Origin of the sequence: Alteromonas sp. K632G (genome assembly GCF_017653625.1) — a bacterium.
GTDB classification, from domain to species: domain Bacteria; phylum Pseudomonadota; class Gammaproteobacteria; order Enterobacterales; family Alteromonadaceae; genus Alteromonas; species Alteromonas naphthalenivorans.
Genome location: NZ_JAGGDM010000018.1, coordinates 57,672 through 115,342 on the forward strand (window position 1 = coordinate 57,672; position 57,671 = coordinate 115,342).

54 protein-coding genes (1 of these 54 only partly in view) are annotated in these 57,671 nt (G+C 44.0%); 37 read left to right on the forward strand and 17 right to left on the reverse strand.

What is annotated here, in order from left to right; genetic code table 11:
- A protein-coding gene (locus J5X92_RS16545; RefSeq protein ID WP_208806140.1) for a PepSY-associated TM helix domain-containing protein crosses the window boundary here: on the forward strand, positions 1-159 show its 3' end. 1,080 nt of this gene lie to the left of the window's left edge; the window shows 159 of its 1,239 coding nt (coding positions 1,081-1,239); the start codon falls outside the window, past its left edge; the stop codon is at positions 157-159.
- A gap of 45 nt (positions 160-204) precedes the next feature.
- Here the strand turns inward: J5X92_RS16545 and J5X92_RS16550 are convergent, their stop codons facing one another.
- Both J5X92_RS16550 and J5X92_RS16555 read right to left on the reverse strand, forming a co-directional pair.
- Positions 205-1,599, reverse strand: coding sequence for a sensor histidine kinase (locus J5X92_RS16550; RefSeq protein ID WP_208806141.1), 1,395 nt, complete (start codon positions 1,597-1,599; stop codon positions 205-207).
- On the reverse strand, positions 1,596-2,285 hold the full coding sequence (locus J5X92_RS16555) for a response regulator transcription factor (protein WP_126872396.1): 690 nt from the start codon (positions 2,283-2,285) through the stop codon (positions 1,596-1,598). Before J5X92_RS16555 ends, J5X92_RS16550 begins: the two co-directional genes overlap by 4 nt.
- A gap of 174 nt (positions 2,286-2,459) precedes the next feature.
- Between J5X92_RS16555 and J5X92_RS16560 the strand changes: the two genes are divergently transcribed.
- From J5X92_RS16560 to J5X92_RS16605, 10 genes are all read left to right on the forward strand, one after another.
- Complete coding sequence (locus tag J5X92_RS16560; protein WP_126872397.1) at positions 2,460-3,197, forward strand: META domain-containing protein; 738 nt, start codon at positions 2,460-2,462, stop codon at positions 3,195-3,197.
- Positions 3,198-3,486: 289 nt separating this feature from the next.
- On the forward strand, positions 3,487-4,662 hold the full coding sequence (locus J5X92_RS16565; protein ID WP_208806157.1) for a methyl-accepting chemotaxis protein: 1,176 nt from the start codon (positions 3,487-3,489) through the stop codon (positions 4,660-4,662).
- Between the two features lie 59 nt (positions 4,663-4,721).
- Positions 4,722-5,087, forward strand: coding sequence for a response regulator (locus J5X92_RS16570; protein WP_013785776.1), 366 nt, complete (start codon positions 4,722-4,724; stop codon positions 5,085-5,087).
- Positions 5,088-5,123: 36 nt separating this feature from the next.
- Positions 5,124-7,232: a chemotaxis protein CheW gene (locus J5X92_RS16575; RefSeq protein WP_208806142.1), complete on the forward strand. Its 2,109-nt coding sequence runs from the start codon at positions 5,124-5,126 to the stop codon at positions 7,230-7,232.
- Positions 7,229-7,732 (forward strand): chemotaxis protein CheW, encoded by a 504-nt coding sequence (locus tag J5X92_RS16580; RefSeq protein WP_013785774.1) that lies wholly within the window; start codon positions 7,229-7,231, stop codon positions 7,730-7,732. The genes J5X92_RS16575 and J5X92_RS16580 overlap by 4 nt, the downstream gene beginning before the upstream one ends.
- A gap of 51 nt (positions 7,733-7,783) precedes the next feature.
- On the forward strand, positions 7,784-10,324 hold the full coding sequence (locus tag J5X92_RS16585; protein ID WP_208806143.1) for a methyl-accepting chemotaxis protein: 2,541 nt from the start codon (positions 7,784-7,786) through the stop codon (positions 10,322-10,324).
- 3 nt (positions 10,325-10,327) lie between these two features.
- Positions 10,328-11,158 (forward strand): CheR family methyltransferase, encoded by an 831-nt coding sequence (locus J5X92_RS16590; protein ID WP_208806144.1) that lies wholly within the window; start codon positions 10,328-10,330, stop codon positions 11,156-11,158.
- A gap of 14 nt (positions 11,159-11,172) precedes the next feature.
- On the forward strand, positions 11,173-11,805 hold the full coding sequence (gene cheD, locus J5X92_RS16595; protein ID WP_013785771.1) for a chemoreceptor glutamine deamidase CheD: 633 nt from the start codon (positions 11,173-11,175) through the stop codon (positions 11,803-11,805).
- Positions 11,777-12,823, forward strand: coding sequence for a chemotaxis response regulator protein-glutamate methylesterase (locus J5X92_RS16600; protein WP_208806145.1), 1,047 nt, complete (start codon positions 11,777-11,779; stop codon positions 12,821-12,823). The genes cheD and J5X92_RS16600 overlap by 29 nt, the downstream gene beginning before the upstream one ends.
- Before the next feature lie 411 nt (positions 12,824-13,234).
- Positions 13,235-13,498: a hypothetical protein gene (locus tag J5X92_RS16605; protein WP_129735897.1), complete on the forward strand. Its 264-nt coding sequence runs from the start codon at positions 13,235-13,237 to the stop codon at positions 13,496-13,498.
- 31 nt (positions 13,499-13,529) lie between these two features.
- Here the strand turns inward: J5X92_RS16605 and J5X92_RS16610 are convergent, their stop codons facing one another.
- From J5X92_RS16610 to J5X92_RS16620, 3 genes are all read right to left on the reverse strand, one after another.
- Positions 13,530-14,210, reverse strand: a complete 681-nt coding sequence (locus J5X92_RS16610) for a haloacid dehalogenase type II (RefSeq protein WP_208806146.1) — start codon at positions 14,208-14,210, stop codon at positions 13,530-13,532.
- Between the two features lie 17 nt (positions 14,211-14,227).
- Complete coding sequence (htpX, locus tag J5X92_RS16615) at positions 14,228-15,112, reverse strand: protease HtpX (protein WP_208806147.1); 885 nt, start codon at positions 15,110-15,112, stop codon at positions 14,228-14,230.
- A gap of 159 nt (positions 15,113-15,271) precedes the next feature.
- Entirely contained in the window at positions 15,272-16,165 is an 894-nt protein-coding gene (locus J5X92_RS16620) for a DMT family transporter (protein WP_208806148.1), read from the reverse strand.
- A gap of 209 nt (positions 16,166-16,374) precedes the next feature.
- Between J5X92_RS16620 and J5X92_RS16625 the strand changes: the two genes are divergently transcribed.
- Positions 16,375-16,878 carry an HAD-IA family hydrolase gene (locus J5X92_RS16625; RefSeq protein ID WP_208806149.1) on the forward strand — a complete coding sequence of 168 codons (504 nt, stop codon included), beginning with the start codon at positions 16,375-16,377 and terminating at the stop codon, positions 16,876-16,878.
- On the opposite strand, the gene J5X92_RS16630 is transcribed toward J5X92_RS16625, so the two are convergent.
- Complete coding sequence (locus tag J5X92_RS16630; RefSeq protein ID WP_126872408.1) at positions 16,837-17,031, reverse strand: hypothetical protein; 195 nt, start codon at positions 17,029-17,031, stop codon at positions 16,837-16,839. The genes J5X92_RS16625 and J5X92_RS16630 overlap by 42 nt on opposite strands.
- 104 nt (positions 17,032-17,135) lie before the next feature.
- Between J5X92_RS16630 and J5X92_RS16635 the strand changes: the two genes are divergently transcribed.
- Both J5X92_RS16635 and J5X92_RS16645 read left to right on the forward strand, forming a co-directional pair.
- Positions 17,136-21,017 carry an ATP-binding protein gene (locus J5X92_RS16635; RefSeq protein ID WP_208806150.1) on the forward strand — a complete coding sequence of 1,294 codons (3,882 nt, stop codon included), beginning with the start codon at positions 17,136-17,138 and terminating at the stop codon, positions 21,015-21,017.
- Positions 21,018-22,499: 1,482 nt separating this feature from the next.
- Positions 22,500-24,125, forward strand: coding sequence for a polysaccharide lyase family 7 protein (locus tag J5X92_RS16645; protein WP_126872999.1), 1,626 nt, complete (start codon positions 22,500-22,502; stop codon positions 24,123-24,125).
- A 57-nt stretch (positions 24,126-24,182) separates the two neighbouring features.
- Here the strand turns inward: J5X92_RS16645 and J5X92_RS16650 are convergent, their stop codons facing one another.
- The 3 genes from J5X92_RS16650 to J5X92_RS16660 form a co-directional block, all read right to left on the reverse strand.
- The gene (locus tag J5X92_RS16650; protein ID WP_126872998.1) at positions 24,183-24,506 is read right to left on the reverse strand and encodes a DUF3392 family protein; all 324 of its coding nucleotides are present in this window, start codon (positions 24,504-24,506) and stop codon (positions 24,183-24,185) included.
- 142 nt (positions 24,507-24,648) lie between these two features.
- Positions 24,649-25,524 (reverse strand): sugar phosphate isomerase/epimerase, encoded by an 876-nt coding sequence (locus J5X92_RS16655; protein WP_126872997.1) that lies wholly within the window; start codon positions 25,522-25,524, stop codon positions 24,649-24,651.
- A 31-nt stretch (positions 25,525-25,555) separates the two neighbouring features.
- Positions 25,556-26,563: a LacI family DNA-binding transcriptional regulator gene (locus J5X92_RS16660; RefSeq protein ID WP_126872996.1), complete on the reverse strand. Its 1,008-nt coding sequence runs from the start codon at positions 26,561-26,563 to the stop codon at positions 25,556-25,558.
- 378 nt (positions 26,564-26,941) lie between these two features.
- On the opposite strand from J5X92_RS16660, the gene J5X92_RS16665 reads away from it, so the two are divergent.
- The 7 genes from J5X92_RS16665 to J5X92_RS16695 all read left to right on the forward strand — a co-directional run bounded on the left by J5X92_RS16665 (position 26,942) and on the right by J5X92_RS16695 (position 34,625).
- Positions 26,942-28,105, forward strand: coding sequence for a Gfo/Idh/MocA family oxidoreductase (locus tag J5X92_RS16665; protein ID WP_126873003.1), 1,164 nt, complete (start codon positions 26,942-26,944; stop codon positions 28,103-28,105).
- Between the two features lie 15 nt (positions 28,106-28,120).
- On the forward strand, positions 28,121-29,197 hold the full coding sequence (locus tag J5X92_RS16670) for a sugar phosphate isomerase/epimerase (RefSeq protein ID WP_208806151.1): 1,077 nt from the start codon (positions 28,121-28,123) through the stop codon (positions 29,195-29,197).
- 31 nt (positions 29,198-29,228) lie between these two features.
- Positions 29,229-30,443, forward strand: a complete 1,215-nt coding sequence (locus J5X92_RS16675) for a nucleoside permease (protein ID WP_126872994.1) — start codon at positions 29,229-29,231, stop codon at positions 30,441-30,443.
- Entirely contained in the window at positions 30,436-31,359 is a 924-nt protein-coding gene (locus J5X92_RS16680) for a TIM barrel protein (RefSeq protein WP_126872993.1), read from the forward strand. The genes J5X92_RS16675 and J5X92_RS16680 overlap by 8 nt, the downstream gene beginning before the upstream one ends.
- Positions 31,360-31,408: 49 nt before the next feature.
- On the forward strand, positions 31,409-33,094 hold the full coding sequence (locus J5X92_RS16685) for a GMC family oxidoreductase (protein WP_126872992.1): 1,686 nt from the start codon (positions 31,409-31,411) through the stop codon (positions 33,092-33,094).
- Positions 33,094-33,711, forward strand: coding sequence for a gluconate 2-dehydrogenase subunit 3 family protein (locus tag J5X92_RS16690; RefSeq protein WP_126872991.1), 618 nt, complete (start codon positions 33,094-33,096; stop codon positions 33,709-33,711). Before J5X92_RS16685 ends, J5X92_RS16690 begins: the two co-directional genes overlap by 1 nt.
- Before the next feature lie 95 nt (positions 33,712-33,806).
- Positions 33,807-34,625, forward strand: a complete 819-nt coding sequence (locus J5X92_RS16695; RefSeq protein ID WP_126872990.1) for a DUF1080 domain-containing protein — start codon at positions 33,807-33,809, stop codon at positions 34,623-34,625.
- A gap of 121 nt (positions 34,626-34,746) precedes the next feature.
- Here J5X92_RS16695 and J5X92_RS16700 read toward each other — a convergent pair whose 3' ends face one another.
- A complete protein-coding gene (locus J5X92_RS16700) occupies positions 34,747-35,637 on the reverse strand; it encodes a LysR family transcriptional regulator (RefSeq protein ID WP_126872989.1) in 891 nt (296 codons plus the stop codon).
- 188 nt (positions 35,638-35,825) lie between these two features.
- Here J5X92_RS16700 and J5X92_RS16705 point away from each other — a divergent pair, with 188 nt between their 5' ends.
- Positions 35,826-36,500 carry a type 1 glutamine amidotransferase domain-containing protein gene (locus J5X92_RS16705; RefSeq protein WP_126872988.1) on the forward strand — a complete coding sequence of 225 codons (675 nt, stop codon included), beginning with the start codon at positions 35,826-35,828 and terminating at the stop codon, positions 36,498-36,500.
- Positions 36,501-36,538: 38 nt separating this feature from the next.
- On the opposite strand, the gene J5X92_RS16710 is transcribed toward J5X92_RS16705, so the two are convergent.
- Positions 36,539-37,687, reverse strand: a complete 1,149-nt coding sequence (locus J5X92_RS16710) for an iron-containing alcohol dehydrogenase (protein WP_208806152.1) — start codon at positions 37,685-37,687, stop codon at positions 36,539-36,541.
- 212 nt (positions 37,688-37,899) lie between these two features.
- Positions 37,900-38,646: a 2,3-diphosphoglycerate-dependent phosphoglycerate mutase gene (gene gpmA / locus J5X92_RS16715; RefSeq protein WP_013785739.1), complete on the reverse strand. Its 747-nt coding sequence runs from the start codon at positions 38,644-38,646 to the stop codon at positions 37,900-37,902.
- Between the two features lie 394 nt (positions 38,647-39,040).
- Between gpmA and acnA the strand changes: the two genes are divergently transcribed.
- Positions 39,041-41,752 (forward strand): aconitate hydratase AcnA, encoded by a 2,712-nt coding sequence (acnA, locus tag J5X92_RS16720; protein WP_013785738.1) that lies wholly within the window; start codon positions 39,041-39,043, stop codon positions 41,750-41,752.
- A gap of 99 nt (positions 41,753-41,851) precedes the next feature.
- On the opposite strand, the gene J5X92_RS16725 is transcribed toward acnA, so the two are convergent.
- Both J5X92_RS16725 and J5X92_RS16730 read right to left on the reverse strand, forming a co-directional pair.
- Complete coding sequence (locus J5X92_RS16725; protein WP_013785737.1) at positions 41,852-42,343, reverse strand: sel1 repeat family protein; 492 nt, start codon at positions 42,341-42,343, stop codon at positions 41,852-41,854.
- Between the two features lie 96 nt (positions 42,344-42,439).
- On the reverse strand, positions 42,440-44,656 hold the full coding sequence (locus J5X92_RS16730) for an ATPase, T2SS/T4P/T4SS family (protein WP_208806153.1): 2,217 nt from the start codon (positions 44,654-44,656) through the stop codon (positions 42,440-42,442).
- A gap of 471 nt (positions 44,657-45,127) precedes the next feature.
- On the opposite strand from J5X92_RS16730, the gene rpsJ reads away from it, so the two are divergent.
- From rpsJ to rpsQ, 11 genes are read left to right on the forward strand one after another with little or no spacing between them, the layout of a single operon-like run.
- Positions 45,128-45,439: a 30S ribosomal protein S10 gene (rpsJ, locus tag J5X92_RS16735; protein ID WP_006012796.1), complete on the forward strand. Its 312-nt coding sequence runs from the start codon at positions 45,128-45,130 to the stop codon at positions 45,437-45,439.
- An 18-nt stretch (positions 45,440-45,457) separates the two neighbouring features.
- Positions 45,458-46,096 carry a 50S ribosomal protein L3 gene (gene rplC, locus J5X92_RS16740; protein ID WP_013785735.1) on the forward strand — a complete coding sequence of 213 codons (639 nt, stop codon included), beginning with the start codon at positions 45,458-45,460 and terminating at the stop codon, positions 46,094-46,096.
- 18 nt (positions 46,097-46,114) lie between these two features.
- Positions 46,115-46,720, forward strand: coding sequence for a 50S ribosomal protein L4 (gene rplD / locus J5X92_RS16745; RefSeq protein WP_126872982.1), 606 nt, complete (start codon positions 46,115-46,117; stop codon positions 46,718-46,720).
- Positions 46,717-47,016 (forward strand): 50S ribosomal protein L23, encoded by a 300-nt coding sequence (gene rplW / locus J5X92_RS16750; protein ID WP_013785733.1) that lies wholly within the window; start codon positions 46,717-46,719, stop codon positions 47,014-47,016. The genes rplD and rplW overlap by 4 nt, the downstream gene beginning before the upstream one ends.
- A 14-nt stretch (positions 47,017-47,030) precedes the next feature.
- On the forward strand, positions 47,031-47,855 hold the full coding sequence (gene rplB, locus J5X92_RS16755) for a 50S ribosomal protein L2 (protein WP_013785732.1): 825 nt from the start codon (positions 47,031-47,033) through the stop codon (positions 47,853-47,855).
- 15 nt (positions 47,856-47,870) lie between these two features.
- The gene (gene rpsS, locus J5X92_RS16760) at positions 47,871-48,146 is read left to right on the forward strand and encodes a 30S ribosomal protein S19 (RefSeq protein ID WP_013785731.1); all 276 of its coding nucleotides are present in this window, start codon (positions 47,871-47,873) and stop codon (positions 48,144-48,146) included.
- Positions 48,147-48,158: 12 nt separating this feature from the next.
- A complete protein-coding gene (gene rplV, locus J5X92_RS16765) occupies positions 48,159-48,491 on the forward strand; it encodes a 50S ribosomal protein L22 (RefSeq protein WP_013785730.1) in 333 nt (110 codons plus the stop codon).
- Positions 48,492-48,500: 9 nt separating this feature from the next.
- Positions 48,501-49,205 carry a 30S ribosomal protein S3 gene (gene rpsC, locus J5X92_RS16770; protein WP_013785729.1) on the forward strand — a complete coding sequence of 235 codons (705 nt, stop codon included), beginning with the start codon at positions 48,501-48,503 and terminating at the stop codon, positions 49,203-49,205.
- Positions 49,206-49,208: 3 nt separating this feature from the next.
- Positions 49,209-49,622 carry a 50S ribosomal protein L16 gene (rplP, locus tag J5X92_RS16775; RefSeq protein WP_013785728.1) on the forward strand — a complete coding sequence of 138 codons (414 nt, stop codon included), beginning with the start codon at positions 49,209-49,211 and terminating at the stop codon, positions 49,620-49,622.
- Positions 49,622-49,813 (forward strand): 50S ribosomal protein L29, encoded by a 192-nt coding sequence (rpmC, locus tag J5X92_RS16780; RefSeq protein WP_013785727.1) that lies wholly within the window; start codon positions 49,622-49,624, stop codon positions 49,811-49,813. The genes rplP and rpmC overlap by 1 nt, the downstream gene beginning before the upstream one ends.
- On the forward strand, positions 49,813-50,070 hold the full coding sequence (gene rpsQ / locus J5X92_RS16785) for a 30S ribosomal protein S17 (protein ID WP_013785726.1): 258 nt from the start codon (positions 49,813-49,815) through the stop codon (positions 50,068-50,070). The genes rpmC and rpsQ overlap by 1 nt, the downstream gene beginning before the upstream one ends.
- Before the next feature lie 75 nt (positions 50,071-50,145).
- On the opposite strand, the gene J5X92_RS16790 is transcribed toward rpsQ, so the two are convergent.
- Both J5X92_RS16790 and J5X92_RS16795 read right to left on the reverse strand, forming a co-directional pair.
- Positions 50,146-51,237 (reverse strand): glycosyltransferase family 4 protein, encoded by a 1,092-nt coding sequence (locus J5X92_RS16790; protein WP_208806154.1) that lies wholly within the window; start codon positions 51,235-51,237, stop codon positions 50,146-50,148.
- Positions 51,234-52,268 (reverse strand): glycosyltransferase family 9 protein, encoded by a 1,035-nt coding sequence (locus J5X92_RS16795; RefSeq protein WP_208806155.1) that lies wholly within the window; start codon positions 52,266-52,268, stop codon positions 51,234-51,236. The genes J5X92_RS16790 and J5X92_RS16795 overlap by 4 nt, the downstream gene beginning before the upstream one ends.
- A gap of 144 nt (positions 52,269-52,412) precedes the next feature.
- Here J5X92_RS16795 and J5X92_RS16800 point away from each other — a divergent pair, with 144 nt between their 5' ends.
- Positions 52,413-53,732, forward strand: a complete 1,320-nt coding sequence (locus J5X92_RS16800; RefSeq protein ID WP_208806156.1) for a 3-deoxy-D-manno-octulosonic acid transferase — start codon at positions 52,413-52,415, stop codon at positions 53,730-53,732.
- Positions 53,733-54,028: 296 nt separating this feature from the next.
- On the opposite strand, the gene J5X92_RS16805 is transcribed toward J5X92_RS16800, so the two are convergent.
- Positions 54,029-55,828, reverse strand: coding sequence for a sodium:proton antiporter (locus J5X92_RS16805; protein WP_126872978.1), 1,800 nt, complete (start codon positions 55,826-55,828; stop codon positions 54,029-54,031).
- 248 nt (positions 55,829-56,076) lie between these two features.
- Between J5X92_RS16805 and J5X92_RS16810 the strand changes: the two genes are divergently transcribed.
- Together J5X92_RS16810 and J5X92_RS16815 are read left to right on the forward strand one after the other, a co-directional pair.
- Positions 56,077-56,940, forward strand: a complete 864-nt coding sequence (locus J5X92_RS16810; protein ID WP_126872977.1) for a hypothetical protein — start codon at positions 56,077-56,079, stop codon at positions 56,938-56,940.
- Positions 56,941-57,056: 116 nt separating this feature from the next.
- Complete coding sequence (locus tag J5X92_RS16815) at positions 57,057-57,644, forward strand: hypothetical protein (RefSeq protein WP_013785720.1); 588 nt, start codon at positions 57,057-57,059, stop codon at positions 57,642-57,644.
- Positions 57,645-57,671 lie beyond the last annotated feature (27 nt).

Consider the following 57,671-nt stretch of genomic DNA (forward strand, 5'->3'; position numbering starts at 1 on the left):
CTACATACCGGTGAATACTTTGGGGTTGTGGGCCAAACCGTGGCAGGGGTGGTGTCCTTGCTTGCTTGTGTGCTGGTGTATACCGGCATTGTATTGGCGTGGCGCAGATTAGTCAGCGAGCCTAAACGGTTGCGTGAAAATGCAGGGGCAAATTCTTAAATCAATATCGCTCTTATCGCTAAAATACGCAGGTATGAGTGAATATTAGCGAGCTGTGGTGGATGAGCTAGGCAATTCAATTTGAATTTTTAGCCCACTGCGCTGGCCGGCGTCATCCATATAATTTTGAGCTTTGATAGTACCGCCCACGGCCTCAATTTGTCGGTGGGCTAACGCCAACCCTAAACCAAAGCCAGTGCTTTGCGATGTATCTATTCGTTCGCCTTTGGATACTCTGGCTTTATCTACCCGAAAGAAAGGCTTAAAGATGTCCCCAAGCATATGTTCAGGCACACCGGGGCCATTGTCTTTTACACATAGCCGGTAACCCTTCTCGGTGCTGCTGAGCAGTACCTCTACTTCCGATTTTTCTGGGGTATGCCGCAATGCGTTGCGAATAATATTCTCTATTGCTTGGCCCAATGCTATTTGGCTGCTTTGGGTCAGCGGCGCTTTTTTTGGCAGCGTGCTAACAAGGTTTTTGTCGGGGTATTCGAATCGTGCGTCTTCGCATATAACCTGTATTAATTCCACCAAATCGAAGTCTTCAGCGTTTAACTGTGGAGACTCGGTATTTAACCAAGCGAGAGTAAGCGTGTCTTCCACTAGGTTGCGCATAGTAGATGCTTCGTAGCGAAGTCGCGCTAATGCTTGTTGCGGGTTAATTTGCTGCTCTACAAAATCAACCGCCATATCTATACGTGTTAAGGGTGTACGCAATTCATGAGACAAATCTGCTAGCAACTGACGTTGATTATAAATAAGTTTGCTGGTTCTATCGGCCATCATATCGAAAGTAACGGCTAAGCGGGTAAGCTCGTCATTCCGCTCAAGCAGCGATGCATTGGTTCTTACATCATAATGCCCGGCGCTGAAAGATTTTGTGACGTTTTCCAGCTTTCTTAAAGGCGACATAACGTGGCGGTATAACACTAAACTTAATATGCACAGTAATATTAGCGGCAGTGCAATTTGCAGCATGGCATTGGCATATAGCAGCATGGCACCTGGGCGCATGCGTTGGGGTAGTTCAATTAAAAGGTGGGTATTGGCGTCGGCAAAGGGAATTTCCATTACGGGGTTTTGCTGAAAATATAAGTGTATTTTCCACTCCACACTTCTGCCGTATTGAAAGCGGTCGAAAAAGGGTTTGTAGATAGTAGAGTCGGCCAGAGGAGTAATCTCTGAACTGACTACGCCTACCCACGTTTGCTCTTTTTCTTGAAGCATCTTAAGCCAAACTGACAAGGCTTCTTCGCCTTCATTTGTCCAAATTTCATCGGCTTTTTTTCCGTAATTTAGCAATTGCTGTTGATGTTCTTGTGCAATAAAGCTCATGCTAGATTCGGTATGATTTGTTAACCAGTCAATGGCCCAAAACAGCAGTACAGTACCCACGCCAATAACAGTACACATTCGCCAAAACAGGGTATATTTCATGAAAACCGATAGCCCTTTCCGTGAAGCGTAGAAAGCCTTTCTGGCGGCATACCTGCTTCTACAAGCTTTTTACGTACACGGCTGATGTGCATGTCCAAACTTCTATCGTAACGGCTGAATGGCCTGTTAAGCACGCTTTGATATAAGAAGGCTTTGGTCATCACTTCATGGTGATTTTCTAGCAACACCCATAACAACTTAAATTGAATGGGGGTGAGCTCAACGTCGTGACCTGAAAAGCAAACATCTTGCTTTATTCGGTTAAGTTGAAGCTCATCAATGATTAACTGTGAAGCTTGTTTGGGGGGGATAGCGTCTCGCTGGCTACGACGTAGTAAAGCCTCTATTCTAAGCATCATTTCTGTGAAGTTAAACGGCTTAGGCAAGTAATCATCAGCGCCTTTTCTATAGCCTTCAATACGCTCTTGCTCAGCGCCACTGGCGGTAATCATCATTACCGGAGTATGCTTAACTTTTCGAATTTGATTCAAAACAGCCAAGCCATTCAGCGAAGGTAACAAAATATCGAGTAAAATAAGATCGAAGCTTTCCTGCAGCGCCGCTAACAAGCCTTTCTGGCCATCTAGGCACTGCGTAGTGGTAAACCCTTTTTCTTTTAGCAGCCTAGCTACCTGATCGCTAAGGGTTATATCGTCTTCTATTATTAAAATGCGAGCGGCAGACATAGTATGTACCCAAGTTGAGAGACTACATGCTATTGATAATTGTTCTTATTTGCAAGTTGGTTGAGGTATCGCTTCCAAATAGTGAGCATATTTGCTACTTTCAGGCCACATTACGCAATATTGTACATAAGTACCTTTATCTTTTTCTTCATCTTAAAACGGCTAGGATCAGTCATGCCTTCTTATTTTCATAATTCACTTTTAATTGTATTGAGTCTGCTTTTTATCGTCACTGGTTGTAGTAATAACGCCAGTCAAATGTCCTCAGACGCAGACTCAGTGAGCGAAGATGAATCTGCAACTACCCTAACCGGTACTTGGCAGGTGGAGAGTATCGACATGGGTGGCATTATCGATAGCAGTATGATGACCGTAGAGTTGGTAACAAAAAATAGAATTTCCGGCTTTACTGGCTGTAATCAATTCTCAGGCATACTTAATTTACAAGCGGGCGAATTAGCAGAAGGTGAGTTTGCAACGTCTAAACTGGTAACGACTCGCCGCGCGTGTGTAAGTGCCATGTCAGCGCAAGAACAGCGATTTGTGAAAGCGCTAGAAGCGGCAAGCCGTTACGAAATTCAAAAGGGCACCTGGTTGGTTATTTATGATAACGCCGGTAAGCAAAGACTGAAGTTAATAAGAATGTCGGTACAAGACACGGCGAAGAATGAAAAAATGGATGCTGCTACCACAGGAACGCATCAGTTTAATTGTGCGACAGCAGGAAACATTGTGGTGCGCTTTTTAGGCCCAGATACCATTAAGTTATCTGAAAATGGTAATATTCATATATTACAGCATGCGCGTTCAGCCTCAGGAGCGCGTTATATTGGCATGAATATAGAATTTTGGAATAAGGGAAGTTCAGCCGTTCTTAGCCTTCAAAATCAATCTTATTCATGCAGCAAATAACAAATTAATGACTTTTGAGTTTAAAACCACACTTCCCCGCCTTTCATAGGTTTTTTGCACATATAGCAGTTTTTCGCATCTCGTTACTTGCCAACTTTCCAAATTGGGTACTACGCTTAGTCCATATTGTAATCAACACTGACTAACGCGTTGCCTACTTACTCCCCTTCAATGTACAGAGTAAGTACCTTTATGACATTGAACACACGTCATGCATATTTCGCTCGGTTTAATCGGGCGTGATGAAGGAGTAGTGGCAAAGTATAAGGAGATCCTTTTGCATTCAAACGTGGAAAGTTCATCTACACATTCAAAAAGTAGCGCTAACCTCTATCTGGTGGGCGTAGTGGTAGGGTTATTAGCGGCTTGGGCTCTGTTCTTTCTAGGCTCAGCGCTGTTCGGCTTTGTTTTGCTTACGGTGGTATTAATCGGCTTTGTCGCTTATTCGTCAAGTAAGAACACCTCGTCTGATGCTAATTCCTCTATGGAAGAAACACAGTCCAGCACCAGTCATGTAGAAGATAATATTGCATTAGCAGGGGGGGAGATTGCTCATTCGCTATCAATATGTGAGGGCAATTTATCTTCTATTAGAACAACCCAAGATGATGCTGTTGTTACCCTTAGCCAAGCCTTTACCAGTTTAAAAGACCTTGTGGCAGAACAGGTTAATTGCATTGATGCCCTGCTAAGCGTTGATACATCAAACAGCACCGCTTACTCAGATAAAATGCGCAATTTTGCTCAAGATACCGACAGCACCCTTGTAAGCTTTATCGATTCCACAGAAAAAATGTCTTCTTCAACGCAGCATTTAATGAGCCAAGTACAAATCATTCAACAAGCAATGCCTACGGTTATCGATGCCCTTAGCGGAATAGACGATATTTCAGCCCAAACTAATTTGCTAGCGTTAAATGCAGCCATTGAAGCGGCGCGAGCCGGTGAAGCGGGAAGGGGCTTTGCCGTGGTGGCCGATGAAGTACGGGCGTTATCTACCCGCTCAACCCAGTTCAGTGATGTTATTAAGAAGCAGGTAGAAAATATTAAAGGTCTGGTAGATAAGCTCACAGAAACTGCCGAGTTCGTTGCTTCTCAAGATATTTCCCATGTGGTTGAAGCCAAAGACCATATCAGTAAAGAGCTAAAAGACATTATTCGCAAAGCAGAATCAGACCAAGTTACCACCAAGCAACTAGAGGGTATTGGCCAACAACTTGATGATGCAATAAATAACGCGATAAGAGGCATGCAGTTTGGCGATATAAATGGCCAGCACATTGATTATACAAAAGATATTGTGAAATTTATTATCGAGCGACTCCAACAATTAGAGCCTGAAAATTTGGAAGCATTTGCTTCTGAATTAAAGGCTTACCAACAAGCGCTTGCCCAACGAGGAAAAACCGATCATAACCCAGTATCTGCAACATCCATGCAGTCGGGAGAGGTAGAGTTATTCTAGGGTACAAAGGATTTTGACATCAAAAGTTATTACTTTTAAGCAGTGAGGGAATAGAAAGGATGAGCAAGCATATTTTAGTAGTCGACGATTCTATATCAATTCGTCAAATGGTAGAGATGACCTTAAAAGGTGCTGGCTACACGGTTACTACCGCACAAGATGGTCAAGAAGCATTAGACAAATGTAAGTCTCAGCAATTTGGGTTTGTATTGACCGACCAAAATATGCCTCGCATGGACGGTTTAACACTCATCAAAAATTTACGTAGTTTAAGCGGTTTCAATCGCACGCCTATTGTAATGCTTACCACAGAAGCAGGCCCAGAGATGAAAGCCAAAGGGAAAGCGGCGGGTGCTACAGGTTGGATGGTGAAGCCTTTCGATCCTAATAAGCTGCTAGATGTGACAAAGCGCGTTTTGGGCTAATCCTCTTCACATCATACCGGCCTGGAAGGATTCAGAATGAGCATCGATATTGAGCAATTTCATGGCGTGTTTTTTGACGAGAGCGATGAGCATCTCGACGACATGGAACAACTGCTAATTAGCCTTGATGTAGACTCGCCTGACCCGGAAGAACTCAACAGTATTTTCCGCGCGGCCCATTCTATAAAAGGGGGCAGTGGCATTTTTGGTTTCAATGCCCTAATGAACCTTACCCATGTAATGGAAAACCTGCTAGATAAAGCCCGTAATCAAGAGATATCTGTTACCACCAATATCGTTAACCTGTTACTAGAAACCCTTGATGTATTAAAAGCGACGTTATCTGCCTATCGCGATCAGGTCGATGTGCCAGAACAAGCCATTGCCGTCAGTATTACCAAGCTGGAAAGGGCGCTATCTGAAATCCAAGGTGCAGCCGCGGCTGATACTTCTAACGGTGTCGATAACGCTAACGGCTTTGACAATAGCAACGGCAGTTCAGATGCTGACAGCAGCGATAGTTCAAATGACAACAGCGACGCCTTTGGCTTTTTTGATGATGAGCCCGACCTCACCACAAACATTAGCCAACAGGCCGAGATTAACGACGTTGAGTTGTCGACACAAAGTGATGATGGTTTTGGGTTCTTTGATGATACGCCCAGCGAAGCAGTCGCTAGCGCAGAAGACGACGGCTTCGGCTTTTTTGATGAACCAGAAATGCAGGTCTCTACACCAGCAGCCAGCGATAACAGCTATGGCTTTTTTGATACAACAGAGCTGCCTGAAAACAAGGCAACACCTGACAATTCTGAAGCCGTAATTTCACCTAAACTATTTGTGCTAGACCCTATTGCGGCAAAGGGTACAGGTGAAACATCTGCATTAAAGAAAAAGTCACCGCCAAAAGCGAGTGATGCTGCGCCGCCTATTAAGACGAATAAAAAAAGTGTTGGTCGCGATAGCGCTTCCATTCGAGTGGATACCAAAAAAATCGACTCTATGGTTAATTTAGTCGGCGAGCTCGTTATCACTCAATCTATGCTATCGATGATTGGACAGGAAGTAGATGGGCAAGTAGGTGAGCGTTTGCAAGTGGCGATAGACGAACTGCAGCGCAATACTCGTGAAATTCAAGAATCGGTAATGTCAGTCAGAATGTTACCGCTAACCGCTACATTTAATCGCTTCCCTAGGCTAGTTCGTGATTTGGCTGGCAAGCTAGATAAAAAAGTTGATTTAGTATTACAAGGCGCTCATACAGAAATCGACAAAAGCCTGATTGAAAAGCTTGTCGACCCATTAACGCATTTGGTTAGAAACAGTATCGATCATGGTATTGAGTTGCCCGAAAAGCGACGTGCCGCCGGTAAGCCCGAAATGGGAACCGTCATTCTAGGCGCTGAGCAAAAAGGCGGCAGTATTATTATTAAAATCATTGATGATGGCGGCGGGCTGAATAGGGCGCGTATTTTAGAAAAAGCACGTTCCAATGGTTTAACTGTTGACGATGACATGCCAGACAGCGAAGTGTGGCAGCTTATCTTTCAAGCTGGTTTTTCAACTGCCGAAGCGGTAACCGATGTGTCAGGCCGTGGTGTGGGTATGGATGTAGTAAAGCGGAATATTGAAGCCATTGGTGGACGGATTGAAATAGAGTCTTCATTAGGAGAGGGCTCAGGCTTTTTCATACATTTACCGCTTACCCTCGCTATTGTTGATGGCATGTGCGCGTCAGTTGGCAATCAGATTTTTGTCATACCTTTGCTTAACATTGTGGAGTCTTTTCAGCCCACTGCCAGCCAACTTAAAACCCTAGGCAACGATACGGTGCTTTATGTACGTGACCAATATTGGCCGCTTGTTCCACTTCACGATTATATGGACGTAGAAAACGCCAACCGTAAACCCACAGAAGCCATTGTTGTATTACTTGAAAGTAGTAAGAAACGCTTCGGAGTGCTGGTAGACGCCTTAGTTGGCCAGCAACAAGTGGTAATAAAGAGCCTGGAAGCTCACTATCGAAAAGTGGCTGGACTTGCCGGCGCTACTATTATGGGCGACGGAAAAGTTGCGCTTATTATCGATGCCGACTCTATCGCAACTACTTATACGTCAAGTCAATTAGAGGACATGCTCGCATGAGTGATACCGCATTACATCAGGCTGTTATCGGGGGCGATGACAAAGAATATCTAAGTTTCGTACTTGCCGATGAGCACTACGCTTTAGATATCAAAACGGTAAAAGAAATTCGTGGTTACGAGCAAGTCACTAAAATTGCTAATGCGCCAGCGTTTATAAAAGGGGTAATCAATTTGCGAGGGGACATTGTGCCTATTGTAGATTTACGCCTTAAATTCAACGTTGGCGAAGCCACATATACCGAATTTACTATTGTGATTATGCTCAATATACAAGATCGCATTGTGGGCATTGTGGTAGATGGCGTATCGGATGTTATTCGGTTAATGGAAGATCAAATTCTAGCACCGCCTGAATTTGGTGTGGCTTTTGATAGCCGGTACTTGCACGGGTTAACAGATGTAGATGGTCAGATGGTTATTCTGGTGAATATTGAAAGCCTTATCACCAGTGAAGAAATGGGCTTAGTTGCTCCCCAAAGCGTTAATGAGGACGCGTAACAGCTAAGACGGCAACGGTAAAAAATTTCGCAAATTTAGGATGAACTGGTTATGGGCGTGTTTAACTTTCTCAACAATGATGAGCTTAAAGCTGCACAGCACGAGGCGCAGCTTAAAACGCAAATTCTCGATGCAAGCACCGCTAGCATTATGGTAATTGATGGCGCGGGTAATATTGTATATCACAACCCTGCGTTTTTAGCGCTGGCGCAGCAATGCCCTGATGATTTTACGGTTTCCACTCATGGCGGCCATGCTTCTTTAAAAGGGCAAAATTTATCGGCAGTCATAAAAGGCAATACCCAACTGCTGAATCAAATATTGCAGTGCCGCGAAGAAAGTCTTTATGCGCAATTGGCTAAGAGTGTGTTTACCCTCAACATTACCCCCCTTAGTGCGTCAAGCTCAGAGCCCGCTCAGTATGTTGTGCAATGGAGTGATAACGAACAGGAAGATCAGCACGCGGGTATGGTTAGTGCCATTAACCAAAGCCAAGCGGTTATTCTTTTTTCTCCCGATGGCAATATTGTTAAAGCGAATGAAAATTTTCTGTCAGCCATGGGCTACTCAGAAAGCGAAATAGAAGGCAAACATCACAGCCTTTTTGTTACTCGAGAATACGCCAGTAGCCAAGAATACAAAGATTTTTGGTCGGTATTGCGAAGCGGTGAAGCACACAGCGGTGAGTTTTGCCGATTAAATAACAAGGGTGAAGACGTTTGGATCCAAGCTTCTTATAACCCTATTTTTGATCACAATGGCAAGGTTACCGCTATTGTGAAATTTGCTATTGATATCACCGCTGAGAAAAAGCAAAACGCCGATTATAAAGGGCAAATTGACGCCATTAGTAAGTCGCAAGCCGTTATCGAATTCGACTTACAAGGCAATATTCTTACCGCGAATGATAACTTTCTTAGTGTAATGGGGTATTCCCTAGAGGAAGTAAAGGGTAAGCATCACAGTACGTTCGTGGAAAGGGAGGTAAAACTTAGCCCTGAATACGCTGCTTTCTGGAAAGATTTGCAAGCGGGGAATTATCGAACAGGTGAATTTAAAAGGTTAGGTAAGGGGGGGAGTGAAATTTGGATCCAAGCTTCTTATAACCCTATTTTAGACAGCAACGGGCAACCTTTTAAGGTGGTAAAATTCGCCACTGATATTACCGCCGAAAAAGCTAAGAACGCTTACTTTGAAGGGCAGTTAACCGCAATAAGCAAATCTCAAGCGGTTATCGAGTTTGATTTAGATGGCGTGATTTTAGATGCCAACAGTAATTTCTTATCGGCGCTTGGTTACACCCTAGATGAAGTGAAAGGAAAGCATCACAGCATATTTGTAGAACCTGCTTTTAAAAATAGCCCAGAATACGCCGCCTTTTGGGAGCAATTGCGCAAAGGGGTTTATGCAAGTGGCGAGTACAAGCGTATTAGTAAACTAGGCAATGCTGTTTATATTCAGGCTTCGTATAATCCTATACTCGATCAAAACGGCAAACCCTTTAGGGTAGTGAAGTACGCTACCGACATTACGGGGCGCACGGTAGCAGTAGACAGTATCAAAACTGTGATGTCTAAGCTTACTGAAGGTGACTTACTGCATAACATTGAAGAACCACTAGATGGCGACTTTAAAGTGCTTGGTGAGTCTATTAACCAGTTTGTAGATGAACTACGCGATACCATTATCAAAATTCACGATGCGGTAGAAACCATCGATACCGCTTCTAATGAAATTGCGACAGGAAATGCCGACTTATCCAGTCGTACCGAGCAGCAAGCATCTAGCTTGGAAGAAACTGCATCGGCCATGGAAGAGCTTACCGGTACGGTAAAATTAAATGCGGAAAATGCCGACCAAGCAAAAGGTTTGGCTAGTCAGGCATCTGATGTGGCATCAGAAGGCGGAAAGGTGATTGAACAAGTAGTTCATACCATGGGGGAAATCAACGATTCGGCCCAGCGCATTTCTGACATTATTGGTGTTATTGACGGCATTGCATTTCAAACCAACATATTAGCCCTAAACGCCGCGGTAGAAGCGGCGCGAGCTGGCGAGCAAGGCCGGGGGTTTGCGGTAGTAGCATCGGAAGTACGCACATTAGCCCAGCGCTCAGCAGAAGCGGCTAAAGATATTAAAGGCCTTATTTCAACCTCGGTAGAGAAAATTACCAACGGTAATGTCTTGGTGAATAAATCTGGTGAAACCATGGCGGATATTGTGACGGCAATTAAGCGGGTGAACGACATTATGTCAGAAATTGCCGCAGCAAGTTCTGAGCAAGCCACCGGTATTCAAGAGGTCAACAACGCTGTTGTGCAAATGGATGAAATGACCCAACAAAATGCAGCACTTGTAGAGGAAGCGGCAGCCGCCGCAGACAGTATGAGGCAGCAGTCTGGGCAATTAGCACAGCGGGTAGCTGTATTTAAAGTGGGACAACAGAGCTTTAGTTCAGCCTCAACGTCATCGAATAGCATGGCATCGTTTCCTACATCCTCTCCAAGAGCGATATCGGGGCCGGGGCCTTCTAAGCCAAGAGTATCGTTAAACCCAATGTCGCCGGATGAAGCAGAGTGGGAGGCCTTTTAGTGTATGACCGAGTTACACGAAGTAGTGGCGCAAAGGGAATTTGCCTACAGTCGGCGAGACTTCGATAGAGTTAGGCGGCTACTGTTTGAGCGTGCCGGTATTCGCCTAGCCGACTCTAAAGATGCCATGGTGTATAGCCGCTTAGCGCGGCGCCTGCGCATATTAAAATTAACCCGTTTCAAAGACTACTTGGCAATGGTGGCCGACAACCACCAAGAACAAGAACATTTTGTTAATGCGCTAACGACAAATTTAACCTCTTTTTTCAGAGAACCTCATCATTTTGAAGCGCTTTCAACGTACTTAAAGCAGCACCCCAATACCAAACGCATTTGGTGTTCGGCCAGTAGTACAGGGGAGGAGCCTTATTCCATCGCGATGACAGTAGCGTCGGTATTTGGCACCTTTACTCCCCCTGTCTCTATTGTTGCCACTGATATCGACAGCCGAGTGCTACAAAAAGCCGCTGCAGGGATTTACAGTGCAAATGGCATTGATCAATTACCTCCTCATTATCGCGAACAGTTTTTCTACAAAGGCAAAGGCGCACAGTTAGGGAAAGTGCGTGTGGCCGATGAGCTTAGGCGCATGGTGCAGTTTGAAACCCTAAACTTGATGTCGCCCACATGGGACATTGAAAGCCCAATAGATATTATTTTTTGTCGAAACGTCATGATCTATTTCGATCGAGACACCCAGCGCAAAATTCTATCCCGAATGGTTAAGTTAATGACACCTGAGGGAATGTATGTAGCCGGTCATTCTGAAAACTTCACTATGTACCCTGAGTTGGTACGGCCTATGGGTAAAACTATTTACCGGCCAGTAAATTAAAAGGGGTTAGCAGTATGAGCCAAGATGAACAACCTATCAGTTACTTCGACAACCGATTTCGAAAAGAAGCCGTTAAATTATTACCAGGGCAGTACGTTGCCACCGCTTCTAATAAGGTGTTAGTCACTATTTTAGGGTCTTGTGTTGCCGCATGCATTTACGACCCAGAAAAGAAGATTGGCGGTATGAACCATTTTATGTTGCCTGAATTGAATTTAGCCAGCGAGCTAGATAGCAACCTTGCATCTAAATACGGTGTGCATGCTATGGATATGCTTATTGAAAAACTCATCACGCTAGGGGCAAGAAAGGAAAAGCTGGTGGCTAAAGCTTTTGGGGGCGGTAAAGTGCTTGCTGGGTTTGTGCAACAAGATATTGGCAGAATTAACGCTGAGTTTGTTGTTAACTATTTAACTAGGGAAAACATTCCACTATTAAATAGTGACTTAATGTCCGACTACGCCCGCAAAATATACTTTCTGCCGGATGAAGGTAATGTATATATGAAGCGAATTAGAAATTTTAATAATACCAGTTTGTATGAGCGTGAATCTAGCCACCGCGTGCTGCTATCTCAGCAAGCCACCCCCGATGATTTCTCGCTAACGGAGCCTGACAATGCCCATCAAAGTTCTCGTGGTAGATGACTCTGCGCTTATCAGGCAGTTATTATCTGAAATTATCAATAATGAAGCTGACATGCTTTTGGTTGGTGCGGCACCCGATGCGTTTGTAGCGAAAAAAATGGTGCAAGAGTTTAAGCCTAATGTGATCACCCTTGATATTGAAATGCCCAAGGTGGATGGCTTACGGTTTTTAGAAGTTATGATGAAAGCCTGCCCTACACCGGTTGTTATGGTGTCTACGTTAACGGAAAAAGGGGCTGATGCTACACTTCGTTCGTTAGAACTAGGCGCGGTAGATTTTGTACCAAAACCCAAGCTGGGTGTGGCTCAAGGTATGGAAAAGTATCGTTCGGTAATAACGGAAAAAATTAGAATGGCGGCGCACTCCACACTAAGTGCACCTACACAATCGCGCGCATCCCAACATGCTGCTATGCGCTACACGGGTAGCGAAAAAGTGATAGGAATGGGGGCGTCTACTGGCGGCACAGAAGCGATTAAAGATGTACTCATGCATTTCCCTAAAAACGCGCCTGCTACTGTTATTACCCAACATATGCCGCCGGGCTTTACGACAACCTACGCCCGTAGGCTAAACAGCCTGTGTGAAATAGAGGTAAGTGAAGCAAAAGGCGGTGAGCGTCTGTTACCAGGGCATGCCTATTTAGCACCAGGTGATAAGCACTTGGTTGTTGAGCGCAGCGGCGCAGATTATCGTATTGCCTTATCTGATGGCCCAAGAGAATCGGGGCACAAACCGTCTGTAGACGTACTTTTTAATTCACTAGCGGCTAATGCTGGGGCAAATGCTGTAGGGGTGTTGCTAACCGGTATGGGACGTGACGGCGCTAACGGTTTATTGCATATGAAACAACAAGGCGCCACTACGTTCTGCCAAGATGAAAAAAGCTGTGTTGTGTTTGGTATGCCCAAGGTGGCAATAGAATTAAATGCGGCCAGTTACGTTACACCGCTAGCTTCGCTAGCAGATGCTATACTCGATACGTTAGAGTCGATTGGCGTGGGTACACGGCTATAATTAGATTTTGTTTAATCTATGTTGTCGCTAAGTTTTCCACTTGGCTTGTTAGCTGATTTAATTGATGTTTTAATAAAGCGGATTTGTTGTCACGATAACATTGCTGTTACAGAAAGCTGTTACTGTAACCTCAACTAAGGAAGGGTTCTCGTGAAAGCTTACACCAGGTCGATAACAAGATAAGAAACATTAGCAACACCTCTAAAATCATGAGCAATACGAATACATGATGAGGTAAATAAAAGGCATGGGACGTTGCGGTATACCTCAATTTATTATCATTAGGTATAATTCGTAACACCTAAAAATAAGATCATAATTGCTATAGTTTCAACACAATCAGGGTATCGGATAGCCTTATCTCTATCTAAATAAATGAGCTTGAACTATATCAGGCCGTTGGGGAATCGTATGAAACAGCAAGCTATAATCGCATCAGTCGCATTATTAATTTCTTCTGCAGCCTTAGCAAATGGCGGGTTTCAGCCAACCGCTAAAGCGTGCGTGAATGTGGGTAAAGAAATTTCACGAGTTAGTGGTGAAATGGATGCAGCGAAATCGGGTATTCAAAAGTCTTGGTTAAAGCGTCAGTTGGGTGCGCTAGAAACTAAGCGTTCAAACTGTTCGACTAACGGGTTTAAAGGCAGACAATTAGTTGCTAAAACTGATAACTAAAGCCTGCTACACTTTATATACCAAGGGTGCTTTATGCGCCCTTTTTCATTTCTTGTTCAAGCCCAGTTAAACTTTCTACGTTCAAATCGGGTGAAAGCCCCAACGGATACATCATTTTGCCAGGTCTGTTTACAAACGTGGTTTGCATACCTATGGCCTTTGCACCACTCACATCCCACCCATGTGCCGCTACCATCATGGCATCTTCTGGCTCAACGCCAACTTCTTTGCACGCCCAGCGATACACATCGGGGTAGGGCTTATACGTTTTAATTTTTTCTGTGCTCAGTACATGCGAAAAGCATTCACTGATGCCTGCAAATTCCAGTTGCGCTTTTAGTCCTTCAATAGAGGAGTTAGATAGCGCCACTAACGGCACGTTTAATGACTGAAGCTTTGAAAGTGTCGGCTTCACATCATCATGCGCTGGAAGCTTGGTAATGTGGCTCTTTATGGCATTAAGGGCTTCATCTTCAGATACGTTAAAACCTTTACTATGCGCCACCATCACCAAGGCAGCTGCCCCAATATTGATAAAATCATGAAATTGGTTAGAAGCTATATCGACAAGCGAGTGATGCAAAAGGTTGGCGAACCACAAATCGACCAAGTCTTCATTGCCACCGAGTAATGGCGCTAAACCATGCTTCATTTCTGCCATATCAAGCAAGGTTTCGTTAATGTCGAAAAAAATCGCTTTAGGTGCTGTCATAGTGGTAACTCCCTTTATTATTTCGCTTTCGCGCGACGTCTAAGCACATCTATACGTTTATCTAAGGGCGGGTGGCTCATAAATAATTCTGAAAATGCCGACTTACCCGAAATGCCAAAGGCCATCATGGTGCCATCTAACTGACTTTCACTGTTCGATTTTAAGCGCGTTAACGCCGCTATCATTTTCTGTCTGCCCACTAATTTGGCTGAGCCTGCATCGGCCCGGTATTCACGTTGACGAGAAAACCACATCACAATAATGCTAGCCAAAATGCCAAACAGCATTTCAAGTACAAACACAATGCCGTAATAAGCAAAGCCGCCTAATGCACTGCTTCCGTTATTACTGCCACGAGCAGCATTAGAGATAGCACCGGCAATTACGCGCGCTAAAAAGATAACGAAGGTATTCACAACCCCTTGAATTAACGTAAGGGTAACCATGTCGCCATTGGCAATGTGTGATACTTCGTGGGCAAGCACCGCTTCCGCTTCATCTTCGCTCATACCATTTAATAAGCCACTGCTTACGGCAACTAAGGCATTGTTCTTATTCATGCCGGTTGCAAAGGCGTTTATTTCAGGGGAGTCGTAAATTGCTACCTCTGGCATGCCAATACCCGCCTTTTTAGCTTGGGCAGAGACCATATTAATTAACCAGTGTTCAGTTGGGGTGGTGGGGTTATCAATCACCTGGGCACCCGTACTTCGTTTGGCAATCCATTTCGACATGGCTAATGAAATAAGCGCACCGCCAAAACCAAATACCGCAGAGAAAACTAATAGCCCAGTAATACTGCGATTATCAATACCAAAAGCAGCAAACACAATATTCAGCACAATACCTAGCACTAACACTACGGCTAAGTTGGTAACAAGGAATAAGAAAACCCGTTTCATATAATGTCTCAACAATAAGGTAAAAGGTTAAGGTAAAGAGCCCAGCAAAAGAACCAGTACAACAATTATATTATGGTGGCGAAATATGGCGCTTCAAAGAGGGAGGTAATAAAAAAGCCGATGATAAATACCATCGGCCTTGGTTAAGGGGGGCTTATATTAATGAGAGGTTACGTCTTGAGCGTTACCAAACCCCACTAGAATCCCCACACCCACCAACGCAATTACCGACCATATCAGCGTAGCCTTCGTGGCTTTTTCGCCCATAACCCAAGCAACGCCTAGCGACATTAACGCGCTGGTAGCGATTAAGGTTTGCACCACGGCAGCTTTCGCATAAGCAAAAGCAAACATTTGCAGGTAAATAGCGGCGGTAGTGCCTAATAAGGTAGCCAGTACAAACGCAGGCCAAACCCGTTGATTGGTTGCTAATACTGGCATCCATTTAGTGCGGGTAATCACAATTAAGGGTACGACAAAAACCATACCGCCTACCAAGCGCAAGAAGGCCGCGCTGGCAGCGTCTATATCACCACTACCTAGAATGTCGCGGCTAACCACAGCGCCTACGGCCTGGCATAATGCCGCCCCCACACCATACATATAGCCTGAGGTTGCGAATACGTGCGTGGTATTTCGCTTACGGGCTTTTATCACCATGTCGACCGACAATAGCACTACGGCAATACCCACCCACTGCTGCCAGGTTATCCATTCACCAATAAACGCCATAGCAAAAAGGGCAGTAAACAAAGGCGCTAGGGTTTCGGCTACTAATACCGCTTGGCTATCACCAATAGATTTTAATGCTTTAAAAAAGCAGGTGTCGCCAATACCAATGCCAATAAAGCCGCTTAATAACAGCCAAAGTACAGCGTTGGTTTCATAAGCATTTGGCTGCACTACCGCAATAACGACAGCCAAAATAGCAATAGAGATAAGGCCCTTCCAAAAATTCATGGTAAGAGGAGAAAACGCGTTGCCTGTGCCCCTAAACAAACGGGCGGCAATTGCCCAACAAAGTGCCGTTCCTAGTGCTGCGAATACACCCATTAGTAACCTATAAAATATGAAGCTTAGAAAAAAGAGCCGCTATGCTAAATGAAAGTGAATGCGTATGTTAGTAGATATTAAAGATTCCGAGTACAGAAAATAAGTTAACTAACTAAAAGTTAACGGAAACACAGCCAAGCTTGTGGCAATGTTATAGCACAAGGGCAAATAGCCTTGCCTACCTTAAACGTAATTAAAGAGTATAAAGAATGGATTTAAGCGGTATTAAAGGTGTTATTTTTGATTTAGATGGCACCTTAGTTGAGTCTAGCCTTAACTTCTCGCAAATGAGATCCGACATAGGCTGCCCGCAAGATGAAGACATTCTTACGTTTATAGACAATATGGTGTGTGAACAAGAAAAAGCGGGAGCCAACCACGCCATATTGCAACACGAACTAACCGACGCCCAAAACGCGAAATGGCTACCCCTTGGTAAGCAAATGGTAGATAAGGTTTTAGAGAATAACTTGCCCATAGCTATTGTTACACGCAACTGCCGAGAAGCCACTACCATTAAAATAGCCAACAACCGCATACCCATTGAGTTTGTACTTACCCGAGAAGATGCACCCGCCAAGCCCGACCCCACCGCATTATTACACATAGCCCAACACTGGCAGCTACAACCCGAAGACTGCCTGTATGTGGGGGATTTCATTTACGACCAATTAGCCGCCGAAAATGCCGGTATGCGGTGGTTGTTGGTGTAGTGAGTCTAGACCTATGCCTGGTGGGGTTGGATTTTCTGGTTCAATTTTATAACCCAACCCTGGAAAAGCCGCAAAAGAACTAATTCCACCATAGACATTAGTATAATCTTTCTCATCCAACTCTTGAATGTTTGTTTTTTGTTCGATATTCATAGTGTTTTACTCTTATAGTATTAATTATTATCGGTATTGCTAGTTCAGCAATTACAGAATAATAAATAACTATGAGCATTGAATATGAATATAGGGACATATAAATGAAATGGGTCAATCGCTCGTTTTTTGGCTCAATTGTTATTGTTTTGTTACTGGATTTCGATGTTTTTGCATCAGTCGGAAGTGAAAGCTTCCACGGGCGTAGCGTATTTGCGGGGACTCCCGCAGGGGTAATATGGGATATAGAGGTTGTTGATGAAGCTATATACCTTGCCGCAGAAAATGGCGTTTTTCAGATTGTTGGACAAGATACCCAAAAAGTAAATTATAACCAGTCTAATTTAGAAACAGGCATAATTTCAGATGTGGCTTATGAGCAAGGCTATCTTTGGGTTAGTGAGTTCGGGGTTGGTGTTTTTAAATACAATCTAAAGACAGGAGTATCAGAACAGTTTATTTCTGATTCCTCAGACTTAAAGAGTGTTTGGAATTTAGTTGTAACGCCTGACTATTTAGTAATCTCATTAATTAACGGTATATACGTTGTTAATAGAACAACGAGAGAAATACAACATTGGGCAGATGTAATTTCATCTAGATCTTTAGCTGGTGCCTATTCATTAGTGTCTGCAAATCAAACTAGCGTACACGCGATTTCAGAAACGTACCATATAGAGATAGATCTGACTGGTCAGAGTGTGAAGCTCAACCCTTTGACACAAGATTATCCCAAATTATCAAAGTTTACTGCTATTTCTTATTTTGGTTTCAAGCAATATGTAGGCGGACCTGAAGGTATCTACATAATAGATGAGCAAAAAAATACGAAAAGTTTTTATCCTTTTGATACAGCCTTAACAATAAGAAAGCCATTGAGCAAAATATTTATCGCTGACGAGAAAAATATCTGGATTGCTGCGGGCGGGCTATACAAAGTTATTGGGGATACTATTACAGCGATTGATTGGATGAATCCAATTATCACATCAGATGCGATACACTCGATAGTAGCAATTAATAAGTTAAGAAACGGAGGGTTGATTCTCGCATCAACACAGTTGGGATTGATTGCGTTGTCAGATTCTCAAAAGGCAGTTAACTATCTGAGTTTAAATGAAGTCCTCTACCAAAAAAATATTAGATCAGCAGGTACAACAAGGGAGGGAGTTGGATTTATAAAAGATGCTAGTAATAGCTATTTGTTGCAAACTAAAAATGGCTCGTTAACTCCCCACACTTTCAAAGCCGCGAAATGCCTAGATAGTTACGCAATTAAATTTGAAGAAATTTATTTGAAAGAGAGAGGGGAAATAAATTTCTGCTCAAACCCCTACAATCACATTATCAAGTTAAGTGATAATAAATACTATGCATATGCCCACACGGAAGATGGATGGAAATATTATCTAGCTGATGTAGCTTCAATTTTAGATGAATTTGATGCGCCCCCATTTCTCAAAAACTCTATTGTCTTATCTTCTGGCGAGCTAATGGGATACGACGTGAACAGTTCCATACATATTCAGTTGTCTAAGTTTAATTGGAAGGTGTTGCCTCCCTCAGAGACAGGTTGGAGCAGAATCACTTGTATCATAGAATTCAACGATACTTATTTGGTGTGCTCCTCTGGCAGTGGACTCAGTGAAATAGATAGTACTACTGGTGACATTTCAAAAAGTAAATTACTAGATAATCCCGATATTAGATTTGTTCGAGCGGGGCTTTTAAGTAGCAATGGAAATTTCTGGTTTACTACAAATATTGGACTCTTTCTTTATGATACAAGTGACGACAACTTGTATCAACTAGATAGCGAGAATGGTATTTGGGATGTCGACTTTGATTTCGGAGGAATTCACGAACTAAATGATAATATCGTTATCGAAGGAGATAGATTTGCTTATAGCATCAATGAGAAAGTAATAATCAAAAGTTTGAGTGAGGCAAACGTTGCACCAAAAATTTCTTTCCTCAAAGCCGAATGGCTCAATGAGAAGGGTGAGCTAGAGTCCTCATACCCTATTTTTTCTAACTCTGCGTTTACTATCGGTAGCGGCTATCAGACACTTAATTTCAGTGTCGCATCCAATAGCTACGTTGAAAGCTACAAACATAAACTAGAGTTTAGAATACTCGGGTATATTGAAGATTGGCAAACTCATAACGCATCAAGTATGAATTTGGCTATTTCTGATATTGGCTATGGTAATTTTGAACTGCAAGCTAGGGTACAGTCACCCCATAGTAATGTTGAAAACCCTATTAATTCCCTACATTTCAAAATAAATCCGCCATTCTATTTAAGTCGCTATGCCTACGTTCTGTATGCCATTCTTACGTTTCTCTGTTTATATTTGTACAGAAAAGGCTATCTAAAATTATTGGCTTTAGCGGTTATAAATACCTCGCTAGTACAGAAGGTATTAGGTAAGTACGGTGCTGAGCATAAGAATAAAATAGAAGCATTAGCGCAAAACAAAATTCGGCTTTTCAGCGATGTCTCGCACGAACTTCGCACGCCACTGCAACTCATTATGAGCGAGTTAGGTAATTCGAAGAAAAGTGAATTAGAGGAAGAAACGCTTAATATCTCGGCGTTAGTCCACAATGTTCAAAGAATGGAAAACTTATTAGATCAAGTGAACACGGTAGACAAACTGGGTACTTCAACGCTCGAAAACTTTAGGTTGTACTCTGTAGATGACATTAAAATTATAGCATCAAGTTTAGACTCATTAGTGAAAACAAAGCGCCAAGTACTCGATGTGAATACACGAGGGAGTGGCACTATTTCACTCTTAAAAGGTAGCTTAGAGTCGATTATTGGTAACCTCATTACTAACGCGGTTAAATTTACCGAAAACAATGGAGTAATTAAATTCTCTGCCGTTTTTGATGAAGATAATCTAACACTGAGCGTTAAAGATAATGGGAAAGGTATTGACGAATCTAACCATCAAGAAATTTTTAAACGTTACAAAAGAATAGATCCATCTCCCGAAGCAGCAGGCGAGGGAATTGGTTTGTCTTTAGTTAAAGAGTTGGTGGCTATGAATCAGGGCGAAATATCTGTCGACAGTTCGCTGGGCAAAGGTACCAGGTTTATTGTGACTTTCCCCATAGATGATATACAGCTTTTAAATAGTCAAAACGTAGATGAAAGTATTGATAGTAACTGGGAAGACAAGCCAGCTATCTTGTTAGTGGATGATAGCCGCCAACTTCGTAATCATCTTTTTAAATTATTCTCTTCAACCTATAAATGCCTTGTGGCTAGAGACGGCAAGCAGGCTCTAGATATTCTACAGATTCACCAAGTTAACCTAGTTATAACCGACCTTATGATGCCGGTTATGGGGGGGCTGAACTTTGTGGAAAAATTGCGTGATACTGATGCCTTACAATATTTACCTATTATCGTTTTAACGGCAAAAGTAGATGATGAATCGAAAGAAAGGGCATTGCAGGCGAATGTCGACTGTTTGCTTACTAAGCCTATCGCAGATGAAGAATTAATACTTAGAGTCAGGCATCTTGTAGCATTGAAGCGTACCCCATCAAACAATCTCTCGTCGTCAGACATGAATAAAAGCGAAGACAGCTGTATTTTATTGCCAGAACTTTCGTCAGAAAAAGATATGGCTTTTTACCTTAACTTTATCTCTGTTTTAGAAAAAAATTATCAAGATGAATATTTCACTAGAGATAAAGCTGCTGATTTATTACTAATAAGCCCCAGAAGTTTAAATCGAAAACTTTCAGAGCTATTCGACTACAACTTCAGCGAGTTTCTCTCGCGATTCAGAATCGACAAATCCAAAGCGCTACTAGCAGATGGTGCCTCAGTTATTTCGGTTGCTATAAGCGTAGGCTTTGCTGGGCCATCCTATTTCTCAACCACATTCAAACGTATTATGGGTATACCACCTAAACAGTATTCCAGCACATTAGTACAAGCTCACAGTGCCGAAAAGCAGATCTAACTACCAGCAATTCCTCCTAGGAAAAGTGAGGTTGAAGCGCATACATTAATTTATTTAACTAAATTTGCATTAATTGGTAATGCATTTGGCTGTTTTATATCTTAATTTCTTAGATGGTTTTTGTTGGCAAGTCATGGTCGTGCGAGATAGACTCATTGAATAGTTCTTTTGAGGAAGGTATACCATTGAGTGAAAACGACCCCCCAATTTATAACGCCCCATTTTCTCTAATTTATATAAGTTTAAGGCCCATCATGTATCGAAAAAACGCATATAGACATTACCCTAAAGTTTTAGGGGCTATGGTGCTATGGGCATTGGTAGTTTCCGTCGTTAAACTTATACCAATAGACTGGCTTAGAACAACATTGGTTGTATTAGCAACTGTTGTGACCTTTATCTATGGTTCTTTTTATATATCCAAAAATGACTAAACATAGATTTCAATCAACAAGTAATCATGGCTAGGGGTAATGTGTGCTAATAAAAGAATCGATTTTAAGTTTGAAAAAGTCGGTGTTATTTTCACTAATGGTCTTGTGGAGCGCGTTCTTCGGAATATCAGTTCTACTCAGTCAAGCTGATGCCACTATTTTTTGGATGAAATTGAACCACTTTATAGTTATCGTACTTTCGTTCATTTATTCAATTTTCTTCATTCTCATTGCAACATCTTCAAGCATACAAAATTTAGTTGTTCAAAATACAAGACGAAATCAATTTGATGAAAAAGTATTTTATTTTACTTCCTTTGTCTCTTTTGCCTTTTCAGCAACGACATTTTTTTTAAGTTTACAAGCAAAGTAGGTCGTTCCAAATTAGTGAGGGCTTAGCAGATGGTGCCTCAGTTATTTCGGCCGCTATAAGCGTAGGCTTTGCTGGGCCATCCTATTTCTCAACCACATTCAAACGTATTATGGGTATACCACCTAAACAGTATTCCAGCACATTAGTACAACCTCACAGTGCCGAAAAGCAGATCTAACTACCAGCAATTCCTCCTAGGAAAAGTGAGATTAAAGCGCATACATTAATTTCTTTAACCAATTCTGCACTTATTGGTAATGTGTTTGGTTGTCATTTTTCATTTTTTTATCTAGTTTTCGCTTTTTTAACGATTTCATTCTGCTTAATTTGTTAATAAATTTATAAATAATTCTCATTTGTATTTTTTATTTGTTAAATCTGGATTTGGTTGCAATATATTGAATTACAGGTGTTTTTGTATTTTCGCTTTTAAATGGTAAGTAGCTTAAAGTCTGTGATCTTACCTTTTGGTAAGCTATTTGTTAAAAGGTTGTGTTGATCTTATTGGTTTTTTGGTCAATCATTTTACATGTGGGTTGGATCATTGGTATTACCGGTTTGGTAAGCTTGGATTCTGGCTCATATCGAAAATTGAATTTCGTTTTTAGTCGCAGCAAATCTCGCTGGGCTTATTTTAATTGGTTTACTAAAACCGTTAATTACAGGACAAATTGCATGAACATCAGCACACGTAAAACATCGCTCTCTTTTTTAATAGGCACCGCGCTTACCTTAGCAAGTACATCATTTGTACACGGGGCGTCGGTATCCATCGACAACCCAGGGTTTGAAAACGGGTTTGATGGTTGGGCCGATACCGACCCTTCCGCTGTCTCTGGGAATGCCTACGCAGGAAGCAGTTCAGCTAAAATTTCTGGCACTAACGGTAAAGTAGAGCAGTACGTTGATGTTACGCCCAACACCGATTACACCCTAAGCGCCTATGTTAAAGGTGTGGGTAAAATTGGTGCCGATGTAAACGGCACTCGCTTTAACAGAACCGGTGGTGGCAGCGATTTTGAACCTGTATCGGTAAGCTTTAATTCGGGCTCTGCTACTTCCGTTAAAATTTATGCAAACTATTATGGCGGCGAAGGGCGGTTTGATAATTTCACGCTGGAAAGTGCTGGCTCTACAACACCTCCCGGTAATTCCACGTGTTCAGGGAATGACAACCTAAGCATTAGTACTGCAACCGACAATGGCACTAACGATGGGCATGGGCCGTTAAATACCATCGACAATGACTTAACTGACGAGTCCCGTTGGTCGTCCAACGGCACTGGCAAAACTATTACTTACGATTTAGGTGAAGTGGCTACGGTAAAAGCACTGCAAGTGAAATGGTTTAAGGGGAATACCCGAAGCTCGTTCTTCGATGTGCATACTTCTACCAATAACAGCAACTGGAACGCAGTGTTACTTTCAGGAGCGTCTAACGGTTCAAGTTCCGGTTATGAAACGCATGATGTTACCGATTCTGATGCGCGTTATGTTCGTATTACTGGGTTAGAGAATTCGGCGAATACCTGGAACAGCATTGTGGAAACCAACATTTATGGCTGTGGCGGTGATACTGACAACACGCCTGATCCAACGCCTACACCTACCCCAACTCCCGGCAATTTTGATATGAGTGATTGGGACATGGAAGGTGCCGATCCTCGTGTTGGCGACACCATGGAGTTTGATGCCCTTCGTGAGCAGCATGTTACGCCCAATGGCAATGGCTGGCGTCACGAGCTAAAAATTAAAGAAGAAAAACGGGTCGCAATGACCGCCGTGTTTGAAGACTTTCAAGCGAACATAAAAGTAGAAATGTCTGATGGTTCAAAGGCCATTGTTGCCCAGCATCATGCTAGCGACACAGGCACCATTATGAAATTATATGTTTCAGACACCAGTGAAACAGGCTTCACACCCACTAATGCTGGCGTAGAAAGTGACAGCGTTGCAAGCAACGGTATTTTTGATGTGTATGTTCGCCTTGCAAGAGAAGACGGTTCCGGTGAAGACAAGCAGTTATTAGGTACTATGGTAAGCGGCCAAAATTTCGATTTTAGAGTTATTAACGACCATGGTTATGTGACGGTTTCAGCGTTTGGCGAGTCTTTCTCTCGAACCATTGAAGACAGCACAGATTCTTACCTGAAATTTGGTAACTACTTACAGGCACAAGATCCTGAAACAAGAGAAGATGTAGACGACTCAGATGATTGGGCTGCGTTTTATGCCAGTGAAGGTATTACTGAAAGCCTTCTTACCTTTTCAAGCATTAACTACATTCGTGATGAAGACTAATACCTAGTTAAATACACGATTAAAAATAGAAGGGCGAAGCCAGTTGGCTTCGCTTTTTTATATATATCTTCTACGCTCGGCCAGAAACCCAATAAACATGAATGCAAATACAAAACCTGCACCTTGGTACTGCCAAGGCAGGTAGGCAATAATGTGGTGCAGAAAAGGGGCACCATAAAGGGTTAATGCGCCATAACCAAAGGCACATAGCACTACAAAAAGGCTAACCCGAAGTATGAAATGATAGGGAGCTAAAATACGCTTTATATGGCTATTAATAATATCGCCGTAAACCACTAAAATAGTGGCCATCAGCATGATGCTCATTTCAGCGTAATAAGGGCTTAACGTGCGGGATAAGGCACTGAACAGTTCGTTCATACTGCTTTACTCATGATAACGACACCTACAACATAAAGGTGGCGTTATCATAACGATATATACGGTTTTGCTAAAGCGCTTTGCTATAAAATACTTTGTTACACAGCCGTTTGATATATAGCGCTTTGTTACACGTACTTTGCTACAAAGTGCTGTTTAGCATACTTACCGCTTTGTAGCCTTGTTCGATGGTGGCAATGCGATCGCCGGTTTGATCCCGCTCCACAAATTTATGCTCAATTCCAGCCAGCTTTCCATTCGCAAAAATCGTTTCGAAGTCGATAACGCCGGTGCCCACATCGGCAAAACTACCGTCTGTCGCCATGTCTTTTACATGCCACAATTTAAAACGACCAGGGTATTGCTTAAAGTAATCTACGGGGTCTTTACCCGCTTTAACTGCCCAGTATAAATCTAGCTCCATAGACACTAAATTCGGGTCAGTTTCAGTAATCAGTACATCCAGTGGTATTTCATCATCACGTACTTCAAACTCGAAGTCATGATTGTGGTACGCAAGGGTAATATCGGCTTTGCTACACGCTTCGCCAATGGTGTTAAGTTTCTCAGCAAGCGCTTTGTAGGGCGCAATACCTTCGCCGCGCTGCGCTTCGCTAAGCCAAGGTACCACTAGGTATTTATGACCTACGGTTTGAGCATCTTCTAGCACTTGCTCTAAGTTATTATCGAAGTCATCTAGCTGAATGTGAGCAGACGGCGCCGTTAATCCTTCGCCTTTTAAAATAGTACTAATTTCTTTTGCGCTATGACCAAAGTAACCGGCGAATTCCAGTTCGTTGTAGCCCACCGCGCCCACTAACTTCAATGTAGCAGGTACGCTAACTTTCATGATGTCGCGAAGGGTATAAAGCTGCAGTCCAATACTGCTGCTGGCCATACCATTTAAAGACTTAGCCGTGTGTGAATGTGCAAGTACGCTGGGTATGGCGGCGCAACCTGCACCTATTGCCGCGGCTCGAATAAACTGCCTGCGGGTGAAGGTGGAAGTGGTAATCATAGCATTCTCCTTAACGCGCCATTATGCGCTGTTACACAATTCGGGCTGGGCCAGTACTGCCCCTAGCAATGAGTTCAAACGGCATAATAACTTTTGGTGCTTTACGAATTTTGCCGTTAATTACATCTATCAATAAGCTAACTGCCGTTCGGCCGAACTCTTCGGCTGGCTGGGCAATGGTGGTTAATGGTGGGTCGCAAAATGCCGAAAAGGCAATGTCATCAAATCCCGCGACTGATATATCTTCAGGTATACGCAGGCCAGCTTGTTTTAATGCTTGCATAGCACCTATTGCGGTTTCATCGTTTTCACAAAATACCGCAGTGGGCCTTTCTACTTGCTGGGCAATGGTTACGCCGGCGTTATAGCCTGCTTGAAGCGTGAAGTCGCCGGGAAATAAAAGATCTTCATCGAAGGCAATATTGGCGTCGTTTAAAGCATCTTTATAGCCCGATAATCTGTCTTGCGTAAGCGGGCTGGAGTGAGGGCCTTTTATCATGGCAATACGATTATGGCCCAAGCCTAACAGATGTTCGGTCATGGCTTTCGCTGCGGCACGGTTATCAAGCGACACAGTAGGGTAATTACCCTCATCAATTACTTCACAAGCATTTACCATGGGTAACAGGCCATTGTCGTTAATCATGCTGTTGTCGAATGGGTTTAACGCGCGTAATTGAATAAGTCCATCGGCCTGAGAGGTGCTAACCATTTTTGCGTAATGGCTTTCAATGTCAGGGTTACCTAATGTATTTGCCAGTAAAATGGAGTAGCCCAATTCGGCGGCCGTTTCTTGCATGCCGCTAATCACTCGCGCAAAAAATACATTCGCGACAGTAGGAACCAACACAACCAAGTTGTGGGTTTTTCCCGAACGAAACTTTACCGCCATTAAGTTGGGCTTGTAGCCCACAAGGTCTACTGCCGTCATTACTTTGGTACGGGTTTTCGGAGAAACGCGCTCGGGTTGTTGAAGTGCCCGAGACACTGTTGCCACCGATACGCCAGCGCTATCAGCAACGTCTCTAATATTTGCCATTTACTCGTGTCTTGTTTTCATTCGCACATTTGCGAACAGATTAGATTGATGTAACCGATATCATTTGGAATTTAGAATACGGATCTTTCTTAAAAAATCCAGTGCTAAGTGTATATTTTTTGTAAATGATTTTTGCGTCTCAACCCGTCAATTCGCTGTTTTAATGCAAAATACGTTTGTTTTAAGACTATTTAGCTTATCTTCTTAAACTTAAATTTAACAAAAAACGCTCAAATACATTGACAGACAAAAATGTAATCCGTTACATTTTAAATATAGTTACAATAATGCAACAAGTTTGTAGTGAGCAAGCTTGATACTGGTAACGTTTACTGGTTAAGCACTGCACCACAACAGGAGCTACGCAGCATGGCGAAAATGCAAAAAATAAGATTAGGAATGATTGGTGGTGGTGAAGGCGCATTTATTGGTGCGGTTCATCGCAACGCATTCGGGTTAGATGGCCAGTACGATTTGGTATGTGGAGCCTTTAGTCGCGACCCCAGCAACAATGAAAGCACGGCAGATAGTTTAGGTGTTGAACATAGCCGTACCTATGCCTCGTGGGAAGACATGCTAGAAAAAGAGGCTGCGCTTCCAGAGCAGCAACGCATGCAAGTGGTGTCTATTGTTACGCCGAACCATTTACACGTACCTATTTCAGTGGCCTCAATAAAAGCGGGTTTTCACGTGTTCTGCGAAAAGCCTGCTGGTGTTGGCTTAGGCGAAGTAAAAGATTTACAAGATTTACTCCATAGTACCGACAGATTGTACGGTTTAGCACACACTTACTTAGGCTATCCCATGGTGTGGCAAGCGCGCCACATGGTCCAAAGCGGCATGCTAGGTAACATTCGTAAAGTGTTTGTTGAGTACCCACAAGGGTGGCTGTCGGCAAATGAAGAAACCCACAACAAACAGGCCAAATGGCGTACCGATCCAAGTTTAGCTGGCGGCAGCGGCTGTATGGGCGACATTGGCACACACGCTTTTGGGCTTGCTGAGTTTGTTTTAGATGATGCTATAACGGCCTTGTGTGGTCAGCTATACACGCACATCGAAGACAGGCAGTTAGATGACGATGGCGCAGCGCTGATTAAAACCAAGAAGGGTGCTACTGGTGTATTGATTGCCAGCCAAGTGTGCGCAGGTGAAGAAAACGCCTTAAAGATAAAAGTATATGGCGATAAAGGCGGATTAGAGTGGCATCAAATGGAACCAAACTCTGTGGTATATCGCCCCATTGGCCAGCCATATCAAGTTTTCCGTGCAGGACTAGGACAACCCGGTTTGTGCGACGAAGCTGTTAATCGTTGCCGCATTCCAGGTGGGCACCCCGAAGGTTACCTAGAAGCCATGGCGAATTTATATAACGACTTTGCCACAGCTGTTCGTAGCGAATCAGACCAAACAAGCAGCAAAGCAAGTGGTGTACCTGGCATTAATTCCGGTCTTCGAGGAATGGCGTTTATAGATGCCATGTTGGCCAGTAGTGACAGTGAGACTAAGTGGGAAACCGTCAGCCCAGTTGGAACAGAATAAGTGGAGCATGTGGCAATGGAACAACAAGCAAACGAAGCAAAACCAATTAAAGGCCCTGCCGTCTTTTTAGCCCAATTTATGGGGAAAGAAGCCCCCTTCGATACACTTGAAAACATGGCCAAGTGGGCCGCCTCATTGGGGTATAAAGGCATTCAAGTGCCTACCGATCCGGCACTATTCGATTTAGAAAAAGCAGCAGAAAGCCAAGAATACTGTGACGAAGTTGCCGCTACCTGTAGGGCAGCGGGCGTTGAAATTACCGAGTTATCAACGCACTTGCAGGGGCAGTTGGTAGCGGTACACCCTGCGTACGATGAGCTATTTGATAACTTTGCGCCAGCACATTTACACGGCAACCCAAAAGCACGTACTGAATGGGCAGTGAACCAGCTTAAGTGCGCAGCTATTGCCAGCAAACGCTTAGGACTAAACGCCCACGCTACCTTCTCGGGTGCCTTGATGTGGCATTTGGTGTACCCATGGCCGCAGCGTCCTGCTGGGTTAGTTGAGCAAGGGTTTGCCGAGCTAGCCAAGCGTTGGTTACCTATTCTAGATGCCTTCGATGAGGCCGGGGTAGATGTATGTTACGAAATTCACCCAGGTGAAGATTTGCATGATGGCGCTACCTTCGAAATGTTTTTGGCCGCGGTAGATAACCATCCTCGTGCCAATATTTTGTTCGACCCTAGTCACTTTGTGCTGCAGCAGCTCGATTATCTCGACTTTATCGACAGATACCACAGTCGTATAAAAATGTTCCATGTGAAAGATGCCGAGTTTAACCCAAATGGCAGAAGTGGTGTTTACGGTGGTTACCAAGATTGGAAAGACCGCCCAGGACGTTTTCGTTCTCTTGGCGATGGACAAGTCGATTTCAAAGGCATTTTCAGCAAACTGACTCAATACGGATTTAGCGGATGGGCTGTGCTCGAATGGGAATGCTGTTTAAAAGATTCAGCGCAAGGTGCCGCTGAAGGTGCGCCTTTTATTGCTGAGCATATTATTCAGCCAACCCGCTACGCGTTTGATGATTTCGCTGGTGGCGAGGTAAGTGAAACAAAAAACAACCGCATTTTGGGCATAAGCGAATAACGCTGCCCCGCTGACACAGGATAATAAGAATATGATAACCCTACGTCTTAGCACGATGATGTTTTTACAGTTCTTTATTTGGGGCGGCTGGTTTGTCACCTTGGGAACGTACTTAGCCAGCACCTTATCGGCCAGTGGTAGCCAAACGGGAATGGCATTCTCTACCCAAAGTTGGGGCGCGATTATTGCGCCTTTTATTGTGGGGCTAATTGCCGATCGCTTCTTTAACGCTGAACGTATTTTGGGTGTGCTGCATTTGTGTGGCGCGGTGCTTATGTACATGATGTATCAGGCGGGTGATTTCACCACCTTTTATCCGTACGTACTAGGCTACATGATTGCGTATATGCCAACCCTTGCATTGGTGAATTCGGTGGCTTTTGGCCAAATGACAAACCCATCAAAAGAGTTCGGTAAAATTCGTGTGTGGGGCACCGTAGGCTGGATTGTTGCGGGCTTACTTATTAGCTATGTGTTTTCTTGGGATTCCGCATCAGCAATTGCTGATGGCATGCTTAGAAACACCTTTATGCTATGTGCAATAGCGTCGTTAGCATTAGGTATATTCAGCTTTACTTTACCTGCAACACCGCCAAAAGCGGCAGGCCAAGAGACTGGCTTGCGCGATGTGTTGGGGTTAGATGCGCTAGCGTTACTTAAAGATAAGAACTTCTTTATCTTCTTTTTATCCTCTGTACTTATTTGTATTCCTCTTGCGTTTTACTACCAAAACGCCAATCCGTTTTTAACCGAAATTGGTGTTGAAAATGCCACTGGGAAAATGACCTTAGGCCAGGTGTCTGAAGTGTTATTCATGCTTGCACTACCTGTGTTTCTAAACAAATTTGGCATTAAAGCTACCTTGTTAATTGGCATGGCTGCTTGGGTATTACGTTACGCCTTGTTCGCTTTTGGTAATGCAGACGAAGGGCTGTTTATGCTGATTGTGGGCATAGCCTTGCATGGTATTTGTTACGACTTTTTCTTTGTGTCTGGCCAAATTTATACCGATGCGAAAGCAGGCGAACGTATTAAAAGCGCCGCACAGGGGTTAATCACTTTAGCCACATACGGCGTAGGTATGCTGATTGGTTTTGCCGTAGCTGGAAAAATAACTGATGAGTACACCACGGCAACATCTCACAGTTGGCAAGATATCTGGCTATTCCCAGCAGGCTTTGCGGCTGTTGTATTAATTATTTTCTTGATGTTGTTTAAGTCAGAAAAGGTTAGCACCAATGCATAACGAAAGCAGACGCAGCTTGATAAAAGCGATGGCGCTGACGGGCGCTGGTGTATTAGCACCTTCAGCGTTTCATAGCGCACACGCGGGCAGTACAGCAGATATTAAGGCAAATCGAACAGAGAATGGCATGAAGCAATCATCGCTTAAAGGCAATATTAATCATTCTGTTAGTCGCTGGACATACGGCGATCTTTCCATAGAAGAGCTGTGTAATACAGTGAAAGAGCTTAACTTCTCGGCGATTGATTTAGTGGGGCCTGAAGATTGGCCGGTACTAAAGCAACACGGTATCGATTCTTCTATGTGCAATGGCGCTGAAATTAGCCTTGAAGATGGCTTCATTCACAGTGAGCTACACGACGAATTAGAAGCTCGATACTTAAAGCATATCGACCTTGTTGCTGATGCTGGCTATACCAACCTTATTTGTTTTAGCGGCAATGCCCGTGGAATGAGTAAAGAGGAAGGGTTAGATAATGCGGTGGCAGGTTTGCAGCGTATTTTACCTCATGCCCAGAAGCGCGGTGTGGTGATATTTATGGAGCTGTTTAATAGCAAAATAGACCACCCTGACTACATGGCCGATAGTTCAAAATGGGGTGTTCAGCTATGCAAACGCCTTGATAGTAAGCACTTTTCATTGCTTTACGACATCTATCATATGCAAATTAACGAAGGCGATATTATTCGCACCATTCGCGATTTTCATCCTTATTTTGGTCACTATCACACCGCCGGTGTGCCAGGACGAAACGAAATTGGTAGCACTCAAGAGCTGTATTATCCAGCCATTGCTAAGGCCATTTTAGAAACAGGTTTCGATGGGTATTTAGCGCAAGAGTTTATTCCAACACCAGATACAAAAGCAGGCAGAGTTGAATCGCTTAAAGAAGCGATCAGTATCTGCGACGTATGACTTTACAATCAAACACCATACATGAAGTGCGTGTTTAAGGGGACATAACATGGCAACGAACGAATACGATGCAATCGTAGTAGGTTCTGGTATTAGCGGAGGCTGGGCGGCCAAAGAACTCACCGAAAAAGGCCTAAAAGTACTCATGCTTGAGCGCGGTAAAAACATCGAGCACATTAAAGACTACAAAAACGCACACAAAGAGGCGTGGGACTACCCACATCGCGACCTGCCTACACAGGCGATGAAAGTAGATTACCCTGTACTTAAGCGAGACTATCCGCTCAATGAATCTACCAAAGGCATGTGGGCGAACGAAGTAGAAAACCCTTATGTAGAAGACAAACGCTTTGATTGGTATCGAGGCTATCACGTCGGTGGGCGTTCGCTTACTTGGGGGCGACAGAGTTACCGATTAAACAAAGCTGACTTTGAAGCGAATGGTAAAGAAGGCGTAGCGGTAGATTGGCCTATTCGTTATGAAGATGTAGCCCCTTGGTATGACTACGTAGAAAAGTTTGCTGGTATTAGCGGAAACCGTGATGGTTTAGACGTATTACCCGATGGCATCTACCAGCCTGCTATGGCGCTAAACTGCGTTGAAAAAGACGTGGCTGCTCGAGTGCAAAAAGCCTATAGCGGTGCTCGCCATATTATTTCCGGTCGCACCTCAAACATGACAGAGCCGAAGCCAGAACACGGACGTGCAAATTGTCAGTACCGTAATAAGTGCTGGTTGGGCTGTCCATTTGGTGGCTATTTCAGTACGCAGTCTTCAACGCTTCCAGCAGCAATGAAAACCGGTAACTTAACGCTTCGTCCTTTCTCTATTGTAAAAGAAATCTTGTTTGATAAAGACAAGAAGCGCGCCACTGGCGTTGAAATTATTGATGCTGAAACCAACGAAACATACGTTTTCAAAAGCAAAATCGTGTTTGTGAATGCCTCTGCATTCAATTCATCGTGGTTGCTTATGAACTCTGCCACCGATGTATGGGATGGCGGTTTAGGTAGCAGCAGCGGTGAATTAGGTCATAACGTGATGGATCACCATTTCCGGGTAGGTGCGTCAGCGCAAGTTGAAGGCTACGACGACAAGTATACATATGGTCGCCGTCCAAGTGGCTTTTATGTTCCGCGCTTTAGAAATTGGGGCGATGACAAACGAGACTACTTGCGTGGGTTTGGTTATCAAGGTGGCGCTAGCCGCTCAGGCTGGCGACAAGATGTGGCCGAGTTAGGTGTTGGTGCAGGCTTAAAAGAGGCTATGTCAGAACCCGGTGGCTGGACAATAGGCATGACTGCCTTTGGTGAAATGTTGCCTGACCATTCAAATCGCATTTATCTGAACAAAGAAGTAAAAGACAAATGGGGTTTGCCCGTACTCGCGATGGATGTTGAGATAAAAGAAAACGAACTGAAAATGCGTAAAGACATGCAGCAAGACGCCATAGATATGTTTGAGGCTGCTGGGCTTAAAAGCGTGAATGGCTGGGATGCAGACTACGCACCAGGCATGGGTATACATGAAATGGGTACTGCACGTATGGGCCGAGATGCTAAAACCTCAGTGCTAAACGGTCACAACCAAGTATGGGACGCGCCCAATGTTTTTGTTACCGACGGTGCATGTATGACATCGGCAAGTTGTGTAAACCCATCACTTACCTATATGGCACTTACCGCTCGCGCGGCTAGCTTTGCCGTAGAAGAGTTAAAGCGGAGGAACTTGTAATGGAACGTAGAGACCTATTAAAACTCATTGCTACCGCCACAGGTACTGCCCTTGTGGGTGGTAAAGCGCTTGCTTACGACATTGTTGCCCCTGTGCCTTTGTCTGAAACCGGGTTTTCAAAGGAAGATGTGGCTCTCATTAACGAAATGGCGGAAGTCATTATTCCGCAAACTGATACACCTGGAGCAAAAGCCGCCAATGTCGGCTTGGTTATTCCGGTGATTGTTGCCGATTGTTATACCCCGAAGTTACAAAAAGCATTTAAAGAGGGCATTAAGGCAATTAATGTTCGTAGCAATGAAGCATTTAAAAAAGACTTCCTGCTATTAAGTAGTGCGCAGCGCGAAACCTTGTTTACAACATTAGATACAGAAGCGAAAGCCGCTAATTTAGCTGAGGGTATTAGCAACGGTATTCCAACAGCAAAACCGAGCCAATGGGAGCCCGGCAATGAAGGCCCGCTCCCGCACTATTTCACGTTACTGAAACAACTTACTTTGTATACCTTTTTCACTTCGCAGGTAGGGGCTACCAAAGTACTGCGCTATGTGGCCATTCCCGGTTACTACAATGGTGAACTGCCTTACAAAAAAGGTGACAAAGCGTGGGCGACCTAAGGCTTTCACGTAAAAATAAATTAGCTGCGAAACCAAATACATAGTGCAACGAAAATAAATAGTGCAGCGGAAAATAAATAGTGCAGGGAAAATACATGAAATTACATAAACACGGATTGCCTAAACTGGCGACCAACACAGCCTTTTCTTTAAAAGCGGGCGCTCAAATAGCATTAGCTGCTTTATTAGCAACATCAATAGCACCTTTGGCTTTTGCTGAGAGTGTCGAGCAACTAGAGCGCGCTGAACGCGAAAAACAAGCAGCGAAAACAGAAGTGTGGGAGCCAGTACCTGCAGTGGTAAGTGCTAAAAAGAACGAGCTTCCTTCTGACGCTATCCCTTTATTAACAAGCGATATGTCAGCGTGGGCGTCGGTAAAAGGTGGTGACGCCAAATGGGATTTCGCAAACGGTGAGCTTACGGTAAAGCCGGGCGCAGGCGATATTAAAACCAAACAAGGTTTTTGTGACGTGCAGCTTCACGTAGAGTGGAAAGTACCGCAGCCAGAGCCTGGTATGGAAGGGCAGCAGCGAAATAATAGCGGGATTTTCTTTCAGCAACGCTATGAAGTTCAGGTGCTAGATTCTTACAACAATGCCACTTACCCAAATGGGCAAGCGGGCAGTGTGTATAAGCAGACTATTCCGTTAGTAAACGCTATGCGCGCACCTGGTGAATGGCAAGAATACGATATTATTTTTAAAGCGCCGGTATTCGATGGTGACTTGCTTGAATCACCAGGGTACGTAACCGTTATTCACAACGGCGTGGTGGTGCAAAACCATGTAGAGATTCAGGGCACTACCGAGTGGATAGGTGCACCTAAATATAAAGCCCATGGTTGTGAGCCTATTCAGCTTCAAGATCATGGTAACTTAGTCAGCTTTAGAAACATGTGGGTGCGAGAGCTGTAAGTAATAAGCGCAAGTTTTTTGCTGATAAACAGCGAAGCGCTATATAACAATCAGTACATACTGCCAGCAGGTTTTCATGATAAACCTGCTGGCAGTTTTTTATTAGCATCTTTATAAATTTTTAAAGCGCCTTGTCTTCCCAATCAGTGAAGTATTGCACCAAATAATCAATGGCCATTCGAACCCTAAGCGGCATGAAGCGTTTGTTCTGATATACAATCCAACTGCTTGCCCCGTCGCCCCAGTAAGGCTGTAATATAGGCTGTAGTCTTCCCGCCTCAACGGACGCACTAAACGTGCTTTTAGGCATATAGCCAATACCCAAACCCTGCTCACACGCGGCAAGTACGGCATTCGCGTTATTACTGCGCCAGCGGCCTTTTACTTTTATATTTTCCTGCACACCATGGTTTGAAAATTTCCATACATCGTTGTTAGAAATAACGCAGCTATGTTTTTTCAATTCACTGGGGTGGGAAGGTTCACCACATTGCGCTAAATAATCGCGGGTGGCAACGGCCATCATGGGCCTTTCAATCAGTTTACGTGCTATTAAACTTGAGTCGGCTAGTTCTCCATAGCGAATAACAAAGTCTACATCGTCTTCCACAAAGTTAACCATGCGACTATTAAAGTCCATATCAATGGTTAACTCTGGGTGTTCTAAAGCAAATTGCATTAATGCGGGTGCCACGGCGTGCTCGGCAAACCCGCCTGCGGCGCTTACTCGAAGAACGCCCTCAAGTGTTACCTGTTGAAGGCTAACCTGCTCATTGGCTTGTTGAAGGCCAATAAGCAAGTCTTTAGCGTGCTGGTAATAAAGTGCGCCGTTTTCGGTTAAATTCACTTGGCGGGTAGAGCGAGCCAATAAAACACAGCCAACTCGCTCTTCAAGACGAGCAACTTGCCTGCTGATATGGCTGGTACTGCAACCTAGCTGTTTCGCTGCAGCTGAAAAGCCTTTGCGCTCGGCTACCGCTACAAATTCTATAATGCCTTCAAAGCTTTCCATCGAAACTTTCCATTTATTTAACTTCGCGGTGTTGTAGATTCATTTTGCGTTTTAGAGATTATCATTGTTGCTGTATGGCAATAGTGATTTAACTATTTCGCATATTATCAAGTTATCAGGGATATTCTATAGTGTATACACATGATTACTACGGCGCAGCTAATGTGCCTTACGCATAGGAAGAAACCATGAAAAAGATACTTATCCCAGTAACGAACCATGCAACACTAGGAACTACTGACCAAGCGAACGGTACTTATTCGCCGGAGATCACCCATGCAATCGATGTTTTTAATAAACACGGCGTAGATTACGATATCGCGTCTATCAATGGTGGTGCTATTCCTATTTATGGTACCGACATTGAAGGCGACGATGTTAATGCCGCCGTGTTAAACAACGAAGACTTCAAACAGCGCACCAGCAACAGCATGCGTGCGTCAAACGTGAACATTGATGAATATGATGCGGTGTTCTATCCAGGCGGCTTTGGTTTATTGTCAGACTTAGCAAGCAACGAAGACTTTGCCAAGTTGTCTGCTGCCCATTATGAAAATGGCGGTATTATTGGCGCGGTTTGCCACGGCCCTGCAGCACTGTTACCTATTAAGCTTAGTAATGGCGAAGACTTAATTGCGAGCAAAGCAATTACCGGTTTCACCCGCGAAGAAGAAGTGGATTACGGCACTATTAACGATATTCCGTTTTTACTTGAAGAAGCGCTAGCCCGTAAAGCGGCTAAATTCAGTAAAGTTCAGCCATGGAATGTACATGTGATTGAAGATGAACGCGTTATCACGGGTCAAAATCCAGCAAGTGCTCATGCGGTTGCAGAAGCTATAGTTAGCCATCTAAATAGCTAACTACCTAAATGGGTATTTAAGTAAGATTGATGAGGCGTTTAAAACGCCTCTTTGTATATCTGCGCGATATCTTGTTTGCTTAGTACTCTTGGGTTGTTGCGTAATAACCTAGTCACCTTGCTCGCTTCTTCTGCCAACAGGGGAATGGCATCGTCGCTAATATCAAAATCACGCAGTGTGGCGGGGATCTCTACAGTTCTGCACAGCGCTTCAATGGCATCCACTACCTGATTAGCAATCTCTAACTGACTTTTATTGGCAACGGGTAAATGTAAAAAGCCCGCCACATCAACAAAGCGCTGCTGGCATGCCCCTATATTCCAGCGCATAACATGGGGCAACATAACCGCATTGCTCATACCATGAGATAAATGAAAGCGACCGCCAAGCGGATAAGCAAGCGCATGCACGGCGCCAACTCCCGCGTTACCAAACGCTAACCCTGCCATTAAACTTCCGGTTGCCATGTCTTCCCGTGCTTTAACATCGTGGCCGTTTGCATAGGCGAGAGGAAGCGAGTGAAAGATAAGTGTCATCGCCTTGCTGGCCAACGCGTCAGTAATAGGGCTGGCATTAACGGACAAGTAGGCCTCAAGCGCATGCACAAATGCATCTACCCCACTGGCGGCAGTAATGTGTTTTGGGCAGCTTAATGTCATTTCAGGCGTGACAATGGCCACATCGGGTAACAGGTAGTCACTTACAATGCCTTTTTTAACGTGCGCAACAGGGTCGGCCAATATGGCAATATTAGTGACTTCTGAACCCGTGCCCGCCGTGGTGGGAATGGCAATAAGGGGTAATGCGCGTCCTGCAACCAAGTTCTCGCCAAACAAGTCTGCAATATTCCCCGTGTAATCAAACGTAGCCGCAAGTACTTTAGCGCTGTCTATTGCGCTACCACCGCCAACGGCAATAATTCCGTCTACCTTATGTTGTTTTAGTCGAGCAAGCCTTTGCTCAATAATGCTTATTTCAGGTTCAGGAGGAATATCGTCTATCACAATAGGGCATTCGCAATTCAGCACATTGGTAACATGGCTAAGTGCACCAGATTGGCTTACGCCCTTATCGGTAATAATGGCAGGTGCTTTTATATTCAATCTTGAAAGCTCATGAGCAAGGCTCGCTAACGCCCCTTCACCTGTAATAAGTTTATTGGCTGATTTGAAGACCGACACCTGCATTGTACACCTGCTGAAAAAACTGAGCCTGATGGCAATGTAATGGGAATAGCATGTGTTTACAAATTAGTAACAATGATAATGGTAGAAAAAAGAAATGATTTGAGAAGTGTATTTAAGAGACTAATAGATATAAAAAAACCGCAAACAACGTTTGCGGCTCTTTAGTCGTGGCTCTAATAGTCAGCGTTAGCTTTCTAATAATTACCTATCGACTACTTAGCTTTGCCTTGCTTAGCAACGGCATCCATCATCGCTTTAATCGCTTCTGGATCGCCCAAGTACTCTTTAGAGATAGGCTTCAAGTTTTCGTCTAGCTCGTAGACCAAAGGTACGCCAGTTGGAATATTTAGGCTTAGTACGTCTTCATCAGACATGCCATCTAAGTATTTAACCAATGCACGAAGGCTGTTGCCGTGAGCCGCGATAATAACGCGCTTGCCAGCTTGAATGTCTGGGCGAATAACATCGTGCCAGTAAGGTAGTACACGCTCGATGGTCATCTTCAAGCTTTCACCGCGAGGAAGAATCTCGGCATCAACGTTGCTGTAACGACGATCGACTCCTGGGAAGTGTTCGCTGTCAGTATCTACGGCTGGTGGTGGAATATCGAAACTACGACGCCAAACTTTAACTTGCTCTTCACCATGCTTAGCAGCCGTTTCAGCTTTGTCTAACCCTGTAAGCGCACCGTAGTGACGCTCGTTCAAACGCCAGTGACGTTCAACAGGTAGGTAATGTTGACCCATTTCTTCCAAAGAGATATTCAATGTTTTGATAGCACGAAGCAATACAGACGTGTAAGCCTGATCGAATTCAAAACCTGCGTCCTTCATTAACTGACCAGCGGTTTTAGCTTGTGCGACACCTGTGTCAGTTAAATCAACGTCGTGCCAACCAGTGAAACGATTTTCAAGGTTCCACTGACTTTCTCCATGACGAATAAGTACCAGTTTATACATAGTAAGGTTACCTGCGGCGTTAAAGTGAAAATGCCCAACGAATGCCAATGAAATGGTGCGTCAGACGGATACGAAAAAAGATGATCGCTATCATCGTTGATCGGCAACGAAAAATCCAGTTTCGAAAAGCCAAGTTTAACAGGTAAGACTAGCCAAATAGTAATGCAGACCCTTTTAGTATCAACATAAACTGCTTGGCTAACGGTGTGAAATCAACATGAACTTTTTTTCACATTGTTACCGTATACAGCTATAAGTGAGAGTAGTTAGGAGCGCTAATTCCTTCTAAGGCGAAATAGAAGTGCGAAATGGCACTGCAATTCATCTAGTAAAAGCGCTTCCTGACTTGCTCCTAGAACTATATTTATGACAGGCAAATAAGGATGGTGAGCGCGTGAAATATCAATCTTTTTCTAATATCGATGTCGATGGCAATTCCTTCAAGGCAATTAGCTTTGACAAAGTAAATGAGAACTTTGCGCTCGACCGATTACCGTATTGTATTAAAATTCTTCTTGAAAACTTACTTCGTCATGAAACTGAAGAGTTTGTTACCAGTGATGACATTGAACAAGTTGCCACGTGGAATACAGAGAATCACGTTGAGCATGAAGTATCTTTCGTTCCTGCCCGCGTGATCTTGCAAGATTTCACTGGTGTGCCAGCTATTGTTGATTTGGCCGCTATGCGAGATGCAGTGAATAAGTTAGGCGGCGATGCTCAAACTATTAATCCGCTAAATCCCGTAGAGTTAGTTATTGACCATTCAGTAATGGTTGATTTCTTTGCAGAAGAAAACGCGTTAGAGAAAAACACTGACGTTGAAATAGAGCGTAATAAAGAGCGCTACCAATTTTTAAAGTGGGGGCAATCTAGCTTCGACAACTTCAAAGTTGTGCCTCCAGGTCGAGGAATAGTCCACCAAGTTAACCTTGAATACCTTGCACGTGTTGCCTTCACGAAACAAGAGGATGATGACACCTTGGTGTATCCTGACACGTTAGTAGGTACCGATTCTCACACCACCATGATCAACGGCCTTGGCGTTCTAGGTTGGGGCGTAGGCGGTATTGAAGCTGAAGCGGCGATGTTAGGCCAACCCGTTACCATGCTTCTACCAAAAGTTGTTGGGTTTCGTTTAGACGGTGAATTGCCGACCGGCGTGACAGCAACGGATATGGTGCTGACAATTACCCAGCAACTACGAGCACATGGGGTTGTGGGTAAGTTCGTAGAATTCTATGGTCCAGGCTTGAAGCACTTAACTACAGCCGATCGTGCCACTATTGCCAATATGGCACCGGAATACGGCGCAACCTGCGGTATTTTCCCTATTGATGAAGTTGCGCTCGATTACCTGCGCTTGACTGGGCGTGACGAGTCGCAAATTAAACTTGTTGAAGCGTATGCGAAAGAAAGTTCGCTATGGCACGATGACTTTACTAAAGATGCCGAATATCACGAAACGTTAGAGTTAGACTTAAACGATGTTGTCCCCTCGATTGCAGGGCCAAAACGCCCTCAAGATAGAATTGCACTAGATAACGCTGCAAAAGCATTTAATGAATGGCATCGCTCGCAGATTGATGTGAAAGTGCTAGACGAAGAAACTGAATTTGTCGCCGAAGGCGGTGCAGTACCTGAAGTCAATGAAGAGCATGATTCGTATGTAGAATTCCGTGGTAATAAATTTAACTTAGAAGATGGTGCCATTGTTATTGCGGCCATTACGAGTTGTACCAACACATCAAACCCTTCGGTGCTTATTGGAGCAGGGTTACTAGCGAAAAAAGCGGCGGAAAAAGGCTTAACCCGTAAGCCTTGGGTAAAAACGTCTTTAGCCCCAGGCTCGCAGGTGGTAACTCAGTACCTTGAAGATGCAAACTTGATGGACCCACTAGAAGCTCTCGGTTTCAACCTTGTGGGTTACGGTTGCACTACCTGTATTGGTAACTCAGGACCCTTGCCAGATGCTATTAGCGATGCAATTAAAAAGGCCAAGCTTACTGTTACCTCTGTATTGTCAGGTAACCGGAACTTCGAGGGGCGTATTCATTCAGATGTTGCGGCCAACTATTTAGCGTCGCCACCATTAGTTGTCGCTTATGCCTTAGCGGGTAATATGAATATTGATATTACTAAAGAGCCACTAGGGTTGGGCAACAATGGCGAGCCAGTGTATTTGAAAGATATTTGGCCTAGTGAAGATGAAATTCAAAGCCATATAGCTGAACATGTCACCAGTGACATCTTTAAAGCAAAATACGCCGACGTATTTAAAGGCAGTGGTGTGTGGAATGACCTAACGGTAAGTTCAACATCGGTATACGATTGGCCTAACTCTACCTATATTAAACATCCGCCATTTTTCCAAACAATGGGCGAAGAACCCGAAGCACTTAGTGCTATCGAGAACGCGAGATGTTTGGTGAAAGTGGGCGATTCAATTACCACCGACCACATCTCTCCGGCAGGCGCGATAGCGCCAGACAGCCCTGCAGGCGAGTATTTGCAAGCAGAAGGCGTAAATACCAAAGATTTCAATTCATACGGTTCACGTCGCGGTAACCACGAAGTCATGATGCGAGGTACCTTTGCGAATGTGCGCCTAAAAAACCAGTTAGCACCCGGCACTACCGGCAGTGCTACCACGCATTATCCTAGTGGTGATGCCATGTCGATATACCATGCGGCCATGCGTTATCAAGATGAGGGTGTTGCTGCGGTTGTTGTAGGTGGGAAAGAATACGGTACAGGCTCTAGTCGAGATTGGGCTGCGAAAGGTCCATCACTAATGGGTGTAAAAGCAGTCATGGTAGAAAGCTATGAACGTATTCACCGTTCAAATCTCATTGGTATGGGTATCTTACCGTTGCAGTTTAAGCCAGGCGACAGTGCGAGTAGCTTAGGAATTAAAGGTAATGAAACTTTCTCAATTGGTGCAGTAAGCCGTGACCAAAAAGACGTGGATGTCACCGTAACGTCTGATGCAGGCGAATCACAAACATTCTCGATGGATATTCGAATCGATACATCGAACGAATTCACGTATTTCGAAAATGGCGGTATTTTGCACTATGTAATTCGTCAATACTTGAAGAAATAGGGATTGGATAAACAGCGGCGTTTAGCGTTTTAGTATACTGGCGAGTCAAAGTAAAAAGCCCGATGAAACATCGGGCTTTTTTGTAGCGTAACGGATAAATTAATAGAATCGCTTAGAGCAGATTATCTCTTTAATGTTAGAGCCAATTGCCGCACGTTTTTCGCAGCGCAAGTCTTGCGCTTTAGCACCGTACAGTGCAATGTGTTCATCTACGAAAGGCTCCATCGCAGTTCTAAAATCTTCAGGCAAAGCATCGCGAATAGAGCGAAAAGAACGATTCCACTCCGCGGTTTTTTGTTCCATAGCGACTTTTAACCACAGCCAACCCTCTTCATAATTAGGCTCGATACCCCACCCCTGAAAATACATTTGAGCTAAGTAATACTGAGATGATTTATTACCTAATTTCGCGCCTTCTAATAATTTAGTATAGGCTTCTTCATAATTTTCAGCTTTTAATGCGAACAACCCACTTTCAACAATCGAAAGATATTCAGTTTTCCACATGTGATCTTTGGTTCGTGATTGGGCGTCAGCCGCCGTTGATATTAGTGTGCCTGTGAATAACAACGCAAAAACTATTGCCTTCATATTGGTTTCCATTCCTTAAGTAATAGATGTATTAGCATTATTTAATACTGTTACAGCTAAATCTTCAAATTTAGATTGTTAGTAAATATTTCGTGGTTAGTCGCCACCCACAATTTGTACTTGTGGAATGTCGGTATCGCCCTTAATGACTTTGAAAATAGCATCTTGTACTAAGGTTCGCATACCGTCTTGGGTGGCTTGTTTTTTCATTTCTGCAACACTGGCTTCTTTGTAAACCAAAGAGCGTAGTTCAGGCGTCATTCCAAGTAGTTCATGAACCCCTGTTCTGCCTTTGTAGCCTGTGTTGCCACATTCTTCACAGCCTTTTGCCCTGTAGAGTTTGAGCGGAGTAGGCAACGCTAATTCATCTAGCATCTGCGCGCCGTACTGCCTTTCAATGAAGGCCATATCAGTATCACTTGCCACATACTCTTCCTTACACTTACCACAAAGGGTACGAATAAGACGCTGGGCTAATATACCTACACAGGCATCAGAGAAGTTCACAGGATCTAGCCCCAAATCTAACAAACGGGTAATGGTCTCTGGGGCAGAGTTGGTATGCAGGGTAGATAACACTAAGTGGCCAGTAAGCGAGGCTTCAATGCCAGCATGAGCTGTTTCTTTATCACGCATCTCACCTATAAGAATAATATCGGGGTCGGCACGCAAAAATGCCCGTAGGGCGTTAGCAAATGTGAAGCCTATTTTGGGGCTTACCTGAACCTGCTGTAAACCGGGTTGAGTAATCTCTACCGGGTCTTCTGCTGTCCATATTTTCTTTTCTGGGGTGTTGAGGTAACCCAAAATAGCATGCAAGGTCGTGGTTTTACCGGAACCTGTTGGCCCTACTACTAACAAGATGCCATGTGGTTTTTTAATCATGTCTTCTAAGCGCTTCAAATTGGTAGGCGCTAGATTCATTTTCTCAATGGGCATAGCGCCACCTGACGCTAGCAAACGCATCACCACCCCTTCACCGGCTACCGTAGGGATGGTGGCAACACGTACTTCTACCAGTTGCCCATTCATCTTAAACGCCAACTTACCGTCTTGAGGTACACGCTTTTCAGCAATGTTTAGGTTAGACATAATTTTAATACGGGCAATAACCGCATTATGGTGTGAGTTAGGCACTTTGTTCATATCTCGGCACACACCATCAACCCGCATTCTTACGCGAGTGGGGGCATTCTTCTCTGGGTCGATATGAATATCAGACGCACCAAGACGTTTTGCATCGTGCAATACGCGGCTAACCAAACGTACTACTGCAGGGGCATCGTCTGAAAGTTCATCGACAAGCTCGTCGTTTTCCTCAGTTGATAAACCAATCTCATCAAGAATCTCACTCATGTCACCAGGCGCGTTACCGCCGCCACCTTCACCTAGGTACTGAAGTATTTGATGGGGCAAGCCGACGGCAATTTCATAACTTTCAATACCCAATGCGCTTTCTGTTTCCATTAACAGCGCGGCATTGTTAGGCTCTGCCATTAAGACAATGGGGTTACCTTCCACATCAGAAATAACCGCAACATGGTTACGTTTAAGGTAAGACAGGTTTAGTTTACTTTCACCTTCATAACGATGGTACTTATCGGGTAAGTAACCAATGAAGGGAACCTGGTAATGGATAGAAAGAGAATGGCCAATTTCATGCTCGGGAACGCGATGTTCAGACATTAAACCCTGCACGATAGTGCGGGTGTCATTAGAGGTAGAGAGTAGACTTTTTAACGCAGGTTCGTTTATTAAGCCTTTATGTAATAAAGAATCAAATGGATTGTTTGTACCACCAAGTTCATAACGGAACTTAGCCCCTAGTACCAATGCTAAGTCGTTTGCGCGCGCTAAATCATTATCATCAAAACTACCGTTTTGCTTATTGATAATTTGCATTACACCCATTAACACACCGGCGTTAAGAATAGGCACACATAAAATGTTAGTAGTTTTGAAGTCGTTGTCTTTATCGAACTTATCAGCAAATCGTAAACGAGGATGAATAGCTTTAAGCTCAGCGGCGTTGTAAGGGTCGACGATGAGTAAAGGCAATTGTGAGATAGCAACATAGCCTGCAATAGACATAGGGCTAATAGGCACTTTAATCTCTAACGTTTCTTTACCCGTTTTAAACCGAGCGACTAAGTCTTGATGTTGTCGGCGACGCTGAAAGATGCTCATACGGGTAGCACCAAACATGTTAAGAATGATGGGTTCAAGCAAACTGTATGCGTCTAATAAAGACGAGTGATTATTCAGAATGCGTTTAACATGGGTGAAAATATGCTGACTGTCTTCTACTTCCATAGTGTTCTTAGCACAGCAACAAAGCTGCTATATCCAAATTTGATTAAACTTTGTGACATACGTTTTACCACCTTATAGGTATAGCGCATTAACGGCAATACAACTTATATTAAGGTAGTACAAGAATAACGTAACTTTACATTACCTTTCAAAAAGAAGCAGCTGTACTTAAGTCATAGATTTACAATTAATGTGTACAAAAAGCGATCTAGCGGTTGCAATGTATCCTGCCTTCTGTATAATTCGCGCCCACTGCCCAAATAGGGCAATGTTTCTAACCGCGACCTCACTGCTTTTAGGGTGGTTGCCAGCGTAGCAAGCGAAATCGATAAGATAAGACTGCTACAGGCGTGTTAGGAAAAAGAACAGGGTTCCAATTGGGAACCATCGGTTTACGCACATCTTTTCTTTCCAGAATAAAATGGAAGAGAAAAGGTGAATTTTTTTGTTCTTTCGATTGGAGCTTAATCGATGCCAAATCAAAGAATTCGTATTCGTTTGAAAGCGTTTGATCACAAGTTGATCGATCAGTCTACGGCTGAAATCGTTGAAACGGCGAAACGTACTGGTGCTCAGGTCAGCGGTCCTATTCCTCTGCCTACTCGCAAAGAACGCTATACAGTATTGACATCTCCTCACGTAAATAAAGATGCACGTGATCAATATGAGATTCGTACTCACAAGCGTTTAGTAGACATCATTGAGCCAACTGATAAAACAGTTGACGCATTGATGCGTTTGGACTTGGCTGCCGGTGTTGATGTTCAAATCAGCCTGGGCTAACAAGAGAGGGTAATAACAATGGCGATTGGTCTAGTCGGTCGTAAAGTGGGTATGACTCGCATCTTCACTGAAGATGGTACGTCTATCCCTGTGACTGTTATTGAAGCGACCCCAAACCGTGTTACTCAGTTACGTACTGAAGAACTTGACGGTTATCGCGCTCTTCAGGTTACTACTGGAAGCAAGAAAACGAACCGCGTTAACAAAGCTGAAGCAGGTCATTTTGCTAAAGCTGGTGTTGAAGCAGGTCGTGCTCTAGTAGAATTCCGCCTGGAAGATAACGAAGGTGGCGATATTGAAGTAGGCAGTGAAATCACTGTTGAAATCTTTAACGACACTAAAAAGATTGATGTCACTGGTACATCAAAAGGTAAAGGTTTTGCTGGCGCGATCAAACGTTGGAACTTTAGTTCACAACGTATGACTCACGGTAACTCTTTGTCTCACCGTGCACCTGGTTCGATTGGCCAAAACCAATCACCTGGTAAAGTTTTCAAAGGTAAGAAAATGGCTGGTCAGCTTGGTAACAAGCAAGTGACTACCCAATCTTTGGAAGTGGTACGTGTAGACGTAGAAAACAGCCTAATCCTTGTTAAAGGTGCCGTACCTGGCGCAACTGGCGGCGATGTAATCGTTAAGCCAGCTGTTAAAGCGTAACGTCTGGGGAGTGAACTGATGGAATTAACATTGAAAGATGCGCAAAGCGCTCTTGAAGTATCCGAAGCGACCTTTGGACGTGAATTCAACGAAGCCTTGGTACACCAAGTCGTTGTAGCTTACGGTGCAGGTGCTCGTCAGGGTACAAAGGCGCAGAAGACTCGCGCTGAAGTACGTGGTGGTGGTAAGAAGCCATGGCGTCAAAAAGGCACAGGCCGTGCTCGTGCTGGTACTATCCGCAGCCCAATTTGGGTTGGTGGTGGTCGTGCATTCGCAGCCAAGCCTCGTGACTTTGATCAAAAAGTTAACAAGAAAATGTATCGTGGTGCTTTAAAAAGCATCTTGTCTGAACTAATCCGTCAAGACCGTTTGGTTGTGGTAGAGAAGTTTGGTGTGGAAGCACCTAAGACAAAAGAACTTATTGCTAAGCTTAACGACTATGAACTAAATGATGTTCTTATCGTTACTGCTGATGTTGATGAGAACTTGTTCCTAGCGGCACGCAACTTGTACAAAGTTGACGTACGTGATGTTGCAGGCATCGACCCAGTAAGTTTGATTGCATTTGAAAAAGTGCTAATTACAGCTGATGCGGTTAAACAACTTGAGGAGGCGTTAGCATGAAAGAAGAACGTCTACTGAAGGTGCTTTTAGCACCGCATGTTTCAGAAAAGTCTACTATGGCTGCTGAAGCAAGCAACACGGTTGTATTTAAAGTAGCGAAAGATTCGAACAAAGCTGAAATCAAAGCTGCAGTTGAAAAACTGTTTGAAGTTGAGGTTGAAGGTGTTCGTACTGTAAACGTTAAGGGTAAAACCAAGCGTCACGGTCAGTCTTTCGGTAAACGCAGTGACTGGAAAAAGGCCTACGTGGTTCTTAAAGAAGGTCAGGACATCGACTTTGTCGGTGGCGCTGAGTAAGAAGGGGATTAGAAATGCCATTATTGAAAGCTAAGCCAACTTCTGCCGGTCGTCGTCACGTTGTTCAGGTTACTAACCCTGACCTTCACAAAGGCGCGCCTTACGCACCTTTGCTTGAAAAGAACAGCAAATCTGGCGGTCGTAACAACCATGGTCGTATTACAACTCGTCATATTGGTGGTGGTCATAAACAACACTACCGTTTGATTGACTTTAAACGCAACAAAGACGGCATTCCAGCCGCTGTTGAGCGTTTAGAATACGATCCTAACCGTTCTGCTAACATTGCACTAGTATTGTATGCAGATGGTGAGCGTCGTTACATTCTGGCTCCAAAGGGTATGAAAGCGGGTGATGCAATCCAGTCTGGTTCGGATGCTCCGATCAAGTCTGGTAACACATTGCCAATGCGTAATATCCCAGTAGGTTCTGTTGTACACGCAATTGAAATGAAGCCTGGTAAAGGTGCACAAATTGCACGTTCTGCCGGTGCTTATGCTCAGATCCTAGCACGTGACGGAAACTACGTTACCTTGCGTCTACGTTCTGGCGAAATGCGTAAAGTACTATCTGATTGCCGCGCCACCATTGGTGAAGTAGGCAATGCAGAGCACATGCTGCGTTCACTGGGTAAAGCCGGTGCAACCCGCTGGCGTGGTGTTCGTCCTACAGTTCGTGGTGTTGCCATGAACCCAGTAGACCACCCACACGGTGGTGGTGAAGGACGCACGTCGGGTGGTCGTCATCCAGTATCTCCTTGGGGTGTTCCTACTAAAGGTAAGAAAACCCGAAGTAACAAGCGTACCGATAAACTTATCGTACGTCGTCGTAATAAGTAACAGCGAGGATTCACCATGCCACGTTCTCTCAAGAAGGGTCCATTTATTGACCTTCACTTGCTGAAGAAGGTAGAGGCTGCAGTGGAAAAGAACGAACGTAAACCAATTAAGACTTGGTCTCGTCGTTCTATGATCATCCCAGATATGATTGGGTTGACCATTGCGGTCCATAACGGTCGCCAGCACGTTCCAGTCATCATCAGCGATGAAATGGTCGGCCACAAGTTGGGCGAATTTGCGCCAACGCGTACTTACCGCGGCCATGTCGCGGATAAGAAAAGCAAACGATAAGGGGTAGGATAAATGGAAGCATTAGCTAAACACCGTTTTGCCCGCTCGTCTGCTCAAAAAGCACGCTTGGTAGCGGATCAAATTCGCGGTATGCACGTTGAGAAAGCTCTTGAGCTACTTACGTACAGCCCGAAGAAAAGCGCAGCGCTGGTTAAAAAAGTTTTGGAATCTGCGATTGCAAATGCAGAACACAATGAAGGCGCTGACATCGACGAATTAGTCGTTGCCAAAGTTTTCGTTGACGAAGGTCCAACTATGAAACGTATCAAGCCACGTGCCAAAGGCCGTGCAGATCGTATCTTTAAGCGTAGCAGTCACATCACTGTGGTTGTAGCGGATAACTAGGAGTAGATAATGGGACAGAAGGTACATCCTACAGGTATACGCCTGGGTATCAGTAAACCATGGACTTCTACCTGGTACGCTAATACTGGTGACTATGCGGATAACCTGTATAACGATCATCAGGTACGTAAGTATCTGACTAAACAGCTTAAAAGCGCTTCACTTTCTAAAATCGTGATCGAGCGTCCTGCTAAGAGCATCCGTGTGACTATTCACACTGCTCGTCCAGGCGTTGTAATCGGTAAAAAAGGTGAAGATGTAGAGAAGCTTCGCGCCTATGTTTCTAAGCTAGCCGGTGTGCCAGCTCAGATTAACATTGCAGAAGTTCGCAAGCCTGAGCTTGACGGACAACTGGTTGCCGACAGTATCTCTAGCCAGCTAGAACGTCGTGTAATGTTCCGTCGTGCTATGAAGCGCGCGGTACAAAACGCAATGCGTCTTGGTGCTAAGGGTATTAAAGTTGAAGTAAGCGGCCGTTTGGGCGGAGCAGAAATTGCTCGTTCTGAATGGTACCGTGAAGGTCGCGTACCTCTGCACACTTTCCGTGCAGATATCGATTACGCAACTTCAGAAGCTGCAACTACCTACGGTATTATTGGTGTGAAGGTATGGATCTTCAAAGGTGAAGTTCTGGGCGGTTTGCCTACAACTCAAGAGCAAGCTCCGCCTGCTCAACCTAAGAAGAAAGGCCGCAACTCTAAGCGTGAGGGCTAAATCATGTTACAACCAAAGCGTACGAAATTTCGTAAAATGCATAAAGGTCGTAACCGTGGTCTTGCCATTGCGGGGAGCAAGGTAAGCTTCGGTACTTATGGCCTGAAAGCAGTTGGCCGTGGTCGTATGACCGCTCGCCAAATCGAAGCAGCGCGTCGTGCTATGACTCGTCACGTTAAGCGTCAAGGTAAAATTTGGATTCGAGTTTTCCCTGACAAGCCAATTACTGAGAAGCCTCTTGAAGTGCGTCAAGGTAAAGGTAAAGGTAACGTTGAGTACTGGGTATGCCAAATTCAACCAGGACGTGTTCTTTATGAGATGGAAGGTGTTCCTGAATCTCTAGCACGCGAAGCGTTTGAATTGGCAGCGGCTAAACTGCCATTTAAGACAACCTTTGTAACTCGGACGGTGATGTAATGAAAGCGACTGAACTGAAAGAAAAAAGCGTAGAAGAGCTGAACGCAGAGTTGATTAACCTGCTACGCGAACAGTTCAACTTGCGCATGCAGCACTCAACTGGTCAACTTGAAAAGACTGATCAATTGAGAACTGTACGTCGTAACATCGCGCGTGTTAAAACCATTCTGACTCAAAAGGCTGATGCGTAATGACTGAACAAAAAGTTCGTACAGTGCAAGGTCGTGTGGTTAGCAACAAGATGGATAAAACCATTACTGTTGTTGTTGAGCGTTTTGTAAAACACCCTATCTACGGGAAGTTCATCAAACGTTCTACTAAACTTCACGCCCACGATGAAGAAAACGTATGTAACCAAGGCGACGTAGTCACTATTAGTGAATGTCGTCCATTGTCTAAAAGCAAAAATTGGACATTGGTTAGCGTTGTAGAAAAAGCTGGCGTTTAATCGCTAACTTTTCTTACGATTGAAAAAGCCGCTCTTGAGCGGCTTTTTTATTGTCTAAAATTTAACAATGCAAAATTAAGATGGCTGTGTGACGGTCAAATACAACTCGCTATAACTAGCCGCCATTTCCTTGGTACTGAAATGCCCTTTTACATGTTGATACAACTGATTGCCTAAGGTCTCTCGGGTTTGCTTATCATTTACCAGTGTAATCAGCGCATCGGCTATTTCATCTATATTCCCTGGCGTCACCATTAATCCTGTTTCATTATGCTCAATAATTTCGGGAATACCGCCTACCGGTGTCGATACCACCGCACGCTTACAGGCTCCCGCTTGAAGAAGAATAACGCCTAAACCCTCTGCATAAGCGGGGTGAACCACAATATCAACACTGGGAAGAATTTTACTGACTTCATCGGTAAAGCCACACAGGTGAACGTGTTCGGTAAGTAAATGCCGGTCGATAAGTGCTTCGTAGCTTTCTTTAAGATTTCCTTTGCCAAAAAGTAAACAACTCACTTTAGGGTTATTTTGAACCACTTTTTCCATGGCTAAAATAATATCAGCTTGGCCTTTACGAGATATAAGCTGAGCAAAGTTAGCAATAACGGTATGATCTGAAGGAATGGAGAAGGTTTCACTTAGCCACGCTTTGTCACCAGGCTTCGAAAACTCTTTAAAATCTACGGACGAGTGAATAACCGGTTGGTGTTTCACTGCTTCACAGTGATGACTTACCACATTAAACACACCCTCAGAAATGCTCGCTACAGCCGCAAACTGACTGTATTTATAAGTGGCAAACAGTGATTCTGGGTTATCTACTCGTCGTGTGCATATAGCGGGAATACCCGTGATCTTCGCTACCATGGCGCCGAAAACATCTGCCCCACGACGACTATGTACATGAATGACATCGGCATTAATTTTACGGGCGATGTTAACCATGCGTTTCACGGCAAATAAGTCTGTTTCTCCGCGATAAGCAATAGTATGCGTTTGGCAGCCTGAAAGGGACAGCGACGCAATTTTACTATCTTCTGGGCATATTAGGTGGTTTTCGTAATCAAACTGGCGGTTCAGTGAATCTAACAAGTAAACAACTTGTTTAGCGCCGCCATACAAGTTTCTACCCAACTCTATATGCAAAATCTTTAAGCTCACAGGTATTCCTTCACAGTGGTAAAAACTTCTTCTGGGCGAATTAACGCCATACAGTCAAATGTACCATTGCACGTTGGTTTACGCTTACATGGCGCACAGACTAGCTTTTTATATAATACATGAGTGTTAGCATTATCAGTATATGTATACGGACAGGTAGACCCAAAAAGCGCAACTGTAGGGCGAAGAAAAGTAACCGCCATGTGTGTTAGGCCAGTATCAACGCCAATAAAAGCTTTAGACTGCTTCACCGCCACGGCTGATTCAGCTACCGATACATGCCCCGCTAATGAATAAACATCACCTTCATTGAAGGTCAGTGCCTCTGCATCACAGCTATCTGATGGGCCGCCTAGAATAACGATGGAGATATCACTGTGCTGACGGATAAGCGTGATAAGTTGCCTCCAATGATTAATTGGCCAGTGCTTTTGCGGGCGAGTAGTAAAAGGGGCAAGTACGATATAATCGCCATTTACCGACAGGGCACCTAGCGTGCCCTGAAGCTTTTGTGTTGCAGCTTCCCCCATTTCAATATGTAGTTCGTAAGAATGCGCTCCCATATGCTTTGCTAAATATCGATACTCGCTACTGATTTGGTTTGATATTGGTTTATCTATTGTGTCGGTTAAGAAACGTTGGCTTTGCTCTTTACTATTAAAACCAATTCGGACACCTGCACCACTGAGATAGGCTAAAAAGGCACTTTTAAGTAAGCCTTGGGCATCAATGGCGTGGGTAAAACCTTTATCGTGGAGTTGTCGCCTAAATGCCAACACCGATTTGAGCAAAGACCAATAGGCGCGCTTCTTACCAAACGCTTTCCATTCGCTTTTCGGCCACACGATAATGTCGTCAACGAAAGGGTGGTGTTGTACTAGTCCTGCATACGGTTTTTCAACTAACCAGGTAACTCGAGCATTAGGAAGAGCCGCTTTAATGCTGGACGGAAGCCCTGAGGCCATTACAATGTCACCAATAGCGCTAAGCCTGATTAAAAGTACGTTCGGCTGGGTTGCAGTAGAGCACATAAAACTTACATGTAGACGAGTTATAATGGGTGAGTAAAACACATAATAACGTCAGTTTGATGACGACCTAGCATAGCGCTACGCATTTCATTTATTGTGTAGTGAGCCAGTCAGGCTACCAAAGAATAACAATAGGAATTACTAATGATAAGAGGCGGTAAAGAAGCCGAATACAGACCTACATTACTAGAAGATGTGTGTCGCTGGCTTTACTCCTGTGTATTATTTTGCATTATCCCTTTCGCATTTATCCAGCTAATGCGCCGCGGTGCGACAAGAAATAAAGAATATAACCAACGCCGGTTCGAGCGATTCGGTTTTGTTGCTAAGCCCCAAAAAACTAACGGTTACCTGTTTCACTGTGTTTCGGTTGGTGAAGTGGTGGCGGCATCTTGCTTAATAAAGCGCATCATTCAGGCTGAGCCAGATACCCAGATTACGGTGACCACGACTACGCCCACAGGCTCGGCAAGGGTGCGGGATATTTTTGGTAATACGGTACACCATTTTTACTTGCCCTATGACTTACATACGGCAATGGCTGCCATGATAAAGCGCATTAAACCTAAAGCGGTGCTTATTACCGAAGTCGAATTATGGCCTAACTTTATCCATGCTTGCTGGAAGCGCCACATACCGATAATGGTGATTAATGCGCGTATGACAGATAGGTCAGCTAAGCGCTACATGAAAATAGGTAAACTGTTTAAACCCATGCTAAACAAACTTTCTCATATATGTACTCAAGGTCAGCGTGATTACAATAATTACCTTGCACTAGGTATGCCTGAAGCACGTATGACCCAAACTAATAATATTAAGTTTGACCAAGCTGCGACTACATCGCATCTAAGTATAGGGTTCATGGGCCTTTCACCAACAGACGGCCCAATATTAGTTGCTGGCAGTACCCACGATCTTGAAGAGCAAGCCATGATTGATGCCATGAAGATACTTGGCTCGTCAACCGCAGGTAATAATCTTCGCTTGCTATTAGTACCTCGTCACCCAGAGCGGTTTGATACCGTTGCTAAGCTGTTAGAGCAAAACGAACTTGCATACGTTCGAACAAGTAATATTGATGCTATATCGCCAGAGACGAAAGTTATTTTGCTTGATGAAATGGGCAAATTGAACAGTGCTTATAGCGTTGCTAGTTTTGCATTTGTAGGGGGATCGATTGCAAATCGCGGTGGGCATAACGCGTTAGAGCCAGCCGCCTTTTCTATTCCCATCATGATGGGGCCGCATACCTATAACAACCCAGTAATTTGTGAGTATTTGGAAGAGCGTGGGGCGCTTACAAAAATAGCGAACGCACAAGAAATTGCTCAGCAATGTGAAGCTTGGATTAATGCCCCGATGAAACGTGAGGAAGCTGGAAAAGCCGGCCGGAAAGTTTTAGAGGAAAACAGTGGTGCATTGGATAAAACGCTAGCGGTTATAAAACGTAATGTAGGTTAACCTTACTTATAAATATCAATTGGTTAATTTTAGCTCACCAAAGTTGTGCGCACATTGCACCAAGGTTTTTCTTTGCCCCCCTTTGGAAGCCTGCCATTTCATTAAGAAATGCGTAAGCTATTGAAAATATTTCGAAAATGCAAAGTGGTCTACTCTTTGCTTTTATAACGCCGACAGCGTAGTTACGGTAAAATATAAACAATTATGCTTCTCATGAAGAAGCACTGGATTACGCGTTCTCCAGGGAGATGGCACCCTGCTTAGGCAGGGTGCCATCTTAACCCACAAGCATCTTCTTACACTGCTTCACCTTCAGGTAAAATCAAACTTATTACTCGCCACCCAGCCTTTGGATGAATGCTGTTCCCATTCACGAACGTGAAGCTTTTTCCTTCAACATCTATGGCTATTAATGGTGTGGCTCTATCACCATATTTTTCATTATATTGCGCGAAGGTAAACTCATCAGAAAGCCGTGTTGTTTTAATACTGGCGTTACGAGCAATCGCTGATGCCAAATACCCATAAGTCACCCCTTCATCAAATAAGGTAAGACGTTTGGCGTATTGTTCACTGACTTGGTGACTTGGACGGGTAGATTGTTCGTTACTTGTCAGTGCCCACACTTTGTCTTTGCCCATGGTATTTTCAAAATGATACGCGATGGGAGGATTGAGCTGTTTGTAAGGTGACATAATCAACACCGTACCAAAACTGGCAATATCAAGATGACGAGCTGCGTGATCTGACATGGGGTTACCAAAATACACAGGAATATCCATCATTCGGGCTTCACGAATGGCATCCCAGTTGGTATCTGCAACGGTAACGCTCAACTCTTGCTTAATCATTTCATCAGCAAGCATACGGTTAAACTTACTGCCACCGAATACTAGGTAAGCGGTAGGGGCAGGGGCTCGAACTTTCAGCAATTGTGCGACACTTCGAGAAGTAAGGCTTTGTACAACGACGGTAGCAATAATCACAAGAAAGACCATAGGCACGATAATGCCAGCACCCTCGTAGCCAATTTCTTCAAGCTTTAAAGAAAACAATGCAGATACGGCTGCGGCCACAATACCGCGAGGTGCAATCCAGCTCAGCAAGGCCAACTCATTAAGTTTAAGACCAGTACCAATAGAAGACGTTGCTACCGATAACGGACGAGCGATGAACATGATTGCGCCAAGGACAATAAGTGCTCCCCAGCCCACATCCGCAATAGATTGAAGGCTAAGACGGGTAGCAAGTAATATGAATAAGCCTGAGATGAGCAGCACACTTAAGGTTTCTTTGAACTCTAAAATGTCTTCTACTTCCACGTTCTTCATGTTGGCTAATACCATGCCGGTAATGGTAACGGCCAATAGTCCAGATTCATGTGCAACATAGTTTGACGCTGCAAACACGCCGAGAATAATGGTTAAAACCGCGGTGTTTAATAAGTAATGCGGGATCCAATCTTTGCGGATAGAAAGCCCTAGCAAATAACCTGAACTAAAACCAAGCAGGAAACCAATTCCGATGGTTTTTCCAAAGGTGATAAAAGTGTGGGAAATAGCATTGCCTTGAGAGGCGACGATAAACTCAAAGACGAGTACGGCCAGCAGGGCACCAATGGGGTCGATGACAATGCCTTCCCACCGTAGGATACTTGCCAAATTAGATTTAGGCCGCACAGTACGCAGCATGGGCACTATCACGGTGGGGCCGGTTACCGTCACGATAGCGCCGAATAAAAAAGAGAGTTGCCACGACAAGTCTAGGCTGTAATGAGCCGCCACAGCGGCAATAACCCAGGTAACTAACACACCCACACTACATAGGTTGCGAACCATATTGCCATGACCAGCAATATCACCAAACTTAAGGGTAAGGGAACCTTCGAACAGAATAATAGCAACGGAAAGCGATACAACTGGGAACAAAAGGTCGCCAAAAAGCGCGTCTGCGTCAAGCACGCCAAATACAGGGCCAACCACAATACCTACAATTAAAAGCGGTAAGATGGCAGGTAAACGAACTTTGTACGCGAGATATTGGCAGCTAATCGACAATAAGCCAACGGCAACCAAAGACATGAGTGGATCTGACAATGCGTGTTCCCTTATTTATATAATTGTGAGTATGTAGCCATACTCATCTTGTTATGCGGTTCCATCATATAGCAACTTATCTACAAGCCGACAGAGACTTTCGTATAAGCGCCATGTAATTAAAACAGAGTTTAGCCTATAAGGGATCAATTCGCTTATATTCAACGTTGTCGTGGAAGGGGAAGCATAGTATTTTAAGACTTCATTAATTACGCGCCAAAGAGCGCCTTATCAACGGACTATCTACGTTGCTTAATCACTCATTTTTACCTGTAGCAGTTGCTACGTTTTTTTCGCTCTCGTTACTTACTGGTTGTGCTGCTTCATACCCTGAAGCTCAGACTAAAATATCTGTGGGTAAGTTAACGGTGCTTCCTGACGTATTAGAAGAGACGTCGGGGCTGTTTTGTAATGCCTCAACGCTCGTTAGTTTGAACGACTCTGGAAACAAACCGGAATTGTTTCATCTATCTTATGAAGGCAAGGTGATTAAAACCGATAGAATGGCGTTAGACAATATCGATTGGGAAGCGGTTACAGCAAGTTCAACGCATTGGTATGTTGCGGATGTTGGCAACAACAAGGGCCGTCGTGAGAGTCTTACTATATATAAGGTCAATAAAAATGACCTTAACGATATAGTCACAATGACAGTAGCCTATGAAGGCAACAATCCAAGTAGCAACATGCCTTATGCCCATGACTTTGATTCAGAGGCCATGACGTATGCCAACGGAAAGTTAATACTGTTCTCGAAAAGCTGGCGTACCGGTGTGGCTAAAGTGTATGAAGTTAATGAATCTACAGAGCCCCAGACACTAACCGCGTTTGCGCATATCGAAGGTTTACCGGGTGTTATTACTGGCGCAGATTACGATGCCGCTCGTAATCTATACGTCATTGTGGGCTATAAATCTGACCCCTTTGGGAACTTTGATACTTTCATGGCCCAGGTTGATAATCAGTTTGTTCCTATTAATATCTGGCCGTTACCTGCTTATAAACAAGTAGAGGGTGTATGTGTTGATGACAACGGCAATTACTGGTTTTCAGAAGAAGCTGCTGGGCATCGCAAGGCATCGCTTACCGAAGTTAAAATCATTCAAAAATAAATTAGTCTATATTTTAATCACTTGACGGGAGTTAGCATAATGGCTAATTCCCACGTTTTACACTTCGTGGTTATATAAGGTTCTACTCTGCTTTTGCATATTAGGTAACCGGTTTAATGCGTAGATTCTCTCAGCTTATAGTGATGCTTACAGCGCTTCAAAGTGCATGGGTATCGATATCTGTCTCTGCCTCAGCGATAGAAGATGCTGAACAGTGGTTGAGTGAATATGTAAGTTTGGATGATACTTTTTCCATCGCGTTATCTAAAAACAAAATTAGATTTAAAGGCTGTAAGCAGAAGCAATATCAGTTAGTGGTCAATCAGCAATTCACTAAACGCTTCAATGTGGAAGCCATTGTTCACTATAACAAAGGCTTACTCGATTATGGGGTACTCGCTCAGCGGGTTAAAAGCCATGAATTTGAGGTGGTGAGTTGGTGGGATAAAGGAAGTTACCGGGTTGGGTTAAGCCACAAAATTCGTCCTGAACATGAAATTTCCATTCCCGTTGCCGAAGTGATTCAACTCCCTACTAGTACGACGGCTAGTGTGTATTTTGAAGTTCCTCTAATGGAAGAAAGACACACGCTCACGGTTGCGGCTTCTAGAGAGTCATGGAAGTCGGACAGCGCAACAATCCAGTTGCCGTGGAGCAAAGCCCACGACAACCAAGTTAAACTGCAATACGCTATTGCGTTCTAGCCAAGCAGTATTGAAATAAAACTAATC

Bases quoted from the DNA above. Each gene is read 5' to 3' on its own strand.
- J5X92_RS16650 (WP_126872998.1), bottom strand. From the start codon at position 24,506: ATGAACGAACTGTTCAGTGCCTTATCCCGCACGTTAAGCCCTTATTAC.
- J5X92_RS16730 (WP_208806153.1), bottom strand. From the start codon at position 44,656: ATGGAAGTAGAAGACAGTCAGCATATTTTCACCCATGTTAAACGCATT.
- J5X92_RS16670 (WP_208806151.1), top strand. From the start codon at position 28,121: ATGGAACAACAAGCAAACGAAGCAAAACCAATTAAAGGCCCTGCCGTC.
- J5X92_RS16625 (WP_208806149.1), top strand. From the start codon at position 16,375: ATGGATTTAAGCGGTATTAAAGGTGTTATTTTTGATTTAGATGGCACC.
- rplC (WP_013785735.1), top strand. From the start codon at position 45,458: ATGGCGATTGGTCTAGTCGGTCGTAAAGTGGGTATGACTCGCATCTTC.
- J5X92_RS16725 (WP_013785737.1), bottom strand. From the start codon at position 42,343: ATGAAGGCAATAGTTTTTGCGTTGTTATTCACAGGCACACTAATATCA.
- J5X92_RS16795 (WP_208806155.1), bottom strand. From the start codon at position 52,268: ATGTGCTCTACTGCAACCCAGCCGAACGTACTTTTAATCAGGCTTAGC.
- J5X92_RS16605 (WP_129735897.1), top strand. From the start codon at position 13,235: ATGAAACAGCAAGCTATAATCGCATCAGTCGCATTATTAATTTCTTCT.
- J5X92_RS16800 (WP_208806156.1), top strand. From the start codon at position 52,413: ATGATAAGAGGCGGTAAAGAAGCCGAATACAGACCTACATTACTAGAA.
- J5X92_RS16610 (WP_208806146.1), bottom strand. From the start codon at position 14,210: ATGACAGCACCTAAAGCGATTTTTTTCGACATTAACGAAACCTTGCTT.
- J5X92_RS16815 (WP_013785720.1), top strand. From the start codon at position 57,057: ATGCGTAGATTCTCTCAGCTTATAGTGATGCTTACAGCGCTTCAAAGT.
- rplW (WP_013785733.1), top strand. From the start codon at position 46,717: ATGAAAGAAGAACGTCTACTGAAGGTGCTTTTAGCACCGCATGTTTCA.
- J5X92_RS16630 (WP_126872408.1), bottom strand. From the start codon at position 17,031: ATGAATATCGAACAAAAAACAAACATTCAAGAGTTGGATGAGAAAGAT.
- J5X92_RS16700 (WP_126872989.1), bottom strand. From the start codon at position 35,637: ATGGAAAGCTTTGAAGGCATTATAGAATTTGTAGCGGTAGCCGAGCGC.
- rpsC (WP_013785729.1), top strand. From the start codon at position 48,501: ATGGGACAGAAGGTACATCCTACAGGTATACGCCTGGGTATCAGTAAA.
- J5X92_RS16575 (WP_208806142.1), top strand. From the start codon at position 5,124: ATGAGCATCGATATTGAGCAATTTCATGGCGTGTTTTTTGACGAGAGC.
- rpmC (WP_013785727.1), top strand. From the start codon at position 49,622: ATGAAAGCGACTGAACTGAAAGAAAAAAGCGTAGAAGAGCTGAACGCA.
- rplB (WP_013785732.1), top strand. From the start codon at position 47,031: ATGCCATTATTGAAAGCTAAGCCAACTTCTGCCGGTCGTCGTCACGTT.
- cheD (WP_013785771.1), top strand. From the start codon at position 11,173: ATGAGCCAAGATGAACAACCTATCAGTTACTTCGACAACCGATTTCGA.
- J5X92_RS16600 (WP_208806145.1), top strand. From the start codon at position 11,777: ATGCCCATCAAAGTTCTCGTGGTAGATGACTCTGCGCTTATCAGGCAG.
- J5X92_RS16580 (WP_013785774.1), top strand. From the start codon at position 7,229: ATGAGTGATACCGCATTACATCAGGCTGTTATCGGGGGCGATGACAAA.
- J5X92_RS16585 (WP_208806143.1), top strand. From the start codon at position 7,784: ATGGGCGTGTTTAACTTTCTCAACAATGATGAGCTTAAAGCTGCACAG.
- J5X92_RS16570 (WP_013785776.1), top strand. From the start codon at position 4,722: ATGAGCAAGCATATTTTAGTAGTCGACGATTCTATATCAATTCGTCAA.
- J5X92_RS16680 (WP_126872993.1), top strand. From the start codon at position 30,436: ATGCATAACGAAAGCAGACGCAGCTTGATAAAAGCGATGGCGCTGACG.
- rpsQ (WP_013785726.1), top strand. From the start codon at position 49,813: ATGACTGAACAAAAAGTTCGTACAGTGCAAGGTCGTGTGGTTAGCAAC.
- J5X92_RS16665 (WP_126873003.1), top strand. From the start codon at position 26,942: ATGCAAAAAATAAGATTAGGAATGATTGGTGGTGGTGAAGGCGCATTT.
- J5X92_RS16645 (WP_126872999.1), top strand. From the start codon at position 22,500: ATGAACATCAGCACACGTAAAACATCGCTCTCTTTTTTAATAGGCACC.
- J5X92_RS16660 (WP_126872996.1), bottom strand. From the start codon at position 26,563: ATGGCAAATATTAGAGACGTTGCTGATAGCGCTGGCGTATCGGTGGCA.
- J5X92_RS16685 (WP_126872992.1), top strand. From the start codon at position 31,409: ATGGCAACGAACGAATACGATGCAATCGTAGTAGGTTCTGGTATTAGC.
- J5X92_RS16635 (WP_208806150.1), top strand. From the start codon at position 17,136: ATGAAATGGGTCAATCGCTCGTTTTTTGGCTCAATTGTTATTGTTTTG.
- rplP (WP_013785728.1), top strand. From the start codon at position 49,209: ATGTTACAACCAAAGCGTACGAAATTTCGTAAAATGCATAAAGGTCGT.
- J5X92_RS16710 (WP_208806152.1), bottom strand. From the start codon at position 37,687: ATGCAGGTGTCGGTCTTCAAATCAGCCAATAAACTTATTACAGGTGAA.
- rpsJ (WP_006012796.1), top strand. From the start codon at position 45,128: ATGCCAAATCAAAGAATTCGTATTCGTTTGAAAGCGTTTGATCACAAG.
- J5X92_RS16675 (WP_126872994.1), top strand. From the start codon at position 29,229: ATGATAACCCTACGTCTTAGCACGATGATGTTTTTACAGTTCTTTATT.
- J5X92_RS16705 (WP_126872988.1), top strand. From the start codon at position 35,826: ATGAAAAAGATACTTATCCCAGTAACGAACCATGCAACACTAGGAACT.
- htpX (WP_208806147.1), bottom strand. From the start codon at position 15,112: ATGAAACGGGTTTTCTTATTCCTTGTTACCAACTTAGCCGTAGTGTTA.
- gpmA (WP_013785739.1), bottom strand. From the start codon at position 38,646: ATGTATAAACTGGTACTTATTCGTCATGGAGAAAGTCAGTGGAACCTT.
- J5X92_RS16695 (WP_126872990.1), top strand. From the start codon at position 33,807: ATGAAATTACATAAACACGGATTGCCTAAACTGGCGACCAACACAGCC.
- J5X92_RS16655 (WP_126872997.1), bottom strand. From the start codon at position 25,524: ATGATTACCACTTCCACCTTCACCCGCAGGCAGTTTATTCGAGCCGCG.
- J5X92_RS16620 (WP_208806148.1), bottom strand. From the start codon at position 16,165: ATGGGTGTATTCGCAGCACTAGGAACGGCACTTTGTTGGGCAATTGCC.
- J5X92_RS16690 (WP_126872991.1), top strand. From the start codon at position 33,094: ATGGAACGTAGAGACCTATTAAAACTCATTGCTACCGCCACAGGTACT.
- J5X92_RS16590 (WP_208806144.1), top strand. From the start codon at position 10,328: ATGACCGAGTTACACGAAGTAGTGGCGCAAAGGGAATTTGCCTACAGT.
- J5X92_RS16550 (WP_208806141.1), bottom strand. From the start codon at position 1,599: ATGAAATATACCCTGTTTTGGCGAATGTGTACTGTTATTGGCGTGGGT.
- rplD (WP_126872982.1), top strand. From the start codon at position 46,115: ATGGAATTAACATTGAAAGATGCGCAAAGCGCTCTTGAAGTATCCGAA.
- rpsS (WP_013785731.1), top strand. From the start codon at position 47,871: ATGCCACGTTCTCTCAAGAAGGGTCCATTTATTGACCTTCACTTGCTG.
- J5X92_RS16560 (WP_126872397.1), top strand. From the start codon at position 2,460: ATGCCTTCTTATTTTCATAATTCACTTTTAATTGTATTGAGTCTGCTT.
- J5X92_RS16555 (WP_126872396.1), bottom strand. From the start codon at position 2,285: ATGTCTGCCGCTCGCATTTTAATAATAGAAGACGATATAACCCTTAGC.
- rplV (WP_013785730.1), top strand. From the start codon at position 48,159: ATGGAAGCATTAGCTAAACACCGTTTTGCCCGCTCGTCTGCTCAAAAA.